Annotated in this window: 65 protein-coding genes and 1 pseudogene (1 of these 66 only partly in view); 28 read left to right on the forward strand and 38 right to left on the reverse strand. The window is 71.8% G+C overall.

Going from position 1 to position 53,373, the window contains the following annotated elements:
• The first annotated feature begins 130 nt into the window (after positions 1-130).
• Positions 131-748, forward strand: coding sequence for an SMI1/KNR4 family protein (locus AB0F18_RS10710; RefSeq protein ID WP_362057350.1), 618 nt, complete (start codon positions 131-133; stop codon positions 746-748).
• 288 nt (positions 749-1,036) lie between these two features.
• A complete protein-coding gene (locus AB0F18_RS10715; RefSeq protein WP_362057594.1) occupies positions 1,037-2,314 on the forward strand; it encodes an extracellular solute-binding protein in 1,278 nt (425 codons plus the stop codon).
• 151 nt (positions 2,315-2,465) lie between these two features.
• On the opposite strand, the gene AB0F18_RS10720 is transcribed toward AB0F18_RS10715, so the two are convergent.
• The gene (locus AB0F18_RS10720) at positions 2,466-3,080 is read right to left on the reverse strand and encodes a hypothetical protein (protein ID WP_362057353.1); all 615 of its coding nucleotides are present in this window, start codon (positions 3,078-3,080) and stop codon (positions 2,466-2,468) included.
• Between the two features lie 182 nt (positions 3,081-3,262).
• On the opposite strand from AB0F18_RS10720, the gene AB0F18_RS10725 reads away from it, so the two are divergent.
• Positions 3,263-4,393: a serine hydrolase domain-containing protein gene (locus AB0F18_RS10725; protein WP_362057355.1), complete on the forward strand. Its 1,131-nt coding sequence runs from the start codon at positions 3,263-3,265 to the stop codon at positions 4,391-4,393.
• Between the two features lie 19 nt (positions 4,394-4,412).
• Here AB0F18_RS10725 and AB0F18_RS10730 read toward each other — a convergent pair whose 3' ends face one another.
• The 3 genes from AB0F18_RS10730 to AB0F18_RS10740 all read right to left on the reverse strand — a co-directional run bounded on the left by AB0F18_RS10730 (position 4,413) and on the right by AB0F18_RS10740 (position 7,450).
• Positions 4,413-4,733 (reverse strand): nuclear transport factor 2 family protein, encoded by a 321-nt coding sequence (locus AB0F18_RS10730; protein WP_362057357.1) that lies wholly within the window; start codon positions 4,731-4,733, stop codon positions 4,413-4,415.
• 109 nt (positions 4,734-4,842) lie between these two features.
• Entirely contained in the window at positions 4,843-5,682 is an 840-nt protein-coding gene (locus tag AB0F18_RS10735) for a polysaccharide deacetylase family protein (protein WP_362057360.1), read from the reverse strand.
• A gap of 187 nt (positions 5,683-5,869) precedes the next feature.
• On the reverse strand, positions 5,870-7,450 hold the full coding sequence (locus AB0F18_RS10740; protein WP_362057363.1) for an MDR family MFS transporter: 1,581 nt from the start codon (positions 7,448-7,450) through the stop codon (positions 5,870-5,872).
• Between the two features lie 130 nt (positions 7,451-7,580).
• On the opposite strand from AB0F18_RS10740, the gene AB0F18_RS10745 reads away from it, so the two are divergent.
• Complete coding sequence (locus AB0F18_RS10745) at positions 7,581-8,174, forward strand: TetR/AcrR family transcriptional regulator (RefSeq protein ID WP_362057366.1); 594 nt, start codon at positions 7,581-7,583, stop codon at positions 8,172-8,174.
• An 18-nt stretch (positions 8,175-8,192) separates the two neighbouring features.
• On the opposite strand, the gene AB0F18_RS10750 is transcribed toward AB0F18_RS10745, so the two are convergent.
• Positions 8,193-9,020, reverse strand: a complete 828-nt coding sequence (locus AB0F18_RS10750) for an alpha/beta hydrolase (RefSeq protein WP_362057369.1) — start codon at positions 9,018-9,020, stop codon at positions 8,193-8,195.
• A gap of 278 nt (positions 9,021-9,298) precedes the next feature.
• Here AB0F18_RS10750 and ctaD point away from each other — a divergent pair, with 278 nt between their 5' ends.
• A complete protein-coding gene (gene ctaD, locus AB0F18_RS10755) occupies positions 9,299-10,957 on the forward strand; it encodes a cytochrome c oxidase subunit I (RefSeq protein WP_362057372.1) in 1,659 nt (552 codons plus the stop codon).
• Positions 10,947-11,336 carry a cytochrome c oxidase subunit 4 gene (locus tag AB0F18_RS10760; protein ID WP_362057375.1) on the forward strand — a complete coding sequence of 130 codons (390 nt, stop codon included), beginning with the start codon at positions 10,947-10,949 and terminating at the stop codon, positions 11,334-11,336. Before ctaD ends, AB0F18_RS10760 begins: the two co-directional genes overlap by 11 nt.
• A 2-nt stretch (positions 11,337-11,338) precedes the next feature.
• Here the strand turns inward: AB0F18_RS10760 and AB0F18_RS10765 are convergent, their stop codons facing one another.
• The 3 genes from AB0F18_RS10765 to AB0F18_RS10775 form a co-directional block, all read right to left on the reverse strand.
• Positions 11,339-12,970, reverse strand: a complete 1,632-nt coding sequence (locus AB0F18_RS10765) for a ubiquinol-cytochrome c reductase cytochrome b subunit (protein WP_362057378.1) — start codon at positions 12,968-12,970, stop codon at positions 11,339-11,341.
• Between the two features lie 117 nt (positions 12,971-13,087).
• Positions 13,088-13,318, reverse strand: a complete 231-nt coding sequence (locus AB0F18_RS10770) for a helix-turn-helix transcriptional regulator (protein WP_362057381.1) — start codon at positions 13,316-13,318, stop codon at positions 13,088-13,090.
• Positions 13,319-13,350: 32 nt separating this feature from the next.
• Positions 13,351-13,638 carry a hypothetical protein gene (locus AB0F18_RS10775; RefSeq protein ID WP_362057384.1) on the reverse strand — a complete coding sequence of 96 codons (288 nt, stop codon included), beginning with the start codon at positions 13,636-13,638 and terminating at the stop codon, positions 13,351-13,353.
• 230 nt (positions 13,639-13,868) lie between these two features.
• Here AB0F18_RS10775 and AB0F18_RS10780 point away from each other — a divergent pair, with 230 nt between their 5' ends.
• The 3 genes from AB0F18_RS10780 (at position 13,869) to AB0F18_RS10790 (ending at position 16,766) form a co-directional block, all read left to right on the forward strand.
• Positions 13,869-14,858 carry a helix-turn-helix transcriptional regulator gene (locus AB0F18_RS10780; protein WP_362057387.1) on the forward strand — a complete coding sequence of 330 codons (990 nt, stop codon included), beginning with the start codon at positions 13,869-13,871 and terminating at the stop codon, positions 14,856-14,858.
• 85 nt (positions 14,859-14,943) lie between these two features.
• A complete protein-coding gene (locus tag AB0F18_RS10785; RefSeq protein WP_362057390.1) occupies positions 14,944-15,312 on the forward strand; it encodes a hypothetical protein in 369 nt (122 codons plus the stop codon).
• Positions 15,309-16,766 (forward strand): RICIN domain-containing protein, encoded by a 1,458-nt coding sequence (locus tag AB0F18_RS10790; RefSeq protein WP_362057392.1) that lies wholly within the window; start codon positions 15,309-15,311, stop codon positions 16,764-16,766. The genes AB0F18_RS10785 and AB0F18_RS10790 overlap by 4 nt, the downstream gene beginning before the upstream one ends.
• Before the next feature lie 31 nt (positions 16,767-16,797).
• Here the strand turns inward: AB0F18_RS10790 and AB0F18_RS10795 are convergent, their stop codons facing one another.
• Positions 16,798-17,202 (reverse strand): nuclear transport factor 2 family protein, encoded by a 405-nt coding sequence (locus tag AB0F18_RS10795; protein ID WP_362057395.1) that lies wholly within the window; start codon positions 17,200-17,202, stop codon positions 16,798-16,800.
• A gap of 97 nt (positions 17,203-17,299) precedes the next feature.
• Between AB0F18_RS10795 and AB0F18_RS10800 the strand changes: the two genes are divergently transcribed.
• A complete protein-coding gene (locus tag AB0F18_RS10800; protein WP_362057398.1) occupies positions 17,300-17,845 on the forward strand; it encodes a helix-turn-helix domain-containing protein in 546 nt (181 codons plus the stop codon).
• A gap of 183 nt (positions 17,846-18,028) precedes the next feature.
• Positions 18,029-18,442 (forward strand): Uma2 family endonuclease, encoded by a 414-nt coding sequence (locus AB0F18_RS10805; protein ID WP_362057401.1) that lies wholly within the window; start codon positions 18,029-18,031, stop codon positions 18,440-18,442.
• A gap of 111 nt (positions 18,443-18,553) precedes the next feature.
• On the opposite strand, the gene AB0F18_RS10810 is transcribed toward AB0F18_RS10805, so the two are convergent.
• The 3 genes from AB0F18_RS10810 to AB0F18_RS10820 form a co-directional block, all read right to left on the reverse strand.
• Positions 18,554-18,865, reverse strand: a complete 312-nt coding sequence (locus AB0F18_RS10810; protein WP_362057404.1) for a hypothetical protein — start codon at positions 18,863-18,865, stop codon at positions 18,554-18,556.
• Between the two features lie 158 nt (positions 18,866-19,023).
• Positions 19,024-19,617: a hypothetical protein gene (locus AB0F18_RS10815; protein WP_362057407.1), complete on the reverse strand. Its 594-nt coding sequence runs from the start codon at positions 19,615-19,617 to the stop codon at positions 19,024-19,026.
• A 54-nt stretch (positions 19,618-19,671) separates the two neighbouring features.
• Positions 19,672-19,974, reverse strand: coding sequence for a putative quinol monooxygenase (locus AB0F18_RS10820; protein WP_362057410.1), 303 nt, complete (start codon positions 19,972-19,974; stop codon positions 19,672-19,674).
• Positions 19,975-20,042: 68 nt separating this feature from the next.
• Between AB0F18_RS10820 and AB0F18_RS10825 the strand changes: the two genes are divergently transcribed.
• Together AB0F18_RS10825 and AB0F18_RS10830 are read left to right on the forward strand one after the other, a co-directional pair.
• Positions 20,043-20,462 carry a helix-turn-helix transcriptional regulator gene (locus AB0F18_RS10825; RefSeq protein WP_362057413.1) on the forward strand — a complete coding sequence of 140 codons (420 nt, stop codon included), beginning with the start codon at positions 20,043-20,045 and terminating at the stop codon, positions 20,460-20,462.
• A gap of 10 nt (positions 20,463-20,472) precedes the next feature.
• The gene (locus tag AB0F18_RS10830; RefSeq protein WP_362057416.1) at positions 20,473-20,889 is read left to right on the forward strand and encodes a VOC family protein; all 417 of its coding nucleotides are present in this window, start codon (positions 20,473-20,475) and stop codon (positions 20,887-20,889) included.
• Positions 20,890-20,917: 28 nt separating this feature from the next.
• On the opposite strand, the gene AB0F18_RS10835 is transcribed toward AB0F18_RS10830, so the two are convergent.
• The 15 genes from AB0F18_RS10835 to AB0F18_RS10905 all read right to left on the reverse strand — a co-directional run bounded on the left by AB0F18_RS10835 (position 20,918) and on the right by AB0F18_RS10905 (position 32,421).
• Positions 20,918-21,481 (reverse strand): DUF4291 domain-containing protein, encoded by a 564-nt coding sequence (locus AB0F18_RS10835; RefSeq protein WP_362057419.1) that lies wholly within the window; start codon positions 21,479-21,481, stop codon positions 20,918-20,920.
• 363 nt (positions 21,482-21,844) lie between these two features.
• A complete protein-coding gene (locus AB0F18_RS10840; protein ID WP_362057422.1) occupies positions 21,845-22,279 on the reverse strand; it encodes a hypothetical protein in 435 nt (144 codons plus the stop codon).
• Positions 22,280-22,395: 116 nt separating this feature from the next.
• A complete protein-coding gene (cpt, locus tag AB0F18_RS10845) occupies positions 22,396-22,932 on the reverse strand; it encodes a chloramphenicol phosphotransferase CPT (RefSeq protein ID WP_362057425.1) in 537 nt (178 codons plus the stop codon).
• A gap of 61 nt (positions 22,933-22,993) precedes the next feature.
• Positions 22,994-23,350, reverse strand: coding sequence for a hypothetical protein (locus tag AB0F18_RS10850; protein ID WP_362057428.1), 357 nt, complete (start codon positions 23,348-23,350; stop codon positions 22,994-22,996).
• Positions 23,347-23,838 (reverse strand): DUF6232 family protein, encoded by a 492-nt coding sequence (locus tag AB0F18_RS10855; RefSeq protein WP_362057431.1) that lies wholly within the window; start codon positions 23,836-23,838, stop codon positions 23,347-23,349. The genes AB0F18_RS10850 and AB0F18_RS10855 overlap by 4 nt, the downstream gene beginning before the upstream one ends.
• Positions 23,839-24,103: 265 nt before the next feature.
• Positions 24,104-25,063, reverse strand: a complete 960-nt coding sequence (locus tag AB0F18_RS10860; RefSeq protein ID WP_362057434.1) for an aminoglycoside phosphotransferase family protein — start codon at positions 25,061-25,063, stop codon at positions 24,104-24,106.
• A 41-nt stretch (positions 25,064-25,104) separates the two neighbouring features.
• The gene (locus AB0F18_RS10865; protein WP_362057437.1) at positions 25,105-25,746 is read right to left on the reverse strand and encodes an OmpA family protein; all 642 of its coding nucleotides are present in this window, start codon (positions 25,744-25,746) and stop codon (positions 25,105-25,107) included.
• A 4-nt stretch (positions 25,747-25,750) separates the two neighbouring features.
• Positions 25,751-26,341, reverse strand: coding sequence for a hypothetical protein (locus AB0F18_RS10870; protein WP_362057440.1), 591 nt, complete (start codon positions 26,339-26,341; stop codon positions 25,751-25,753).
• Positions 26,342-26,371: 30 nt separating this feature from the next.
• Complete coding sequence (locus AB0F18_RS10875; protein WP_362057443.1) at positions 26,372-27,028, reverse strand: pilus assembly protein TadG-related protein; 657 nt, start codon at positions 27,026-27,028, stop codon at positions 26,372-26,374.
• Positions 27,028-27,273, reverse strand: coding sequence for a hypothetical protein (locus tag AB0F18_RS10880; protein WP_362057446.1), 246 nt, complete (start codon positions 27,271-27,273; stop codon positions 27,028-27,030). The genes AB0F18_RS10875 and AB0F18_RS10880 overlap by 1 nt, the downstream gene beginning before the upstream one ends.
• Positions 27,274-27,383: 110 nt before the next feature.
• Complete coding sequence (locus AB0F18_RS10885; RefSeq protein WP_362057449.1) at positions 27,384-28,070, reverse strand: response regulator transcription factor; 687 nt, start codon at positions 28,068-28,070, stop codon at positions 27,384-27,386.
• A complete protein-coding gene (locus AB0F18_RS10890; RefSeq protein WP_362057452.1) occupies positions 28,070-29,215 on the reverse strand; it encodes a histidine kinase in 1,146 nt (381 codons plus the stop codon). The genes AB0F18_RS10885 and AB0F18_RS10890 overlap by 1 nt, the downstream gene beginning before the upstream one ends.
• A 3-nt stretch (positions 29,216-29,218) precedes the next feature.
• A complete protein-coding gene (locus AB0F18_RS10895) occupies positions 29,219-30,121 on the reverse strand; it encodes a DUF5936 domain-containing protein (protein WP_362057454.1) in 903 nt (300 codons plus the stop codon).
• A gap of 18 nt (positions 30,122-30,139) precedes the next feature.
• On the reverse strand, positions 30,140-31,078 hold the full coding sequence (locus tag AB0F18_RS10900; protein ID WP_362057457.1) for a type II secretion system F family protein: 939 nt from the start codon (positions 31,076-31,078) through the stop codon (positions 30,140-30,142).
• Positions 31,075-32,421, reverse strand: a complete 1,347-nt coding sequence (locus AB0F18_RS10905) for a CpaF family protein (protein WP_362057460.1) — start codon at positions 32,419-32,421, stop codon at positions 31,075-31,077. The genes AB0F18_RS10900 and AB0F18_RS10905 overlap by 4 nt, the downstream gene beginning before the upstream one ends.
• Before the next feature lie 158 nt (positions 32,422-32,579).
• On the opposite strand from AB0F18_RS10905, the gene AB0F18_RS10910 reads away from it, so the two are divergent.
• Together AB0F18_RS10910 and AB0F18_RS10915 are read left to right on the forward strand one after the other, a co-directional pair.
• Positions 32,580-33,278: a hypothetical protein gene (locus tag AB0F18_RS10910; protein WP_362057463.1), complete on the forward strand. Its 699-nt coding sequence runs from the start codon at positions 32,580-32,582 to the stop codon at positions 33,276-33,278.
• Positions 33,279-33,326: 48 nt separating this feature from the next.
• Positions 33,327-33,887 (forward strand): zinc ribbon domain-containing protein, encoded by a 561-nt coding sequence (locus AB0F18_RS10915; RefSeq protein WP_362057466.1) that lies wholly within the window; start codon positions 33,327-33,329, stop codon positions 33,885-33,887.
• Between the two features lie 10 nt (positions 33,888-33,897).
• Here AB0F18_RS10915 and AB0F18_RS10920 read toward each other — a convergent pair whose 3' ends face one another.
• The 5 genes from AB0F18_RS10920 to AB0F18_RS10940 are packed head-to-tail and all read right to left on the reverse strand — an operon-like array spanning position 33,898 to position 37,554.
• Complete coding sequence (locus AB0F18_RS10920) at positions 33,898-34,275, reverse strand: TadE/TadG family type IV pilus assembly protein (RefSeq protein ID WP_362057469.1); 378 nt, start codon at positions 34,273-34,275, stop codon at positions 33,898-33,900.
• Positions 34,272-34,640: a TadE family protein gene (locus AB0F18_RS10925; RefSeq protein WP_362057472.1), complete on the reverse strand. Its 369-nt coding sequence runs from the start codon at positions 34,638-34,640 to the stop codon at positions 34,272-34,274. Before AB0F18_RS10925 ends, AB0F18_RS10920 begins: the two co-directional genes overlap by 4 nt.
• A gap of 3 nt (positions 34,641-34,643) precedes the next feature.
• Positions 34,644-35,912 carry an AAA family ATPase gene (locus tag AB0F18_RS10930; protein WP_362057475.1) on the reverse strand — a complete coding sequence of 423 codons (1,269 nt, stop codon included), beginning with the start codon at positions 35,910-35,912 and terminating at the stop codon, positions 34,644-34,646.
• A 7-nt stretch (positions 35,913-35,919) separates the two neighbouring features.
• Entirely contained in the window at positions 35,920-36,621 is a 702-nt protein-coding gene (gene cpaB, locus AB0F18_RS10935) for a Flp pilus assembly protein CpaB (protein ID WP_362057478.1), read from the reverse strand.
• A 39-nt stretch (positions 36,622-36,660) separates the two neighbouring features.
• A complete protein-coding gene (locus AB0F18_RS10940) occupies positions 36,661-37,554 on the reverse strand; it encodes a hypothetical protein (RefSeq protein ID WP_362057481.1) in 894 nt (297 codons plus the stop codon).
• Positions 37,555-37,948: 394 nt separating this feature from the next.
• Here AB0F18_RS10940 and AB0F18_RS10945 point away from each other — a divergent pair, with 394 nt between their 5' ends.
• On the forward strand, positions 37,949-39,646 hold the full coding sequence (locus AB0F18_RS10945) for a glycoside hydrolase family 18 protein (RefSeq protein ID WP_362057484.1): 1,698 nt from the start codon (positions 37,949-37,951) through the stop codon (positions 39,644-39,646).
• 138 nt (positions 39,647-39,784) lie between these two features.
• On the forward strand, positions 39,785-41,122 hold the full coding sequence (locus AB0F18_RS10950; RefSeq protein WP_362057487.1) for a M14 family metallopeptidase: 1,338 nt from the start codon (positions 39,785-39,787) through the stop codon (positions 41,120-41,122).
• A gap of 55 nt (positions 41,123-41,177) precedes the next feature.
• Here the strand turns inward: AB0F18_RS10950 and AB0F18_RS10955 are convergent, their stop codons facing one another.
• Entirely contained in the window at positions 41,178-41,585 is a 408-nt protein-coding gene (locus AB0F18_RS10955; protein ID WP_362057490.1) for a RidA family protein, read from the reverse strand.
• Between the two features lie 220 nt (positions 41,586-41,805).
• Here AB0F18_RS10955 and AB0F18_RS10960 point away from each other — a divergent pair, with 220 nt between their 5' ends.
• The 5 genes from AB0F18_RS10960 (at position 41,806) to AB0F18_RS10980 (ending at position 46,684) form a co-directional block, all read left to right on the forward strand.
• Positions 41,806-43,086, forward strand: a complete 1,281-nt coding sequence (locus tag AB0F18_RS10960) for an alanine racemase (RefSeq protein WP_362057493.1) — start codon at positions 41,806-41,808, stop codon at positions 43,084-43,086.
• Positions 43,087-43,101: 15 nt separating this feature from the next.
• Positions 43,102-44,682 (forward strand): D-aminoacylase, encoded by a 1,581-nt coding sequence (locus AB0F18_RS10965; protein WP_362057496.1) that lies wholly within the window; start codon positions 43,102-43,104, stop codon positions 44,680-44,682.
• Between the two features lie 62 nt (positions 44,683-44,744).
• The gene (locus tag AB0F18_RS10970; RefSeq protein ID WP_362057499.1) at positions 44,745-45,755 is read left to right on the forward strand and encodes a YdcF family protein; all 1,011 of its coding nucleotides are present in this window, start codon (positions 44,745-44,747) and stop codon (positions 45,753-45,755) included.
• 92 nt (positions 45,756-45,847) lie between these two features.
• Positions 45,848-46,033, forward strand: a complete 186-nt coding sequence (locus AB0F18_RS10975) for a hypothetical protein (protein WP_362057502.1) — start codon at positions 45,848-45,850, stop codon at positions 46,031-46,033.
• Between the two features lie 198 nt (positions 46,034-46,231).
• Positions 46,232-46,684 carry a nitroreductase family deazaflavin-dependent oxidoreductase gene (locus AB0F18_RS10980; protein WP_362057505.1) on the forward strand — a complete coding sequence of 151 codons (453 nt, stop codon included), beginning with the start codon at positions 46,232-46,234 and terminating at the stop codon, positions 46,682-46,684.
• On the opposite strand, the gene AB0F18_RS10985 is transcribed toward AB0F18_RS10980, so the two are convergent.
• Positions 46,671-47,231, reverse strand: a complete 561-nt coding sequence (locus AB0F18_RS10985) for a GNAT family N-acetyltransferase (protein WP_362057508.1) — start codon at positions 47,229-47,231, stop codon at positions 46,671-46,673. The two genes, AB0F18_RS10980 and AB0F18_RS10985, sit on opposite strands and share 14 nt — an antisense overlap.
• 75 nt (positions 47,232-47,306) lie before the next feature.
• Positions 47,307-47,864 carry a hypothetical protein gene (locus AB0F18_RS10990; protein ID WP_362057511.1) on the reverse strand — a complete coding sequence of 186 codons (558 nt, stop codon included), beginning with the start codon at positions 47,862-47,864 and terminating at the stop codon, positions 47,307-47,309.
• Between the two features lie 340 nt (positions 47,865-48,204).
• Between AB0F18_RS10990 and AB0F18_RS10995 the strand changes: the two genes are divergently transcribed.
• Together AB0F18_RS10995 and AB0F18_RS11000 are read left to right on the forward strand one after the other, a co-directional pair.
• On the forward strand, positions 48,205-49,416 hold the full coding sequence (locus AB0F18_RS10995) for a pyridoxal phosphate-dependent aminotransferase (protein ID WP_362057513.1): 1,212 nt from the start codon (positions 48,205-48,207) through the stop codon (positions 49,414-49,416).
• 99 nt (positions 49,417-49,515) lie between these two features.
• Positions 49,516-49,917, forward strand: coding sequence for a hypothetical protein (locus AB0F18_RS11000; RefSeq protein WP_362057515.1), 402 nt, complete (start codon positions 49,516-49,518; stop codon positions 49,915-49,917).
• A gap of 242 nt (positions 49,918-50,159) precedes the next feature.
• On the opposite strand, the gene AB0F18_RS11005 is transcribed toward AB0F18_RS11000, so the two are convergent.
• A complete protein-coding gene (locus AB0F18_RS11005; protein ID WP_362057597.1) occupies positions 50,160-50,435 on the reverse strand; it encodes a hypothetical protein in 276 nt (91 codons plus the stop codon).
• Here AB0F18_RS11005 and AB0F18_RS11010 point away from each other — a divergent pair.
• The 3 genes and pseudogenes from AB0F18_RS11010 to AB0F18_RS11020 form a co-directional block, all read left to right on the forward strand.
• A complete protein-coding gene (locus AB0F18_RS11010) occupies positions 50,389-50,658 on the forward strand; it encodes a MarR family winged helix-turn-helix transcriptional regulator (RefSeq protein ID WP_362057518.1) in 270 nt (89 codons plus the stop codon). The genes AB0F18_RS11005 and AB0F18_RS11010 overlap by 47 nt on opposite strands.
• Before the next feature lie 123 nt (positions 50,659-50,781).
• Complete coding sequence (locus AB0F18_RS11015; RefSeq protein WP_362057521.1) at positions 50,782-51,150, forward strand: Mth938-like domain-containing protein; 369 nt, start codon at positions 50,782-50,784, stop codon at positions 51,148-51,150.
• A gap of 59 nt (positions 51,151-51,209) precedes the next feature.
• Positions 51,210-51,479: pseudogene (locus tag AB0F18_RS11020) on the forward strand (carboxymuconolactone decarboxylase family protein); the annotation flags it as partial.
• 19 nt (positions 51,480-51,498) lie between these two features.
• Here AB0F18_RS11020 and AB0F18_RS11025 read toward each other — a convergent pair.
• Both AB0F18_RS11025 and AB0F18_RS11030 read right to left on the reverse strand, forming a co-directional pair.
• Complete coding sequence (locus AB0F18_RS11025; RefSeq protein WP_362057524.1) at positions 51,499-52,146, reverse strand: hypothetical protein; 648 nt, start codon at positions 52,144-52,146, stop codon at positions 51,499-51,501.
• A gap of 243 nt (positions 52,147-52,389) precedes the next feature.
• Positions 52,390-52,794 (reverse strand): hypothetical protein, encoded by a 405-nt coding sequence (locus AB0F18_RS11030; RefSeq protein WP_362057527.1) that lies wholly within the window; start codon positions 52,792-52,794, stop codon positions 52,390-52,392.
• Between the two features lie 139 nt (positions 52,795-52,933).
• Between AB0F18_RS11030 and AB0F18_RS11035 the strand changes: the two genes are divergently transcribed.
• Positions 52,934-53,373, forward strand: partial view of a substrate-binding domain-containing protein gene (locus AB0F18_RS11035; RefSeq protein ID WP_362057530.1) — the 5' end (the start) only. Its footprint extends 646 nt past the window's final position; only the first 440 of its 1,086 coding nucleotides appear in the window; the start codon lies at positions 52,934-52,936; the stop codon falls past the right edge of the window.

A 53,373-nucleotide genomic window follows, 5' to 3' on the forward strand; every position in this document is an offset into this window, starting at 1 on the left:
GTGAGCTCGGCATGGGCGGCGTCGAGGCGGATCAGGGCCCGGCCATGATCCGCCGGACACCCCCTAGGTCAGGGCGCGCCCTGGCGGTAGGTTGGGGCGGTTGAGGTGGGGTGTCAGGGGAGCGGCGGGCATGACGGAGAACGCGCGGGTCAAGGCGCTGGAGCAGATCATGCCGGCGACGCACGGCGCCGACGAGGACGTCGACTGGCAGGCGGCCGAGGCCGTCTGGGGCACCCGTTTCCCCTCCGACTACGTCGCGTTCATGGGCCGTTTCGGCGCCGGGTCCATCAACGGCGAGGCCGGGATCCTGCTGCCCCTCCCGAAGCCAGGGCTCCAGTGGGAGCCCGCCGAGATGGCCGAGGAGACCGCCAACGCCCGGCAGGTCTGGGAGGCCGGCGGCGGCCGGGCCGCGTTCGACGTGGATCCGGAGTCGATCCTCGCCTGGGGCGTCACCGCCGGCGCCGACATCCTGTGCTGGCTCACCACCGACCCCGACCCGGACCGCTGGCCGGTCCTCGTCGCCGGGCGGCACACCGCCGACACCTTCGCGGTGTACCCGTACGGCATGGCCGAGTTCCTGCTGCGGATGTGCTCCGACGAGTTCGACGTGAGCCCCGTGAGCATCACCTTCTGGGACGGCGGCCACCTCAGCTTCGTGCACTGGCGCAAGGCCCAGCGCCGCTGGCAGGAGGGCCGCAACCCGGAGACGGGCGAGCCCGACCCGTACGCCGGCGAGTTCGCGGACTAGCAGGAGAGACCCGAGCGGCACCCCCACAGCCCGTTTCCGGAAGGAAACGGGCTTTTTTGGTGTGTCTACGCGCGTCCCATTCTCCCGGCCCATATTCGAAAACACAAACAGGAAAAAGCCTTTTTGGAGCATTGGACACAACTGCCCACCCGAGGGAAACAACTCCGCCGCCATCAGGAGAGAATTCCGGCCAGGACGGGCCACGGCGGGACACCCCAGCCCGGAGTAACTGATAAGTAATAACGGGACTCAAAAGAAAATCAGGGGTATCCACCCGTGCGACGAAGAATGTTCGGCGCGAGCGCCGCGGCCACCGTGTTCGGCCTGCTCATACCGCTGTCCGGCTGCGGATCTTCCGGCAGCGACGCAGGTGACAGCGGCACGCTGCGCCTGGTGGCCGCGGAATACGGCGACACCTCGGCCACCAGCTCCAAGGCTTTCTGGGACAAGGTGACGAAGGATTTCACCGCCGCCAACCCGGGCATCAAGGTCCAGGTGCAGCTCCTGCCCTGGGCCGACATCGACCGCGAGGTCTCCCGTATGGTCAAGGCCGGCAATGCGCCGGACATGGCCCTCATGGGTTCCTACTCGGACTTCGCGGCCGAAGGAAAGCTGTATTCCGCGGAAGAACTGCTCTCGATCACCGCCGAGGCGAACTTCCTCCAGCCGCTCGCCGAGGCCGGCTCCGTCGGCAACACCCTCTACGGCCTGCCGTTCGTGGCCTCCAGCCGTCTGCTGTTCTACAACGACACCCTGTTCCGGCAGGCCGGCGTCGCCACCGCCCCGAAGACCTGGTCGGACCTCACGGCCGCCGCCAAGGCGCTCAAGGAGAAGGGCGTGAAGTACCCGCTCGCCCTGCCGCTGGGTCCCGAGGAGGCGCACGCCGAGGCGATGATCTGGGAGCTCAGCAACGGCGGCGGGTACGCCGACAGCAGCGGCAACTACAGCCTGGCCTCCGACCAGAACATCGCGACCTTCCGCTGGATCAAGGACAAGCTGGTCACCCCGGGCCTCACGGGGCCGACCCCGCCGTCGCAGCTCAACCGCGCCGACGCCTTCGCCGCGTTCCTGCGGGGCGAGGTCGGCATGGTCAACGGTTACCCCTCGCTGCTGCACGAGGCCCGCGCCAAGGGCATCACCGTCAACGCCGTCCCCATGCCCGTCTCGGACAACCTGGGCTCGGGCGAGGTCCCGCCCACCGTGGGCGTGGCCGACTGGATGATGGCGTTCAAGCAGAACGGGAAGCGCGAGGAGATCGGCAAGTTCCTGGACTTCGTCTACCAGGACAAGAACCTGTCGGACTTCGCGGGCCGCTACCACCTGCTGCCCTCGACCGTCACGGCCTCCCGCACCCCCTCGGGCGGCGGTCTCGACCGCAACGACGAGCAGTTCCTGACCGCTCTGCGCGGTGCGCAGCTCTACCCGGTCAACGACCCGTCCTGGGTGACGGTCAGCGACACCATCAAGCGCAGCATCGGCCACGCCGTCGACCCGAACGGCGATGCCAAGGCCGTGCTGGAGGGCATCGCCGCGAAGGCGGGCGAGGCGGGCAGGAAGAAGAGCTGAGGAATGGCCGAGACGGGACCTCCGCCTCCCGTCGCACCCCGTTCCATACGGCAGAATGGCTTGCGGCACTTGATCCAAGAGCCGTGGCCCCGTCGCCCGACGAGCGCCCACAAGGTGCGCAGGGCGGCAGGCCTTCCCCCTCCCCGTGCGGCTACTTCCCGGCGCGCTCCGCCGCGAACGCCGTCCGGTACTGCTCGCAGCTCGAATCCCAGCGCAGCGTGCCGCCGACCTTCGCGTAGCCCGGGCGCTCCAGCGTCCACTCCACCGTGTACTCGCCGGTGTCACACGCGATCCGCTTGTTCCCCGCGACCTTCTGACGTCCCGTCGCGCCCTGCCCGGACAGCCTCTTGTCCACCTCCCCCACCACCGTGTGCCGCGCGTCGCGCAGCACGGCGTGCACCGTGATGGCGTGCTTGCCGTTCTTCGTGGTCAGGCCCTTGTTCACCAGCACGTCGGAGACCGTCCAGGCGAACTCGTACGAGGGTGACCAGGCCAGCGTGTTCGGGTCGCCGACCTTCCGTTCCCACTCCGGGGCGCCCTCGGGTCCGGGCCGGGTGACGGTCTTGTACTGCACGCCCGGGTGGAAGCGGACCTCTCCCTCCACCTTGTGCTTCTGGTCCTCGCTCCACGCCTTCCCGCTCCCGACCGGGTCCTGGGGGAGGTTCCCCTTGCCGTCGGCGGCGGTGGCGGCGGTCTGGCCGAGGGCGGGGGTGAGGGCCGCGACGGCGGCTGCGGCGGCGAGAACGGCGGTGCGGGTGCGCTTCATGCCGGGTCCAACGGGTCCCCGCGGCGGGCCGGAACGTCGTCGCGCGCGCGTTCACCCGTACGTGAGCGGGGCGCGCGGGCACAGGTGACAGATTCCGACCACGGCAGGCATATCAGCCGACCGGCTCTGGTTGTGTGGGCTACGAACGACCGAATGATCTACAGATGGTTACGGGGGATGTCATGAACGTGACGGTGAACGGCACGGTGGAGGCGGGCTGGGAGCCGGTCCGGCAGGCGTTCGAGGATTTCGTGGCCGCGGAACCCCACGCGCCGGAGGCCCAGCTGGCGGTGCGTCACCACGGCCGGACCGTGGTGGACCTGTGGGGCGGCGAGGAGACCGACGGGGACACCCTGAGCGGGGTCTTCTCCATCACCAAGGGCGCCGCGCACCTGGTGGTGGCGCTGCTGGTGCAGGAGGGCGTACTCGACCTGGACCGGCCGGTGGCGGCGTACTGGCCGGAGTTCACGGGGCACGGCAAGGAGCGGCTGACGGTGCGGCAACTGGTCGCGCACGGCTCCGGGCTGATCGCCGTGGACGAGTTCTCCTACGAGCTGATCGCGGACGACGCCCTGGTGGCGGCCGCGCTGGCCGGGCAGAAGCCGCACTGGGAGCCGGGGACGGCGTACGGCTATCACGCCTTCGTGATCGGCGCGCTGACCGGTGAGGTCGTGCGCCGGGTGACGGGCCGTTCGATCCAGGAGGTCTACGAGGAGCGGGTGCGGGCGCCGTACGGGCTGGACCTGTACATGGGGCTGCCGCAGGAGCTGGAGCCCCGCTGGAAGCCGGTGCTGGAGATGCTGCCGACGCCGGCGCAGCTGGAGGCGCTGGCGGCGGCCGGGCCGATGCCGGAGCTGATGCGCATCGCCTTCAACATGCACTGCGAGCCGCCGATGGACATGGTCGCGTACGCCAACCACCCGAAGGTGAAGGCCCTCGGCCCGGCCTCGGCGGGCGGCGTCGGCACGGCGCGCGGTGTGGCGGCGCTGTACGCGGCGGCGATCAGCGGGCTGGAGGACCGGCCCGCGCTGCTGAAGCCGGAGACGGTGGCGGAGGTCGCGCGGCTGCACACGCCGGGCCAGGACCAGGTGACCGTGGAGGCGGACCACTTCGGGCTGGGCTTCGAGACCCAGCCGCTGGTCGGGCCGGAGGCCTTCGGGCACTGCGGCGCGGCGGGCGCCAACGGGTTCGCGGACCCGGTGACGGGCATCGCGTACGGGTACACGCGCCGCCGCTTCGGCTTCCCGGGCGGGCTGGCCCCGGAGAACGGGCCTCTGACGGCGGCGGTGCTCAAGGTGGCGCGGGGGCTGTAGTCCCCCGGGCGCCCCGGGGTCAGGCCTGGCCGGTCTCGAAGCGGCTGATGCGGCCGTCGGAGACGGTGAACCGCCAGGCGGTGCGCATCTCGCCCCAGGTGTCGTTGCGGTAGTCGACGACGAGGTCCCGGCCGCCGTCGGCCTCCTTGGTGACGGACATGTGCCCCCGGGAGGCGAAGATCTCCCGGTCGGCCCAGTCGGCGAGGTCGCGGTCGGAGCCGTCGTCGGACATGGTCGCGCCGGGGGCCAGGACCGCTTCGAAGGCAGTGCGGTCCCCCGCGTTGACGGCGGTGACGAAGGCGCGGACGGTGGGGTCGCTCAGCTGGCTGACGGGGATCACGGGGGCCTCCTGGCCGGGTGCGTGCGTACGGGGCTGCGTGCGCGACCAGGGAACACCCCGGGCGGGGCCGGTGCGGCGACCCTCACCCTTTTGCCGCCGCGACGGCGTGTCAGGGTGCGGTGCGGACGGGGAAGCCGGTCGGCCGGCCCTGGTCCTTCAGCCAGGCCAGTACCTGGTCGAGGGCGGCGACGGTCTGGCTGCGGTCGCCGCCCCCGTCGTGGAAGAGGACGGTGGGGCCGTTGCCGATCTCGCGCTTGACGTTGGCGACGATGGCGGCGGTGCCGGGCTTGCCGAAGTCCTTGGTGTCGACGTTCCAGCCGAGCGGGCGCATCCCGGCGGCCGCGGCGATGCGCCGGCTGTCGGGGGTGAAGGCCCCGCCCGGGGCGCGGTAGTACTCCACCTTGACGCCGCCGCCCGCCGCCTCCTCGATCATCTTCTTCGCGTCGAGGATCTGGGACTCCTGGTAGGCGACGGGCTTCTTGGCCATGGTGGTGTCGTGGTCCATGGTGTGGTCGCAGAGCCGGTGGCCGGCCGCGACGACCTTCTTGACCAGGTCGGGGTGGGCCTTGGCCTGCGCGCCGATCATGCAGAAGACGGCCTTCGCGTCGTACGCGGCCAGGACGTCGAGGACCTGCGGGGTCCAGCGGGGGTCGGGGCCGTCGTCGATGGTGATGTTGACGGCGTTCCCGCCGGCTTCCGAGGCGTGGGCGATGCCCTCGGGCACGGCGGAGGAGGGCGAGGGGCTCGCGCTCGCGCCGCCCTGCTTCCCGTCGCCCTTCCCGTCGTTCGGGGTGGCGCTCTGACGTGACGCGTTCTCATGGCGGGGGTCGTGATGGTCCTCGCCCGTGGGGACCAGGACGGTGACCCCCCACACGGTGGCGGCGACGGCGGCGGCCGAGGCCGCGACGGCTATCCGGGCCCGGAGGCTGTGCTTCTGCGTGCGCGTCATGTGGATCAGGACGCCTTCGAACCTGAGAAGGTTCCTCTTAATTGCCCTATAAATTCCAGGTAATGAGGACTTTGGTCCTTTATGGCCACTGAGGGCACGGGCGTCCCTCAGGCCCCGGGAGACACAGGAAAGGCGGGTGGGGCCCGGGAAGTCCCGGGCCCCACCCGCCTCTTGGGCTACGACCGGATCAGTGCGCCAGCGAGTCCGCCGGGGAGGCCGCGGCCTTGGCGCCGGCGCCGCCGGCCGGGGCCGGGCCCGCGCCCCGCAGCGGGACCTCCTTGACGAACCAGGCGAGCGCGAAGCCCAGTACGGCGATCGCCGCGCCGAGCAGGAACGCCGAGTGCGTACCGGCGGCCACCGCGTGCTGGTAGGCGTCGCGGACGGCCTCGGGCAGCTTGGCCAGGCTGGCCGCGTCGAGCTGGGCCGAGCCGGCGGCCTGGGCGGCCTGCGGGCCCAGGCGCTCCGCCATGGTGTCGGTGACCCGGGAGGTGAACAGGGAGCCCATCAGGGCCACGCCGAAGGAGCCGCCGAGCGTGCGGAAGAGGGTGGCCGAGGAGGAGGCGACGCCCATGTCCTTCATGTCCACGCTGTTCTGCGCGACCAGCATCGTGATCTGCATCAGGAAGCCGAGGCCGGCGCCGAGGACGGCCATGTACAGGCCGGAGACCAGGCGGGTGGTGCCGGTGTCCATGGTGGCGAGCAGGAAGAGTCCGGCGACCATGAGGGCGCCGCCGACGATCGGGAAGACCTTGTACTTGCCGGTGCTGGTGGTGATGCGGCCCGCGATGAGCGAGACGACCATCATCGAGAGCAGCATCGGCAGGAGCAGCAGGCCCGAGTTGGTGGCGGAGGCGCCCTGCACCGCCTGCTGGAAGAGCGGGAGGTAGAGCACGCCGCCGAACATCGCGAAGCCGACGAGGAAGCCGATGACGGACATCAGGGTGAAGTTGCGGCTGCGGAAGATGTGCAGCGGCATGACCGGCTCGGCGGCCTTGGTCTCGGCGTAGAGGAAGGCGGCGATGGCGAGGACGCCGGCCACGATCAGGCCGATGATCTCCCCGGAGCCCCAGGCGTACTCGGTGCCGCCCCAGGTGGTCACGAGGACGGTCGAGGTGATGGCGACGGTCAGCAGGGCGGCGCCCAGGTAGTCGATCTTGCCCTTGGCCTTCTTCTTGGGCAGGTGCAGCACCGCGCTCACCATCGCGAGGGCGACGGCGCCGAGCGGGAGGTTGATGTAGAAGGACCAGCGCCAGCCCATGTGGTCGGTGATGGTGCCGCCGACCAGCGGGCCGCCGATCATGGCGAGGGCCATCACGCCGGCCATCATGCCCTGGTACTTGCCGCGCTCGCGGGGCGGGATCAGGTCGCCGATGATCGCCATGACGCCGACCATCAGACCGCCGGCGCCGAGGCCCTGGATGGCGCGGAAGCCGATCAGCTGGCCCATGTCCTGGGCCATGCCGCTGAGGGCGGAGCCGATGAGGAAGATGACGATCGAGGTGAGGAAGGAGCCCTTCCGCCCGTACATGTCGCCGACCTTGCCCCAGATGGGCGTGGACGCGGCGGTGGCCAGGGTGTAGGCGGTGACCACCCAGGAGAGGTGTTCGAGGCCGCCGAGCTCGCCGACGATGGTCGGCATCGCGGTGCCGATGATCATGTTGTCGAGCATGGCGAGCAGCATGGCGATCATGAGCGCCATGAGGACGACACGAACGCTGCGCGGCTTCACCCCCTCCGGACTCCCGGCCTGCTTCACTGCGTCGCTCATGTCCACTCCCCGTGACACCGATCTGTTCATTCCCCTGCGCGGACACTTACTTGCCGCCCGGCTAGTTCACTACACTGGGGAAGGTAGACCCGTCACTAGCCGGGCGTCAAGTAAGTTCGTGGGGAGACACATGTCCAGCAGCTCCAGCGGCACAGGACCGCAGGCCAAGCGCGGGAACACCCGCCAGCGCATCCAGGACGTCGCGCTGGAGCTGTTCGCCGAGCAGGGGTACGAGAAGACCTCGCTGCGCGAGATCGCGGAGCGGCTGGAGGTCACGAAGGCCGCCCTCTACTACCACTTCAAGACCAAGGAAGACATCATCATCAGCGTCTTCGAGGACCGGACGCGGTCCATCGACGAGCTGATCGTCTGGGCCCAGGAGCAGCCGAGGACGCTGGAGACCAAGCGCGAGGTGCTGCGCCGCTACAGCGAGGCGATGGTCGCGGGCACGCAGCTGTACCGCTTCATGCACGAGAACCAGGCGACGATGCGGGACCTGAGCATCGGGGAGATCGTCAAGCAGCGGATCTTCGCCCTGGTGGAGCTGCTGCGCACGGAGGACGGGCCGCTGGCCGACCAGGTGCGCTGTGTGAGCGCCCTGTTCACCCTGCACGCGGGGATGATGTTCCTCCAGCACGTGGAGGGCGGCGACCCGGAGGCGACCCGGCTGGCGGCCCTGGAGGTCGCCACGGACCTGATCACCCGCGCCCACGGCGGGGAGTAGCCCCGCCCGGGCCCCCCGCTACCGGCCGGCGCTCGCGAGGAACTCGGTGAGGACGGCGGCGTAGAGCTCGGGGTGGGTGGCCTGGGGGACGTGTCCGGCGCCCTCCAGGGTCCGCACCCGGGCCTGCGCCAGGGCGGCGGCGAGCCGGTCGGTGATCACCGGGAACCAGGGCGGGCTCTCGGTGCCCCGGGTCAGCAGCACCGGGCCGGTGTAGCCGGCCAGGCGGGTGAGGTCCAGGTGGGACCAGCCGGGGTCGGCCTGCTCGTCGGCGAAGGTGGGGGCGTTGACCAGGAAGGTCTCCCGGACGGGCCCGGGGAGCCGCTCCCAGCTGCCGGGGCCGAAGGCCACCTCGTCCACGAAGCGCCGGGCGGCCGCCTCGGCGTCGACGGCGCGCAGGTCCGCGAGGACCCGTTCGATGGCGTCCTGGGTGCCGCGCATCAGCGGTCCGAGCTCCGGGTCCCCGGCCACGACGCCCAGCAGCGGGGGCTCGTGGGCGGCGACGCTGCGGAAGAGCTCGGGGCGGCGGGCGGCCAGGCCGAGCGCGGTGGCCCCGCCGAAGGAGTTCCCGGCGACGTGGGCCGGGGCGAGGCCGAGGTGCTCGATGAGCGCCGCGAGGTCGTCCTCGTCCTGCGTCCGGCTGCCCGGGCCGGGCGGGCTCTCGCTGGCGCTGTGGCCTCGGCGGTCGTAGACCACGACGCGGTGCCCGCTGGCGGCGAGGAGGGGGACGGCGGCGTCCCAGCTGTGGTGGTCCACCCACGACCCGTGCACCAGGACCAGCGGCTCGCCGGTCTCCTCGCCCGTGACCTCGTAGAAGAGACCGACGCCGCCCACCCGAGCCCGTGCCATGCCCTGTCTCCTCCGCGTCCGTCCCGCCGGGCGGTGTCCGGCGGCCCACGCAGACACATACCGCGGCCCCGGACGGACAACCGCGCGGCCCGCGGGCTCACACGTCCGGACGGCCCACGACTCCCCCGGGCGGGGGATACGCGGGCCGGGGCCGGGCGGGTACCGGCGCGTCGGGCGGGCGGCGGATCGGGGGGCCGGTAGTCGAAGGGGGTGCACGCTCGACGGCGAGGCTCCGGGGCCGCGAGGCCGCGAGGCCGCGAGGCTCCCTGGAGGACCCGATGACGGCGTTGGACCCCGCACCCCCGCCGGAGGTGGCGGCACGGACCGGGCGGCGGGTCCGGCAGGGCTCGGCGGTCCTGCGCTGGCTGTCGACCACCGACCACAAGGTGATCGGCAACCTCTACCTGGTGACGGCCTTCGGCTTCTTCCTCTTCGCCGGCGTGCTCGCCCTCGCGATGCGGGCCGAACTGGCCCGGCCGGGGCTCCAGATCGTCTCGAACCAGCAGTACAACGAGCTGTTCACGGTCCACGCCACGATCATGATGCTGCTGTTCGCGACGCCGACCTTCACCGGTTTCGCCAACGCGGTCATGCCGCTGCAGATCGGGGCGCCCGACGTCGCCTTCCCCCGGATGAACGCCTTCACCTACTGGGTCTACCTGTTCGGCGGCCTGATGGTGGTCTCGGGGTTCCTGACCTCCGACGGCGCGGCGGCCTTCGGCTGGTTCGCGTACGCGCCGCTCAACGGCGCCGTGTACTCCCCCGGGACGGGCCCCGACCTGTGGGCGATGGGGCTGGCCGTGGCGGGTCTGAGCACCATCCTCGGCGCGGTCAACTTCATCACCACCATCGTCTGCCTGCGCGCGCCCGGCATGACCCTGTTCCGGATGCCGATCTTCACGTGGAACGTGCTCTTCACGTCCATCCTGGCGCTGCTCGCGTTCCCCGTGTTCACCGCCGCCCTGCTGGCGCTGGAGGCCGACCGCAAGTTCGGCGCGCACGTCTTCGACGCGGCGAACGGCGGCGCGCTGCTGTGGCAGCACCTGTTCTGGTTCTTCGGGCATCCCGAGGTCTACATCGTGGCCCTGCCGTTCTTCGGCGTGGTCAGCGAGATCCTGCCCGTCTTCAGCCGCAAGCCCATGTTCGGCTACGTATCCCTGATCGGGGCGACCATCGCCATCACCGGCCTGTCCGCGACGGTGTGGGCGCACCACATGTTCGCGACGGGCGCCGTCCTGCTGCCGTTCTTCTCCCTGCTGTCCTTCCTGATCGCCGTGCCGACGGGGGTGAAGTTCTTCAACTGGATCGGCACGATGTGGAACGGCTCGCTCTCCTTCGAGACGCCGATGCTGTGGTCCGTCGGCTTCCTCGTCACGTTCCTGCTGGGCGGCCTCACCGGGGTGCTGATCGCCTCGCCGCCACTGGACTTCCACCTGACCGACAGCTACTTCGTCGTCGCCCACCTGCACTACGTCCTCTTCGGCACGATCGTGTTCGCCACCTTCGGCGGGCTCTACTTCTGGTGGCCCAAGCTGACCGGCCGGATGCTGGACGAGCGGCTGGGCCGGCTGCACTTCTGGACCCTGTTCCCCGGCTTCCAGCTGACCTTCCTGGTCCAGCACTGGCTGGGCGAGCAGGGCATGCCGCGCCGGTACGCCGACTACCTGGCGACCGACGGGTTCACCCTCCTCAACCTGCTCTCCTCGATCGGCGCCTTCCTGCTGGGGGTGTCCACGCTGCCGTTCCTCTACAACGTCTGGAAGACGCAGCGCGGGGGCGCGCGGGTGACGGTCGACGACCCCTGGGGCTGGGGCCGTTCCCTGGAATGGGCGACCAGCTGCCCGCCGCCCCGCCACAACTTCCACGCCCTGCCGCGGATCCGCTCGGAGTCCCCGGCCTTCGACCTGCACCACCCGGAGGTGCCCCGTGAAGGGTGAGGCCTGGCTGTTCACCGGAACGGCCCTGTTCTTCGGGGCCACCACCGTCGTCTACCGCTGGTTCTCCACCGACCCGGCGGGCAGCTCCGCGCTGTGCGTGTCCTTCATCATGTCGAGCCTGGTCTCCGCCTTCCTGTGGCGCCAGCACCGGCGGGGCGGGGAGCGGCCCGAGGACCGCGGGACCGCCGAGGTGCGGGAGGCCTCCGGCCGGCGGGTCTTCTTCCCCGACCGCAGCTACTTCCCCGTCCTGACGGCCGCCGGCGCGGCGCTGATCGGGCTGGGGGTGGTGCAGGGGCTGTGGCTGCTGCTGATCGGCTTCGGGGTGCTGGCGCCGGGGGTGCTCGGCTTCGCCTTCCAGAACCTCGACCACCCGGAGTAGGGCTACGGGGTGTCCGGCGGCCGGCGGTCGGGGCCGGCCGTCACCGCCGCGATCTCCTCGCGCTGCTCGGGGGTCACCGGGTACGGGACGCCGTCGCGGTAGTACCAGGAGCTGACGGCCGCCCGGATCCGCTTGAGCAGCCGGCGCGGCAGGGAGCGGGTCGGGTCGCGGTCGTCCTCCAGCGGCCGCGGTTGCAGCCCCACGAGCATCACGTACCGCTCGGCGGCCGGCAGGGCCCGGTGCTCGGGGTGGAAGCCGCCCTCGACGCCCTGCTGCACCAGGCCCGTCTCCTCGCCCTCGGTCAGCAGCTGCCGCTCCCGGTCCTGCAGGGCCAGGCACAGCCGCCTGGTCAGCCAGAAGACCGCCGCCGGCACCGCGAAGAACGCGGCCCGCAGGGTCCAGGTCAGCTCCGGCAGGGGCACGGCGAAGACGAACGCGAGGATGTCCTGGGCCCCGGCCAGCAGCAGGACGGCGTACCAGGAGAGGGCCGCCGCGCCCAGCCCCGTACGGACGGGCCGGTCGCGGGGGCGGTCGCACAGGTGCCGCTCGCCGCGGTCGCCGGTGATCCAGCGTTCGAAGAAGGGGTAGGCGTACAGCGCGGTGAAGAGCGCGCCGGGCAGCAGGACGGCCGCCACGAAGGGGTTCCACATCACCGTGTGCCCCCACAGCCGGGTCTCGGTCCCGGGCATCAGCCGCAGGGAGCCCTCCAGGAAGCCGATGTACCAGTCGGGCTGGGAGCCGGTGGAGACCAGGTCGGGGCGGTAGGGGCCGTACACCCAGACGGGGTTGATCTGCGCGACGGCGGCGAGGGCGGCGAGCACGCCGAAGACGGTGAGGAACAGCCCGCCCGACTTGGCCAGGTACTGCGGGAAGAAGGGCAGGCCGACGGCGTTGCGGCCGGTGCGGCCGGGCCCGGGCCAGTGGGTGTGCTTGAGGTGGAAGACCAGCAGCAGGTGCACGGTGATCAGGCCGAGCAGCAGGCCCGGGACCAGCAGGATGTGCACGGGGTACAGGCGGGGGACGATGTCGCTGCCGGGGAACTCCCCGCCGAAGGCGAAGAACGCGAGGTAGGTGCCGACGACCGGGACCGACGCCATCACGCCCTGGGCGATGCGCAGCCCGGTGCCGGACAGCAGGTCGTCGGGGAGGGAGTAGCCGGCGAAGCCCTCCAGGGTCGCCAGCATGAACAGGGTGACCCCGATGGTCCAGTTGAGCTCGCGGGGGCGGCGGAAGGCCCCGGTGAGGAAGATGCGCATCAGGTGCGCGCCGATGGCGGCGAGGAAGACGATCGCCGCCCAGTGGTGGATCTGCCGGATGAGCAGCCCGCCGCGGACGTCGAAGCTGATGCGGAGGGTGGAGAGGTAGGCCTGCGACATGCGCACGCCGCGCAGCGGCTCGTACGAGCCGGCGTACGCGCTCTCGCGCATCGAGGGGTCGAAGAAGAAGGACAGGTAGACCCCGGTCAGGAGCAGCACGACGAAGCTGTAGAGGGCGAGCTCGCCGAGCAGGAACGACCAGTGGTCGGGGAACACCTTGCGCAGCGTGCCCCGGGCGAGCTCGGCCAGCGGCAGCCGCGCGTCCAGGGCCTCGGCACCGCGCACCACCGCCCGTGTCTTCCGCTTGGAACCCGGCACCGGCGTGCCCTTCCTGTCGTCGGGCGCGTACGCCGGACCACGCTACCGAACCAGGTCAGGGTGGGGCAGAACAGACACGATGGCCATCGGGGTGCGGGAACCTCCGGCCCCCGCCCCTCAAGCGGAGTGCAGCGCGGTGTGGGCGACGATGGCCAGCTGGATGCGGTTGCGGGTGCCGGTCTTGTGGCGCAGGCGGCGCAGGTAGGTGTCGACGGTGTGCGGGCTGAGCGCCATGTGGCGGGCGATGGCCCGGTCGGTGGCCCCCTGTGCGAGATGGCCCAGGAGTTCCTGTTCGCGGGCCGTGAAGACGGGCGGGGGTCCGGGGTCGGGTGCGGGGTGGGCGGTCACGGCCGGCCTCCGGGTGCTGGACGGGTGGCTCATCAGACGGTCCGGCCGTCGCTCGGGGGCAGCGGACCCCAGCCGTTGCCGGTTCCGCCGCCGGAGCAGCTCCAGAGCTGACCGTCCCTCAGACTGCCGGCCGCCTGAAGGAGGGCGATCGCCTCGGGGGTGTACCGCTGCCGCAGCTCCTCGGGCGAGATCCAGCGGCAGCTCGTCGTACCGCCGCTCGGGTCGGCGGGCGGGGTGGTGCCGGCGTGGGCCGTGGCCGGGACGGCCGCGGCGAGCAGGGCCGCGGTCAGGGCGGTGAGGGCGAGGCGCTTCAGCTTCACAAGGGACTCCGTTGGTCAGTCGGGTCGGTCGTCGGCCGGCCGTCGGGTCGGCCGTCGGGCCGACAGGAGTCCCCGGGAGCCGGGGGAACGGCCGGCGCCCGGGGACACGCCCAGCATCACCGGCGCCGAACCCCGGGACCACGCGTTCCGCCCCTCACTAAAGTTACGTGGCAGTAAGAGGAGCGGGGGACGAAGTGGACGAAGGACGCATTCCTGGGCGGATACCCGGCTTGACGGTCTTCGAGGAGACGGATCGGGCGGTCTACCAGTGGCTGGCCGAGCACCGCCGCGTCGATGCCGTGGCCGTGGCCGTGGCCGAGGACCTCGGGCTGGACCCGGCGGACACGGTGGCCTCGCTGGAGCGCCTGGTCGCGGCCCGGCTCGTCCACACCGACCCGGAGGAGCCCGGCACCGGTTACGCCGTGGCCCCCGAGGTCGCGGCCGCCCAACTGGCGGCCCCGGTCGAGGAGGAGATCCGCTCCCGCCAGTACGAGCTCTTCCGGATGCGCCGGCAGCTCCAGCAGTTCACCTCCGCCTACCGGCACGGGGTGCAGGCGGCGGGCGGCGCGCTGGAGGTCGTCTCCGGGATGCAGACGGTGCGCACCCTCATGACGCGGGCCGCCGCGGCCTGCCGGAGCGAGGTCTTCACCTGCCAGCCCGCCGGCGGCTTCCGCACCCCCGACACCCTGCTCGACACGCTGGAGCGCGACCGGCCCCTGCTGGAGCGGGGCATCCGGCTGCGGGTCCTGCACCCGCACACCTCCCGCTTCCACGCCCCCACCCAGGCCTACGTCGCCGCCGCCTCGGCCCTGGGGGCCGAGCACCGTACGGCGCACGAGCTGTTCGGCCGGCTCGTCGTGTACGACCGGGAGACGGCCTTCCTTCCGCTGAGCGACGGCAGTTGGGGTGCGGTGGTGATCCGCGAGCCGCACACCGTCGCCTACCTGTGCGAGCTGTTCGAGCACTCCTGGGAGCAGGCCACGGTGTTCGCGGACGCCGCCAGCCAGGGCCTGGAGCAGGTCGCCCGCGAGATCGACCAGACCATCCTGCGGCTGCTCGGCGCGGGCCTGAAGGACGAGGCCATCGCCCGCCGCCTGGGCATGTCCCTGCGCACGGCCCGGCGCCACATCGCCGACATCATGGACGGCCTCGGCGCCGAAAGCCGCTTCCAGGCGGGCGCGGCCGCCGCACGGGCGGGACTCCTCACCGGCGACTGCTGATCGCCGATCCGCCGCCCGGCGCGGCGGAGCCCCGGGAGGCGTGAATCCGGGACCGGGGGTCCGGGGCCGCGGGTACGGGGCCGGTTTGTCGCGGATTTCCCCGCGGCCGCGCGCGGCGCAGGATTCTGTCCGTCACCCCGAGCCGGCCGCACTGGAGGCCCTCCTCCCGCCGGCCCTGGCCCGCCGGCTCGGCCGCCCCGTCACCGTCCATCCCATGGAGGACGGCGGCGCCGCCCGTACCGCACACGACCTGCTGGTCTGCCAGCTCGGCGGATCCAGCACCTGGCACATCGCCCCGCCGGCCGGGGCGGCACTGACCCTGCGCCTCCAGGCAGGGTCGGTCCTGCACGCCCCGGCCGGCTCCGTCTGCACGCCCCGCCACGGCTCCCGGTCCCGGGTCCTGCCGCTGGCCCTCGGGGACCGAAGAAACGAACGAGAAGAGGAAGACCCATGAGCAGGACGAGGACCGGATTCAGGACCGCCGTCATCGCGACGGCCCTCGCGGGCGCGGTGATGGCGTCCGCCCCCTACGCCCTGGCGGCGGACCCTGCTCCGGGGACGCCGGGAGCCGCGGCCGGCGTGACCGGGAAACTGCGGACCGGCCCGACGAGCACCCAGCGCGCCGCGGGCGCCGGGGATGTCCTCGGTACGGTCATCTCGGGCATCGACCGGATCTTCGCGTCGTTCCAGCAGTCCAACCAGTACAAGTCGTTCGTCAACGCGATGCTGGACGAGGTCGACCAGGACACCAACTACAAGTACAACATCGTCGTCGTCTACATGAAGCACGACTTCGGCGCGGAGAACATCAATACCGGCCGGCTGCGGGGCGGTCCGGGTGTGAACAACACCCCCTTCTTCCGCACGGGTTCCATCAACCAGTACTCCTACGGCGTCTTCATCTTCGACCAGGGCGACGCGAACTTCCAGGACACCATGTCCTGGTACGGGGGAGAGAAGATCACGTCCTACACCTCGTCGAACGGTGGTATCCACGGCAACGCGACGGGCGTCGGATCCGGCTCCACGACCCGGCTCAGGTTCGACAGGCGGAACTCCGCCCCCACGGGCGGTGACTCCATGCTCTCCGCCGGCCAGACCCTGTCGAAGGGCCAGCAGCTCCGTTCCAGCAACGGCCACACCCTCTCCATGCAGGACGACGGCAACCTCGTCGAGTACTCCAACGACGGCCGGGTCCTCCACGCGAGCGACACGGTCGGCCGGGGCGACCACCTGACCATGCAGTGGGACGGCAACCTCGTGCTGTACACCGCCAACAACATCCCGCTGTGGTCCACCGGCACCCCGAACAACCCGAGCGCCTGGGTCCAGCTCCAGGACGACGGCAACCTCGTGCTCCACCGGTCCGACAACTCGGTCCTGTGGGCCATCACCCCGAACGGCTGGCCCCAGACCTCCAACCCGGACATGGGGTCCCACGGCGCGAACAACAACGGCAGCCGCGGCAACCACCCCGACGGCTCCTGGATCACGATGGTCAACCAGGGGTCCGGGCGGGCGATCGACGACGCCGGCGGCGGCACGGCCGACGGCAACAGGGTCCAGGCGTGGGCACAGCACAGCCCCAATGAGCCCTCCCAGGGCTGGCGCCTGGACCTGAAGGAGAAGACCTCCGACGGAGTGCCGACTTACGCCTTCACCAACCGCGTCAAGGACGGCCAGGTACTGAACCTGTCCGGCACCGACAACCGGACCACCCAGCTCTACCACTACGACGCCACCAACAACAGCAAGTGGATCTTCGTCGCCAAGGGTGACGGCTGGTACGAGATCTACTCGGCGAACAAGCGCAACGACTGCCTGACCGACAACGGCCACGGCAACCAGGTCACCGTGGAACCCTGCACGGGACGCGCCGAGCAGCGCTGGGGCACCTACCTCTACTGACCGGCACCCGCCCGACGGAGGCTGGGGGGGCTCAGCCCCGCAGCCTCCGCTCGGATTCCTCGATCGGGACGTCGTTGATGCTGGCCTCGCGCCGGCGCATCAGGCCGTCGTCGTCGAACTCCCACTGCTCGTTGCCGTGGCTGCGCCACCACTGGCCGGCGGCGTCGTGCCACTCGTACTCGAAGCGGACCGAGATGCGGTTGCCGGTGTGGGCCCAGAGCTCCTTGCGGAGGCGGTAGTCGAGTTCGCGCCGCCACTTCTCGGTGAGGAAGGCGCGGATCTCGGCGCGGCCGGTGAGGAAGCGGTCGCGGTTGCGCCAGACGGAGTCCTCGCTGTAGGCGAGCGCGACGCGTTCGGGGTCGCGGGTGTTCCAGGCGTCCTCGGCGGCCTGCACCTTGGCGCGGGCGGTCTCTTCGGTGAACGGCGGTACGAACACGGCCACTTCCTCTCACTCCCACAACTGGAGAACGTTCGTTCTCACGGTAGAGAACGAACGTTCTCAGGGCAAGCGATTCTGAACTACCCTTCACGGCATGGACGATGAAGAGGCCCGCAGCCGTCTCCTGGACGCCGCGGAGGCGCTGTTCTACGCCGAGGGCATCCAGGCCGTCGGGATGGACCGCATCCGCGCCGAGTCGGGGGTCCCGCTCAAGCGGCTCTACCGGCTCTTCCCCGCGAAGGACGCCCTGGTCGCCGCCTACCTGGAGCGCCGCGACCGCCGCTGGATCGCCGGCCTGCGGGAGGCGGTGACCGCCGCCCCGGTGCCCGCGCTCGCGGTCTTCGACTGGCTGGCGGACTGGTTCTCGGAGCCGGACTTCCGCGGCTGCGCCTTCCTGAACGCGTACGGGGAGCTGGGCGCGGGCCCCGCCGCCGTCCTGGACGTCGTACGCCGCCACAAGACGGAACTCCGCGCCCTGCTGACGGGGATCTCCCCGGCGCCAGAGCTCGCGGAGCAGCTGCTGATCCTGGTCGAGGGGGCGACGGTGGTGGCCGCCCTCGACCCCGGCCCGGCCCCGGCCCTCCGGGCACGGGCGGCGGCGGAACAGCTCCTGAGGGCCGGGGGCCACACGAACGGGTGAGCGACCGCGCGGCCGGGGCGGCTGTCGGCCCGCAGCGCCAGCCTGAGGGAAGGCACACAGCGTGACGAGACACCGACGCCGCCCGGAGGGCCACGGTGACAGCCATGATCGAGCGACCTCTGCCCATAGAGACCGTCGGGGGGGGAACCGACCTTCGAGGACGTACTGCGCACGGTCGAGGAAATGGACACGCCAGACGGCTACAAGGCCGAGCTCATCCGGGGGAAGATCATCGTGACGCCGTGGTCGAAGTTCTACTGCTTCCCACCCATGGAATCCCTGCAAGAACAGCTCAAGGCGCACTCTCCGGAAGGGCACGTCGCGACCTTCGCACCGTTCTTGTTCAGCTTCCCCTCCGCCGGCCGCGCCTACGGGCCGGACGTCTTCGTCGTCGACAGGGCCGCCTTCCTGGGGAAGGAGCGACATGGGAACGCTGAGGACCTGTCCCTCGTCGCCGAATTCACATCCAGCTCCACCAAGGACGTGGACTGGCAGGAAAAGCTGCGCGTTTACGGGGAGCTGGTGCCCGTCTACCTCGTGGTCGACATGCCGGCCGAGGAGATCACCTGCTTCTCCGACCCCTCACCCCAGGGCTAGCGGGCCCACAAAACGGTCCCCTTCGGCACCCCCCTGCCGGTACCCGCACCCTTCGACTTCGAGATCGATACGACGGCGCTCAAGACGGCCTGACCCGGCGCGGACTGCCGCTCAGCTGCCGAAGAGCACTTCGCGCCAGACCCAGCCGGCCTCCAGGACCGCCCGCTGAAGGGGGTCCGTCATGTCGCGCGAGTCGTAGCGGAAGGTCTCGACCAGGCGCCGGCGCCCATCGGGGCCCTTCCGGAACTGCCACTGCCGGGCGACCCTGCGGCCTGCCCCACGACCGTACTGCTTGCTCCCGCCCTCGTACGACACCCTCCCCCACTGCTCCGTGATCACTTCGACCTCACGGCGCGCCGGAAGCAGCCGCATCCGCACCTTGACGGTGAGCTCCAGTTCCGGGATCCGCTGTTCCGCCACCACGTCGGCCCTCTCCTTGGGAGAGCCCTGACGGAGACGGAACGGGGCGTCCGGTCCCCCCGACGCGAACAGGGCCTCCCGGAGCTCGGCGGCAGGCACGGCCCTGACCCCTTCAGCGGGGTGCTTGGTGCCCATGAACCTGTCCCACAGCCGCCCCACGGTCAGCCCTCCGCCCCGGTCCGCGCGCGCACCGTGCGCACGAAGTCCTCAAAGTCTCCCAGGACTTCTTCGTGCTGGGCGCTGGTGGCCGTCAGAGCGCGTGGCGGTGGGTCACCACCACCTGGCTGGCGAAATCCAGTATCCGCGCTGCCGACGCATCCGCGAGTTCCGTCGCCGTCACCTCTCCCCGGGGATACCGCTGTGGCCCTGGCGCCCCCGTAGAGGTAGGCACTGCGCTCGGCCGGGGTGAGCCTGGCGTGGTCGAAGGCGACACGGCCCTCGCCGGAGACCGTCATCCCGGCGGCCACCGCGTCGTCGCGGGCGCTCTCCAGCTTGGCCTTGAGGTCGGTGAGCTGCTCGTGGGCACCGCGCAACAGGCTCGCGATCGCCTTGGCCTGCTTCTGCGCGGCAGCGTACTCGTACCGTGTCGCCGTGAACTTCGTCCGGGCCACACCGGCGCTCACACCCGACCAGTTGTCACCCATCGTGATCGTCTGCACGGTCTCGCCGTAGCGGCTCTCGACCTTCTGCAGTTCGCCCGCCATGGACTCCCACTTGGCCGCCGCCGACACCAGCAGGCCGAAATTCGTGGTCATGCCGCTGTTGTCCCGATCGTCGTCGAACGTTCGAATGAGTGGGCGGGAGGGGTTTCAGGCCAGCGGGGCGGTTGTCAGTTCCAGGACCTGGGCCGGGCCCGCGCGGAAGGACGGGCTGGCGGCGTCGGCCTCGATCATGTGGGGGGTGGCGTCGTGCGCGGCCAGGGCCGCCTTCGACGTCCACTCCTCGATCAGGACGAAGCGGTCGGGGTCGTCCGCGACCCGGTGGAGGTCGTAGCGCAGGCACCCCTCCTCCGCGCGGACCAGCGGCGCGAGGCGCTCGTACGCCTCCGCCTGCTCCCGGCCGCGGCCGGGGAGGGTGGTGATCAGGACGACCAGTTTCACGGGCTCTGACATGCGGCGCAGCCTATGCGCGCAAGATCGGCTTCGGCAGGGCGATTTCGCGCTGTGAGATGGTGGAGGGCGTGAACCTGGAGGATCTCGTCCGGCTGCGCCGGGCCCGTGACGCGATGGACCGCGACTACGCCAAGCCGCTGGACGTCCCGGCCCTGGCCCGGATCGCCCTCATGTCGGCCGGCCACTTCTCCCGCAGCTTCCGCGCCGCCTACGGCGAGACCCCGTACGGCTACCTCATGACCCGCCGGATCGAACGGGCCAAGGCCCTGCTGCGGCGCGGCGACCTGTCGGTGACGGAGGTCTGCTTCGAGGTCGGGTGCACCTCGCTGGGGTCGTTCAGCTCCCGTTTCACCGAGCTGGTCGGCGAGAGCCCGAGCGCCTACCGGGCCCGCGACCACGGCGACGGCGCCGCCATCCCCGCCTGCATCGCCAAGATCCACACGCGGCCGGTCAGGAACGGAGAAGCCAAACCCGACCCCCGCGCGTAGCGTCGGAGCCATGGAAATCAAGCTCTCGCAGTGCTTCATCGCCGTCGACGACCACGACAAGGCCATCCCCTTCTACCGGGACGTCCTGGGCCTGGAGGTCCGCAACGACGTCGGGTACGAGAACATGCGCTGGGTCACCGTCGGCTCCCCCTCCCAGCCGGACGTGGAGATCGTCCTGGAGCCGCCGCTCGCCGACCCGAACGCCGCCCCCGCCGACCGCCAGGCCGTCGCCGAACTGCTGGCCAAGGGCCTCCTGCGCGGGGTCATCTTCACCACCGACGACGTCGACGCCACCTTCGAGCGGATCCGCGCGGCGGGCGCCGACGTCCTCCAGGAGCCGATGGACCAGCCGTACGGCGTACGCGACTGCGCCTTCCGCGACCCGGCCGGGAACATGCTGCGCTTCAACCAGCCCCGCAAGGCCTGACGGCCGCGCACGGCGTACACGCAGGCCGTCAGGGCCGGCTGAGGCGGCTCTGCAGGTCCGGGGGCAGCGGGTAGACCCGTTCGGCGGGCAGCAGCCGCTGCGCCTTGGCGGCCTGCCCGCCCTGGACGAGGGCGGCGGCCTTGCGGACCTGCGGGGTGAGGTCGGTGATGCCGGTGATCCATTCGTCGGTGAAGGTGCGGATGAGGTGGCGGCCGATGCCGACCTGGATGCTGTAGTGGTTCAGCGCCGCCCCGCGTGCGGAGCGTTCGGGGTCCCACTGGACGTGTACGGCCGCGCCGGCACGGGCGGCCGGGTCGCCGGTGGTGAGCACGGCCTGCGACAGGGCCTCCTCCCACCCCGCCCGGCTGATCCGCACGGCGAGGACGCGTTCCTGGCCGGGCTTGCGGGCCCAGTTGCTGCGGTGCATCAGCCAGAGGAAGGACGGCTTGATCCACGTCATCCGCCGGAAGGAGAACGGCGCGACGAAGCGGCCCGCGCGGAGGGCGGCGTCGGCGATGGCGGGGGCGTAGGCCTGGTAGACGACGATGCCGTGGGCGTCGTAGTCCGCCCTGATCTGATACTGCGATGCCATGCCCGGAGTATCGGATCCGGCCCGCCGGTGCCGCGACCGGGTTTCAAAGGGGAAGCGTGGCCCGGGCACGGCTTCCGCCGGCCGACCCCCTCACGGGCGTCCTGGGTCCAGGGGCTGAAGGGCACTTCGCAGGAGCAGCTCACCGACCGGCTCCGCACGCAAGGCGTCGACATGGCCCGTACGTGGTCCCGTACGCGGAACATCCAGGAGTCGTCCCGGCAGAAGCTGCTCGCCGATGTCGAGCACAGCGAACGCATCGCCTTCCAGGAGATCGAGCCCTGATCGGCCGGTTCGGTGGTGGGGGTGGCCGCCGTGATGCGGTCCGGGCGGAAGCCGCGCCCGTGTAGGGGGTTCCGGCGGCGGTCACGCCCCTGCCGACGCGGCGCCCCGCCGGTGGAGCCAGGCGAGCGCCGTCCGCGCCGACCGCCGCAGCCGGGACGGACCCACGAAGGGCACCCGCATCACAACCAGGGCGAAGACGGACTGGCCCATGACGAGGATCGGCAGGATCGGGAAGAAGAAGATCAGCCAGCAGACCGGGAGGAACAGGAGCCCGGCCAGCCGGCCCCGGAATTCCATGCCGGTCCGGGGGCTGGCCAGCCCGTAGACGAAGCTGAGCAGGACGGACGGGGCCCCGAAGACCAGGAGGGCGGCCGGGAGGCCCGACATGAGGCTGAACGACACCGACGCGCTCGCGGCCGACCAGGTAATGGTGAACGTGACGGCGTAGCGGATCACGAGGTCGACGAGCCTCAGCCCGATGGTCCCCAGGTTCTTCCACGGCGCGTTCTCTTCCACGGCCAACTCCCCCTCGTGGCATGCCTGATGGGGCGGTGCGCCAGAGCGGTGCCCGCTGCGTGACAGCCTGCCAGATTCGTTGAACGTGTTCAATTGTGGGTTGGGGGACGGGAGGGCTATACGCGGGCTGCGATGGCCCGGGCGCAGTCGAGGGGCTCGGTGTGGGTGGTGTCGATCTCCAGGTCGTAGGCCACCCCCCGGTGGACCGCCTCCGCCTGGGCGGCCGCCATGCCGGAGGGGCGGTCGCCACGGGCGATCTCGCGGGCCGCCGCGACCGCCGGATCGCACCGGACGCCGACCCACAGGACGCGCAGGCCGTCCAGGGCCTGCCGCCAGCGCTGCTGGGAGGCGGGGCCGCCGAGGAAGACGTCGTCCACGACGATCCGGGCCCCGGCGCGGGCCATGGCGGCGATGCCGTCGGCCCAGGCGGCGTCGAGCGTACGGAACTGCTCGCCGACGGCCACCTCACCGTCCGGGCTGAACGCGATCCCGTCGGCGCCGGCGTCCCGCAGGGAGGGCGGCATGGCGTCGACCAGCGTGTCCACGCCGAAGGCCAGCCAGGGGTCCGGCAGGACGGATTGCAGGCAGCGGACGATGCCGGACTTACCGGAACTCGACCCGCCGTTGAGGACGATCACCTGAGTCGTGGACATCGGGGCAGCCTAGCCATCGCCCTTGGTCAGCGCACTGCGGTAAGGCCAGGCCGGGTCCGGCCTAGCCGATGAGCGCGAGGAGGCGGCCCACCGCGTCCGCGACGGGCTGGCCCACCGCGCCGACGGCGGCGGCGATCTGGGCGACGCGGGCCAGGACGAGGCCGCGCTCGCGCAGGGTGCCGGGGTCCGGGGTGAGCTCGGGTAGGGCCTGCGCGACGGTCCGGTCCTGGTCCGGGGTGAGGTGCCGGCGCAGGTCTCCGAGGAGGCGGACGAGTTCCTCGACGGCCGCCTGGAGCTCGGCGGCCCGGGCGGGGGCGCCGACGGTGCCGTAGTTGATGCCGACGTTGCCCGTCCCGTCGTTCATGTTGACCACGGGCCCGTAGTAGTTCGAGTTCGACGAGCTGTCGTTGTCGCTCACAGCCTGATCCCCGTGTTCCCCCCGCCGCCGTTCATGTTGACGACGGGACCGAAGTGGTTCGTGTTGTTGCTGGTGAACTGGTTGACGACCGCGGTGAACTCGGCCTCCGGGTGGTTGATCGCGTACACGATCTGTGCGGCGATCTGCCGCAGCTCGTCCATGTTCGGCAGGGTCACGACCACCCGGGAACCCCCGGCCGTCTCGATGGCCAGCACCGGCTTCGACCAGGCGAACAGGGTGATGACGACGGCGAGGACGAGGGCGCCCAGGAGGACGCGGCCCTCGAAGTCGCCGTTGCCCGCGATGCGGATGCCGCCTCCTCCGCTCGTGGCGGTGAGGAAGGCGTAGACCACGAAGGCGACGGCCATCCAGATCAGGGAGCGGAGGAAGATCTTCCACCGGTTGGGCTTGAGCCTGAAGGCGTCGACCCAGGTGATGTTGTGCAGCGGGATGGCCGCCGAGCCCACCCACAGCATGCGGCGACGCACCTGGATGACCAGCCTGCCCCCCTCCGTGGCCGGCGGCAGCTCCGGCAGGGGCGGTGCGGACCGTGGCCGGCGCGGCGGCTGCGTTGGTGGTGGTGGCGGCGGTGCTCCGTGGCCTTCCGTGGAATCCATGCGCTCCCCCGTGGTCTCGTCACTCCGACCCGTACAGCGGCGGAGCACCATTAAGCGCTCGCGGGTGCCCGGGAGGCAGATGAGATGCAGCCAATTCGCCGCTCTGGCCGGGATTCGCCCCCCAGACGCGGGCCCGCTACGAGCGGGGCTCGGTGAGCAGCTCCGCCAGCCGGTCGACGAATGCGGTGAGCCAGTCCAGCCGTGGGCCGCTGCGGGCGATGCGGAAGCCGTGGCGGCGACCCCACAGCGCCGCCTGGACGGCATGGAACTGGGCCCATCGTGCGACGCGTTCACGGTCGAGTTCCGCCGCTTCGGCGAACACGTCCAGGACGCGGTGGACCGCCTTGCGCGGGTCGTCCGCGTCGATGAGCGCCAACGCGCGTGACTTCAGCAGCGTGCCACCGTCGTAGGCGGGGTCCCCCACGTAGCCCTTGGGGTCGACGGCCAGCCACGGCTCGCGGTCGGCGCGCAGGATGTTGCGGGCGTGGAGGTCGCCGTGGACGAGGGTGTCGGGCTGGGTGCGGCCCAGCTCGCGGACGGTCGCCACGGCGGTGTCCAGGACCCCGCGCGACAGGGCGGGCGCCAGCTCCCGGGCGTCCTCGCGCAGCCGCTCCTCCCAGGCGTCGGCCTGCTCGCGGAGCCGGGGCAGGCCGGGCGGTGCGGGGACGGCCAGGCGGCGGTTGAGGCGCCCGGCGACCGTCACCACCTCGTCGCCGTCCTCGACCTCCGCCACGGTGGACGTCCGGGCCCGCTCCAGCAGCATCCCGAACCGCTCGTCGTCGCGCTCCAGCAGGCGGACGGCGCCGCGGCCGCGCCAGGCGGCGAACGCGTCCGGCTCGTGCACGTTGCCGGGGTGCGGAAACGACACCTTCAGCACGGCGGCGGCCCCGGTGTCCCCGGCGGGCTGCCGTTGCCGCTGCCGCCGTACGGGGACGATGACGCCGACGCCGCCGTGCATGACCGCGCCGTCCGGCGCGCAGTCCCAGCGGGCGAGCAGCCCCTCCACGATCCCGGGCAGCTCGGCGAGCCAGCGCTCCCCGGCCTCGCCCTCACGCTCGACGGTGCCGCGTACGAACTCCTCCGGCGGTGCGATCATCCCGTCACCCTAGCGTCGGCGGCTGCGGCACCGCCGTTCTGCTAGCCGGCCGCGCCGCGGGGGAAGGTGATCTCCACGCGGCGGTTCTTCTTGCGGCCTTCCTCCGTGCCGTTGTCGGCGATCGGGTAGTCCTCGCTGTAGCCGCGGACGTCGTAGGTGACGCCGGGGTTGGTGACGGTCTTGGCGAGCTCCGCCTGGACGGCGTCGGCGCGCTGCTTGGAGAGTTCCTTGCCGTGTTCGTAGCTGCCCTGGTCGTCGGTGAAGCCGAAGACGCGGATGCGGGTGGCCTTCTGGGTGTTGATCTCCTGCGCGATGGCCTGGATGCGGGCCGCGGCCTGGGCGTTGAAGACGGCGCTGTTCTCGGGGAAGAGGACCTCGGACTGGAGGGCCATCATGACGTTCTGATTGGTCTCCTGCCGCCGCTGCTCACCGCCGAGGTCTTCGACGACCTCGGCGATGTCGAGGACCTTGATGGGGGCGAGGGTCCCGCCCTGGGGGATCTTCAGGCCGGGGGCGTTGGAGTCGATGGGCACGGGCGCGGCGGGCGAGGGCTCGGTACCGGGTGGTACGGAGGGCTTGGGCTCGTCGGCGTAGGCGGCGGTGGCGCCGAGGAGATGGGTACCGGCGATGACGAGGCCGGCGACGGCTGTCGCGGCGGAGACGCGGTGGCGGCGTTTGGTCATGGGGTCACCCGGAGATCTTGACGGTGGCCGGAGCGAAGGTGGGCAGGTTGAACTCGACCTCGCTTGTCGAGGACGGCGGCGTCGGGAACTGGGCGAAGAAGGGAATCGCCTGACCTGCGTCGACACTCGACACCCCGGTCGTGCACAGGCATCGGGACTCCGTGTCCCTCAGCACGTAATAACGCTTCTTGCCGGCCTTGTCGACCAGCGTCGCGCCGGCCACGGACTCCCCCGTCCCCTTCAGCTCGATCCCGCGCCAGGCCACGGTGTCCTTGAAGGAGGTGCTGCCCGTGTTCTTGAGCTGGCCGCTGACCGTGAGGAAGCCGCCCGGGTCCCTCTGCACGGAGTTGATCTCCAGCACCATGCCCTCTTGCCCTTTGAGGGTGGCGATGACCACCGCTGGTGCAGAACTCTGTCCCTTGCCCGGCGAGGGGGCCTGAGCACCGGCGTTCTGCGACTGCGGCTGCGATGGCTTCGATGCGCCCTTCGCGTCGTCACCGCCGTCGCCGCCGCACCCGGCTGCGGTGAGGGCCAAGAGCGCCGCAACCACGACCGCCGCTCCCCCACGCACCTTTGCCATGTGCCGAATGCCCATCTATGACGCTTCCTTGTCTCTTGTTCCTCGTCAGTCGACGAGACGCACGCTGAAGAGCTCCCTGCCCAGGTCGCGGAGGGAGCCCGGCTTCATCGGGTCGAGTGTGATCGGGTCGCCCTTGTCGCAGGTGAAGGTGATCGCGGGAGCCGCTGACGCGGTCGGCGTGGGTGCCGGCGTGCTTCCTCCGGCAGGCACGGTGGGCGTGGGGCCTGGAAGGGCCACCTCGCCCAGGTGGCACTTCGACTCGACCAAAGCCGTGGCCGTCGCCGTTCCATGCATGCCGCCGGTGCCCGGAATCACCGAATCGCCGACCGTGCGATTGCCCTCCACCGTCACGGTGAACTTCGGCGGTGACGCCTCGCACTGCGCCTTCGCATCATTGCGGGCCGCGAAGACGTCAGCCTGGGCGCAGGCGCCGTTCGCCTTGAGATGGTCCGCGTCGACGATCTTCGCCCAGTCCTCGGGCTTCAGCGCGGCGAGGTCGAGGCCGAACAGGACCCGGTCCCGGGCCTCTCTGCCGGCCGCCAGGGCAGCGGCGTCCGCCGCGCCCTGCGCGTCGCTGCGGGTCACGGCCGCCTGGCCGATGACGAAGAGAGCGAGCGCGGCAAAGAGCAGGCCCGCCACCATGACGATGTAGAACGGAAAGGCTTGCCCTCGGTCCGGCGACGACCGCAGGCGCTCCGTCATCACCCGGCTTTGATGTTCGTGACGGCCTCCTTGATGCGCTTGGTGATCTCCGAGCCGATGCCGGAGCCGACGATCGCGCCGATGATCACCACGACCACCAGGATGATGCCCAGGTACTCGAACGCGGTCTGCCCCCGGTCGAGGTTCGTGTACCGCTTGCGGAGCCGGGACACCGCCGTGTCCGTCCAGCCGGTCAGGCGGATCTTCGCCTCGACCGATGCCTTCAGCAGCGAGTTGTGTGACATGGGGGTTCCCTCCCGGGCCGTTGCCGCTGTTGATTTGCGGACCGTACGGCGAGTGACGAGAGGTAACCAAGGGTCCCGGGGCCCAATTACGGACCCACTGCGCACCGCGTCTACCCACGTCCACTCACCCCCGGACGGGCGGTTCCCAGCCAGCGGGCTATCGCTTCGCTGCGGGTCGTGCTCTGGAGCTTGGCGAAGATGCGGTTGATGTGGTTCTTCACCGTCTTCTCGCTGATGAAGCACGCCGCCGCGATCTGCTGGTTGCTCATCCCGGACGCGATGAGGTCCATGATCTCCACCTCCCGCGAACTCAAGCCGAAAAGCACCGAGTTGTGCAGCCGCTCCGGAGACTGTGCCACAGTCCGTTGCGGCTGCGAAGAGGTGCGGAGGTTCGCGAGGAGGGCGCCGGCGGCCGTTGGCGTGAAGTGGGGGCGGCCCTCGCGGACGTCGTGGACCGCCCTGACCAGGTCGTCCGGCGTGAACTCGCCGTGGACCAGGTAGCCGCCCGCGCCCAGCAGGAGCGATTCCCGGACGATTTCCGACTCCTGGCTGTACGTCAGCATCAGGACCGGCGCCAGTCGCACCAGGTGCGGCAGGGCCGAGATGCCGTCGACGCCCGGCATGCGGACGTCCAGCAGGATCACGTCCGGGGCGTGCCGCCGGGTCAGGCTGAGGGCTTCGTGGCCGTCCGAGGCCTGGGCGACCACCGTGATGTCGCCCGCCGCCGCCAGGAGGGCGGCCAGGCCGGCGCGGACGACCGGGTTGTCGTCGGCGATCAGGACGCGGAGGCCGGGCATCAGGGGCCGCCTTCCAGGGGGAGGGTCAGGTGGACCTGGGTGCCCCGGCCCGTCGGGTGGGGGCCGATGCGGAGGTGGGCTCCGATGGCCCCGGCCCGTTCCCGCATGCCGCGGAGCCCGTAGCGGCCCGGGGCGGACGCCCCGCCGGGGGGAAGGCCCCGGCCGTCGTCGCTGATGTCGAGGGTGAGGGCCGTGGCGGTGGTCGTCGCCGTCAGGGACACGTGGCTCGCGCGCGCGTGCCGCCGGGCGTTCTCCAGGGCCTCCGAAGCCACGGAGAGGAGGTGGTGGGTGACCGGGGCGGGGAGCGGGGGCAGGGGGTCCGGGGTGTGGACGGTCGCGTCCGGTCCGGCCAGGCGGTGGAGTTCCGCGGCCAGGGAGGTCCGCGGGGGCTCGCGCAGGTCGGTGAGGAGGGCCCGGGATTCCGTCACCGCGCGGCGGGCCGCCGACGCCAGGAGGGCGGACTGCCGGCGGATCACGGCCGGGTCCTCGGCGAGGGTCAGGGCGTCGGCCGTCAGGGCCAGGCCGTGGAGGGTCTTGGCCACCGAGTCGTGCATCTCCCGGGCCAGGCGGTCCCGTTCGGCGCGGACCGCCTCCGCCACCGCCAGCTGCGCCCGGGCCTCCGTGAGCCGGATCAGGAAGTCGCGGACCGAGGAGCCCGCCGCCCCCGACAGCACGCACAGCAGGGACAGCACCAGGCCCCCGCCCAGCGCCGCCACCACCGCCGTCTGCAGCGCCGCGTACACCGCCGAGCCCCGCCAGCCGTAGACCAGCCCCGCCAGCAGCGGGGTCCCGAGGGCCACCAGGCCCAGGGGGCTGGAGGGGGTGGCCGTGATGAGCAGGAGGGTGCCCAGGGCCATGTCCGCCGCCAGCAGCCAGCGGTGGTGCAGGAGCAGGGGGCCGCAGCGCTCCCAGTCGCGGTAGAGGACGTACGAGAGCATGAAGGTGAGCAGGAGCGCGCCGCCGACCGCGCAGGTCGGGATCCCGGGTGCGGTGCGGCCGAGGGCCAGCGGGGCGCCCAGCGGGATCATCACCAGGCGGAGGGCGAAGACCTGGCGGCACAGGGCCTGCAGGGCGTTCGCCCGCAGGCGCAGCGGGGAACCGGCGGGGGGTGCCGGCGCCCGGAGGGCCGTGGTCAGGACCGCCATCGCTCAGCCACCGCCCAGCAGGGCGCCGAAGTCCACGTTCGCTCCGTAGACGAACCCGCACACCAGCAGGATCAGGGTCCCCGGCAGCATGAACATGGTCACCGCGAAGGTGGCCTTCGGGACGGCCCGGGCGGCCCGCCGGCGGGCGTTCTGGGCATCCGTGCGGCGCATGTCCTCGGCGATGGCGATCAGGGTGTCCACGATGGGGGAGCCGAGTTCCTCGCCCTGCTGGAGGGCCGTGACGAACTGGGCCACCTGCTCGCTGTCGTTGCGGCGGCGGAGCTCGTCGAAGGCCTGGCGGCGGCTCACGCCCATGTCCATCTGCTGGAGGGTGATGCGGACCTCGTCCGCCCAGGGGCCCTCGTACTTGCCCGCCACCCGCTCCAGGGCCTGCCGGAAGCCCAGCCCCGCGCTGACGACGACCGCGAGGACGTCCAGGAAGTCGGGGAGGGTGCGCTCGATGTCGTCGCGGCGGACCCGGATCGCCGACCACAGGCCCGCCTCGATCCAGAACAGGCCGAAGGCGACCATGAGGAGGGCGACGACCAGCTGGCCGTTGAGCAGCATCGCGAAGGCGCCGAGGCCGCCCAGGAAGCCGTACACCGCGCGCCGGGCCGCGTACCGGTCGATGGTCAGGCCCGCCGGGTTGCCGGCCCGGTCGATCTGGGCGCGCTTGCGCGCGACCCGCTTGGGGCCCATCAGCCGCAGCACCGCCGGCGCCCAGCGGATGCCCAGCCGGTCCACGACCGAGCCGACGGCCGTCGTACGGGACGAGCCGACCTCCAGGGCCAGGGCCAGGTCGGTGGGGAGCTCCACGTCGGCGCGGTAGAGGCGGATGCCGTGGAGGACGCCGAAGACCGACAGGGCGGTGGCCACGGCGAGGAGGAGGGGGAGGTAGCTGCTCATGGGTTGCGTCGTCCCCCCTCAGACGTCGATCTTCGACAGGCGGCGGATCAGGACGAAGCCGAGCGTGAACAGGCCGAGGGCGATCACGACCGCCGTCTGGCCGACCAGGGCCCCGGTCATCCGGTCCAGCGCGCCCGGCATCATCATGTCGACCAGCAGCAGCGAGCCCAGGCCGATCGCCGGGACCAGGTAGGCCGTGACCGTGACCTGCGAGAGCTGCGTACGGATCTCCCTGCGCGTCTCCTTGCGCTGCTCCAGGGTGACGACGAGGTTGCGCAGGCTCCCCACGATGGCGCCGCCGGCCCGCGCCGACAGGACCAGGGTGGAGACGAGGACGGTCAGTTCGCGGGACGGGAGCCGTTCGGTGATCTCCCCCAGGGCCTCCTCGATGGAGTGCCCCACCGCGAGCCGGTCCGCGACCCGGGACAGCTCCTCCCCCGCCGGGGCCTCCAGCTCCTCGGCGGCGATCCCGATGGCCGTGCGCAGGGCGAGTCCGGCCTGGGTGGCGTTCGCGAGGATCCGGGCCAGCTCCGGGAGCTGGTTGATGAACCGCTCGGTGCGGCGGGCCCGCTGCCAGCCCAGGAAGGCGTTCGCCGCCCACAGGCCGATCAGGCCGGCGACCGGGCCGAAGAAGGGCGCCAGGAGGGAGGCGGAGACCAGCCATATCCCGGCGACCGCCGTCAGCATGTAGACGAAGAACTCGCCCGGGGTCAGGTCCAGGCCGGTGGTCGCCAGCTTCACCTCGATGCGCCGGCCCAGCCGCGTCCTGCGCAGGCGCCGGTCCACGCCCGGGAAGCGGCGTCCGCGGCCGGCCGTCCGCGGGGCGCCCTCGGCGGCGAGGCGTTCGATGAGGGCGGCGCGCTGGGCGAGGCCCGCCGCGTACGCGTGTACCCCGAGGGAGACGAACAGGCCCGCCAACAGGGTGGCGCCGAGGGTGAGGAGGACGAGGTCGGTCACAGCACGGTCCGGGAGGTGAGCGGGTCGAGGTGGTCCTCCGGCGGGGCGACCCCGAAGGCCTGGGGGATGGGCTGGTTGTTCATGTAGAGGCGCTCCGCGATCCGGCGCGGGAGGGGGGCGTAGGCGAAGTAGCCGTGCACGCGCCCGTCGGCGGCCATGGGCTGGGCGACGTACCGGCAGACCGTGGTGATCCGGAACGGTTCGCGGCCGTGCGAGTCGAGGATGGAGATCTCGGTGACGCGGCGTGAGCCGTCCCCGAAACGGGTGAGCTGGACGATGACGTTGACGGCGCTGTTGATCTGGTCCTGGAGGGCCTCGAAGGGGATCTCCACCTCCGACATGGAGGCGAGCGTCTGGAGGCGCATCAGGGCGTCCTGGGAGCTGTTGGCGTGGACGGTGGCCAGGGAGCCGTCGTGGCCGGTGGACATGGCCTGGAGCATGTCGAGGGTCTCGCCGCCGCGGACCTCGCCGACGATGATGCGGTCGGGGCGCATGCGCAGGGAGTTGCGGACGAGGTCGCGGATGGTGATCTGGCCCTTGCCCTCGACGTTGGGCGGGCGGGATTCGAGGCGGATGACGTGCGCCTGCTGGAGCTGGAGCTCGGCGGAGTCCTCGATGGTGATGACGCGCTCGCCCTCCGGGATCAGGCCGGAGAGGGCGTTGAGAAGGGTGGTCTTCCCGGTGCCCGTGGCGCCGGAGACGATCAGGTTCATCCGCGCCTGGACCATCCCGGACAGCAGGAGCAGCATCTGCTCGTCGAGGGACCCGAGGGCGATCATCTCGTGCAGGGTGAAGGCGCGCGGGAAGCGGCGGATGGTGAGGGTGGCGCCGGTCAGGGAGAGCGGCGGAATGATGACGTTGACGCGCTCACCGCTGGGCAGGCGCGCGTCGACCATCGGATTGGCCTCGTCCACGCGGCGGTTGACGGTGGAGACGATGCGCTCGATGGTCTGCATCAGCTGCTCGTGCGAGGCGAAGCGGATCGGCAGCTGCTCGACCCGGCCGGAGCGCTCGACGAAGATCTGGTCGGGGCCGTTGACCATGATCTCGGAGATGGAGGCGTCTTCGAGGAGGGGTTCGAGCACGCCGAGGCCGAGGGCCTCGTCGACGACGCGGCGGATCAGCTGGGCGCGCTCGGCGGTGGAGAGGACGGGGCCCTCGCGGCTGATGATGTGGCCGAGTACGCGCTCCAGGCGCACCCGGCGCTCGGCGGGCGCGAGCGCGGACATCTCGGCGAGGTCGATCTCCTCCAGCAGCTTGGCGCGGTAGGAGGAGACGAGCCGGCCGTCCTCGCGGGGGCTGTGGCGGTCGTCGGGGGTGCCGACCCGGGAACGCAGGCTCATGGGCTTCCTTGGTTATCCGTGGTGGGACGGAGTCGTTGCCGGGGTGGCAGCGACTGGCGTCCGGTTCGCCTTTCGCACATCACCTCCGCACCGCCTGCGCCCGCGGCGAGTTGCGCACCGGAGTGGATGAACGGACCGGTGAGCTCCTGTCCGCGACCGTGGTCTCCAAGCGCGTCGGCTGGTGCACAGATCTGGTGTCGGGGATGGTCGCGGGACTGCTGGCCAGGCACTGGAACCCAAGTGACGTGGGTAAGCTCGCTGTGTTCGAGCTGGAGGCCGCCCCCCGGACTGCGCGGATGCTGCTGCTGTCCGCCTGTGACGGCCAGCAAGCCACCATCGAACGCGGCGACAACTCCACGCGGGCCCTGCTGCGGCTGCAGCTGCCCACCCGCCCCGACCCGCGCTCCTACCAGGACTGGACGTGGGTGGCCTGCCCCGTTGTGCTGCCGCCGGTGATCCCGGCCGGTGCGGTGCTGCACCTGCCCACCCTTCGCATGCAGGCCGGCCGGGTACGCGCGGATCTGGCCTACACCCACGCCGTTCCCGTGACGCGGCGCACCGGGCACAAGGTCGCGCTCGGAGTGGACCGGGGCCTGAACACTCTCCTGTCCGCTGGGGCTGTCCGGTTGCACGATGACGGCCAGATGAACGCACTCGGCTCCGGCGGCATGTTCCGTGCCGCAGGGGTCTTCGCGAAACAGCAGCGGTTGCGCCGGCACGGTGAGCGCCTGCAGGCCAAGGCCGACCGGCATCAGCGGCTGGTCGACGGCCGTACCCGCCGCGGGGTGCCCGTCGGCGAAGCACTGACCGCCAGACACGCGCAGGTGCGGGAGGAGATCCGGCACGTCTCCGAGTGACGCTCGCATCTCAACGATGCCCTTGCCTGGGCTGCCGCACGCTGGGCGGTGGATCAGGCCGTTGCCGCCGGGGCGAGCGTCATCCATCTCGAAGATCTGCGGTCGATGGAAGCACGCGGCATGGGCCGCACCATGAACACCCGCCTGTCCCAGGCAGTACGGGGCCAGATCGCCGAGCGGATGCGGCACCTCGCCGCCGAGACCGGGATCGCTGTCGTCACCGCTCCCGCCAGGGACACCTCCAGACACTGTCCAAACTGCCTCACGCCGCTGCGACATCGCAAAGCCCCCGACCGGCTCACCACTCCCGGCTGGAAATGGGCGCTGTGCCCCAACCCTGGATGCGGCTACCAGGGCGACCGCGACCACGGCGCGTGGAAGCGCATCGCCGCACGCGGCCTCACCCACCAGGCAAAGACCGTCGTGGAGCGCACCAGCGGCCACCTGGTCATCCGATCCACCATCGACAAGCTTGAAGCCCAGGCAGTCATCACCCCTGGGATCACAACCAGCCGGCCGGACCGGTCGAAGACTGGCCACGTTCACGCCTCCCCGCCGCAGTGGGAAACGATCCCGGACACGATGCCTGACACGGGGTCATTCAGCTGATCAGAGACGCTCATGGGCGGGCTCCGGTCGGGTCGTCGTTGGGCATGACGGCTGTGGCCCTGGCCGGGTCCACGGACAGGCCGGGCACGATCGAGTTGATGGGGATGGTCACGGTGACGGTGACCGCGTCGGCGTCCTTGGCCACCTGCACGCCGGCCGTGAGGCCGCCCCGGACGGCGGCCTGCCCCGCGGCGGCGCCGCCGGAGCCCTTGCGGGCCTCCACGCGGGCCGCCGTACGGGCGGCGGTGTCGGCCTGCTCGTGGACGTACGCGATCCAGCCCAGCTGGATCCCGCACAGCGCGACGAAGAGCAGGATCGGGACGAAGCCGATGTACTCCAGGGCCACCTGGCCCCGGTCGCGGCGCAGCCGCTGCCGGTACCGGTTCATTTCGCCTCCCTCTCCATGGCCGCGCCGCCCGTGCCCGTGATCCGGCCGAAGCTCAGGCCGGGGTAGAAGACCGGGATCTCCAGGCTGACCGTGGCCCTGTACACGTCGCCGGACGGGCCGCATGTGGTCGTGAGGTTCCACGCGCCCCCGATGTGCTCGCCGGCGGCCGTCTGGCAGGCCCCGTCCCCGTGCACCGCCCCCGCCCGGGCCCCCTCGTCGGCCGCGTTCCCGGCCAGGGAGAAGGCGTACCCGATCAGTACGCACTCCCACACCGCCGCCACGAGCAGCAGGATCAGCGGGACCATGCCCACGAACTCCAGGGCCACCTGCCCCCGGTCCCCCCGGAGCGGCCTGCGCGCGGGCACCGTTCAGCCCTCCCGGCCGCGCCGCAGCCGGGCCACCGGGCCCGCGGTGCGGACCGCCAGTGCGGTTCCGGCGGCGGCCGTCGCGGAGGCCTCGGGGGCGGCGGACGACAGCAGGCCGAGTTCCCCCGCCAGCGCCCACAGGGCCTGCTTCACCGTCGAGCGGTTGTCGAGGTCCTGCACCCGGCCCGCGTCCACCACCCCCTGGAGTTCCTTGAAGGCGGCGGGCACCGGGGTGCGGGTGGGCCGGGTCTTGGTGATCTTCTCGATCAGCGAGGGCTGGATCTCGGTGTGCTTGCTCCACCGGTTGACCACCATCGCGGTGTCCTCCGCCTTGCGCACCTGGAGCCGCTCCCACATCCGCACCATCCGCTTGGCCGCCCGTACGGAGACCACGTCCGGGGTGGTGACCAGCACGGCCACGTCCGCCTGTTCCACGGCGGTGGCGTTGGCGCCGGTGACCTGCGTGCCGCAGTCGACGACGACCAGCTCGTAGCGGGCGCGCAGGGCGCTGAGGACCTGGCGGGTGGCCCGTTCGTCGAGCTCCTCGCCCCGCTCGCCGTCCGCCGGCGCCAGCAGCAGGGCCAGGCCGGTGCGGTCCTCGTAGACGGCGTCCTGGAGGACCCGGGGCGAGATGTCCTGGATCCCGGCGAGGTCGGCGATGGAGCGGCGGAACTGGACGTCGAGGTACGAGCCGACGTCCCCGGCCTGGAGGTCGAGGTCCACCAGGGCCGTGCGCCGCCCGGAGGCGGCCGCGGCCAGCGCGAACTGGACGGCGGTGAAGGTGGTGCCCACGCCCCCCTTGGCCCCGGTGACGGTGACGACCCGGCCGCCGGGGCCGGAGAACACCTCGGCGCCCCGGCCCAGGTGGCGGCGGACGCCGGCCGACCACTGGGCGGCGGCGCCGACGCGGGCGGCGAGTTCCTCGTAGTGCAGGGGCAGGCCGACCAGGCCCCGCGCGCCGGAGTCCATGGCGGCGGAGAACACCCCGGGCCCGGCGTCGGAGGAGAGCAGGACCACGCCCACGGCGGGGAAGCGCAGGGCGACCTCGCGGACGAGTTCCAGCGCGGGGACGGGCCCGATCCGCTCGTGGACGAGGACGACCTCGGGGAGTTCGTCGACGGAGTCGGCGGCGAGCCGGCCCAGGGTGTCGAGGAGGGAGGTGGAGTCGGGGACGGGCGGGGCGGGCTCGGCGTCCGGGAGCTGGCTGAGCAGGGCGACGATGGAGCGGGCGGCGTCCGGGTCGCCGGCCGCGGGGAGGATTCGAGTGGTCATCCGCGCCTCACTTGTCCCCGTCGAGGGTGTACGTGCGGTCGGTCGGGCCGGGGGCGGAGTCGGTGCCGGGGGCGACGAGGGCCAGGCGGACGTGCTCCGCGAAGGACTCGGCGTAGGCGACGCGCTGGGTGTCCTTGGTGTTCAGGGCGAAGGTGATCGGGACGGCCTCGGCGGGGCCCTTCTTGTCGTTGTCCTTGTCGAGGGCGGTGAGCTTGCCGACGCCCAGGACGCGGGCGTTGGCGACGATGATCACCGAGCGGGAGGGGTCGGACTCCTTGGCGCCCTTGAAGGTGGCGAGGATGTTGACCTTGGCGCCGGAGGTGATCTTGCCGGCCACGCCGGTGGCGGCGTCGATCATGATGGCGATCTCCTGCTCCCCGGGCTGGAGCTGCGGTTTGTCGACGAACATGTCGCTCTGGAGCAGGGAGCCCTTCTTGAGGGTGGTGAGCGCGATCTTGCCCTGGAGGGCGGCGAGGTCGCTCACGGCGGTGTCGGACAGCCACCGCTTGGGGACCTTGACCTCCTCGAACTGGCCGGCGGACAGGGCGCTGTACGGCGCGATGTCGCCCTTGACGCGGTACGCGACGACCTCGGAGCCGACCTTGGAGTTGACCTCGCCGATCACCACGAGCACCCCGGCGAACGCCGCGAGGGCGCACAGGACGGACAGCAGGAGCAGGATGACGCCGCGGCGCTGGCGTGAGTTCATGGGCCGTACTACCTCGCCGTTCTTCGTTCGTTCGGGCGGTCAGGATCCGGATCTGGTGCGGGTGCCGGAGCGGGCGGCGGGGGCCTCCGGCGGCGGCGCGGCGAGCGGGGCGGCGCAGAAGCCGCAGCGGTCGCCGATGAGCTCGAAGCCGCACCAGCGGCACTGCTCGCGGCGGACCGAGGCGACGAGCTGGTAGAGCACGGACACGTCCGGGATGGCGGCGGCGAACTCGACCAGCTTGGGGGTGGCCCACCAGCGTGCCGAGTCGGCCGGGAGCGGGTTCTCCATGACGCCCTGCACCTTCCAGGCGGGGGCCAGTTCGGCCGCGACCCAGTCGGAGGTGAGCTGTCCGCGGGCGAAGGTGAGGTGGGTGGCGAAGGCGGGGCCGGGTGGCAGTACGCCGGAGTGGGCGGCCGCCGCGGAGGCGCCGAGCTTGGCCAGGTGCGGCTGGGGGTGGGCCAGTACGGCGAACTGGGCGCTCGGCGACCAGGAGCGGGCGTGGGCCTTGAGCCCGACCGGCACCCGGTCCAGTTTGGCGACGCTGCCCAGCAGGGCGCCCGCGTAGACGTAGTGGGACAGCAGCCGGGCGGCGGAGGCCAGCACCCCGGGGCTGAGGTCGCTGACGGTGAGCTGGCGCAGCTGACGGGCCAGCACGGCCGTGCCCAGCGGCGGGAGGTCGATGTCGAGGAGCGCGATCCGGTCGGTCTCCAGGATGGCCCGGACGGTGTGCAGCCGGCGGACGGTGGCCGGGGGCAGCCAGGGCGGTACGAGGGCCACGAGGTGGCCGTGCCGCTCCAGCAGGGCGGCGGTCTCGGCGAGCGCGGCCTCCAGCCCGGCCTCGGCCGGCGGGCGCAGGACGGCGGCGCCGGGGGTGTGCCGGTCGGGGGCGGGCAGCACCAGATCGGCACTGGTGACAGCGATGGCGGTCGGCACGCGAATCCCCCCGTTCACCCTGTACGCGACGGCCGTTCCCCCGGCCTCCACGTACGCGCACGCACCCGCGGGCACGCGCACGACACTGCGCGACCGCAAATACCCGACGCGCCTTCCCCCTTGCCCGAGCACCATATCCGGGTGACCCCGGGCAGGTCAGGGGCTTGATGATTCCTATGCCGGAAGCACATGTCACAGGTGGCGGAAAACCCGGACATCAGGGATCCGATGCCCATTCATTTCAAGCCACTTTGCAAACACCCTTGACACCAGGATTGGTCTGGACCAACTTGGCTGCGCCGGCCCTTGGTTGCGGGAACCCCACTCCCGCTCCCTCCGGGCCCCGTTCGAACTCCCTTCCGCTCCACCCCTTCACTCCCCCCACGGAGCCCACGTGAACCGCATACGCTCCCTCGCCCTGCTGGGCGCCGCCACCCTCACCGCCGGCGGGCTCACCGCCCTCGCCGCGGGCACCGCCCAGGCCGCCGACGTCAACGTCGCCCGCAACGGCGGCTTCGAGTCCGGCCTCGACGGCTGGTCCTGCTCCGGCGGCTCGGGCGCCGTCGTCACCTCGCCCGTCCACACCGGCTCGGGCGCCCTGCGCGCCACACCGGCGGGCCAGGACAACGCACAGTGCGGCCAGACCGTCACGGTCAAGCCGAATTCCACGTACACCCTCAGCACCCAGGTGCAGGGCTCGTACGTCTACCTGGGCGCGACCGGCACCGGCACCCAGGACGTCTCGACCTGGACCCCCGGCTCGGGCGGCGGCTGGCAGAAGCTGTCGACCACCTTCACCACCGGCCCCGACACCACGCGGGTCACCGTCTGGACGCACGGCTGGTACGGCCAGCCGGCCTACCTCGTCGACGAGTTCAGCGTCTTCGGCCCCGACGGGGGCGGCGGCACCGACCCCGGCCCGAGCCTGCCGGGCGCGCCCGCCGGCGCCACGGTTTCCGGCCAGAGCGACAACGCGCTCACCCTTTCGTGGAACGCGGTCAGCGGGGCGAGCGGCTATCACGTCTATCAGGACGGCGTCCGCGTCCAGTCGCCGACGGGCACCTCCACCCTGATCTCCGGGCTCGCCGCGGCCACCTCGTACTCCTTCCAGGTGAGCGCGTACAACGCGGCCGGCGAGGGACCCAAGTCGCCCCCGGTGACCGGCACCACGACGGGCGGCGGGGGCAACCCGAACCCCGACCCGTCCGTGCCGAAGCACGCCCTGACGGGCTACTGGCAGAACTTCAACAACGGCGCGACCGTCCAGAAGCTCTCCGACCTCTCCGCCCAGTACGACATCATCGCCGTCTCCTTCGCCGACGCCACGACCACGCCCGGCGCTATCGCCTTCACCCTCGACTCGGCCGGCCTCGGCGGCTACACCGTCGCGCAGTTCAAGGCGGACGTCGCGGCGAAGAAGGCGGCCGGCAAGTCCGTCATCCTCTCCATCGGCGGCGAGAAGGGCACGATCTCGGTCAATGACGCCACCTCCGCGACGAACCTGGCGAACTCGGCCTGGGCACTGATGCAGGAGTACGGCTTCAGCGGGATCGACATCGACCTGGAGAACGGCCTCAACCCGACGTACATGACCCAGGCACTGCGCGCGCTGGCCGCGAAGGCGGGCCCCTCGCTGGTCCTGACGATGGCCCCGCAGACCATCGACATGCAGTCCACGCAGGGCGGGTACTTCAAGACCGCGCTGGCGGTGAAGGACATCCTCACCGTCGTGAACATGCAGTACTACAACAGCGGCGCGATGAACGGCTGCGACGGCAAGGTCTACACCCAGGGCTCGGTGGACTTCCTGACCGCGCTGGCCTGCATCCAGCTGGAGGGCGGCCTCGACCCCTCGCAGGTGGGCATCGGCGTCCCGGCCTCCCCCAGCGGCGCGGGCAGCGGATACGTCTCGCCGGCCGTCGTGAACAACGCCCTGGACTGCCTGGCACGGGGCACGGGCTGCGGGACCTTCAAGCCGTCGAAGACCTACCCGGGTCTGCGCGGCGCGATGACCTGGTCGACGAACTGGGACGCCAAGGCGGGTAGTACCTGGTCGAACGCGGTGGGTCCGAAGGTCCACGGGCTGCCGTAGGCGGTAGGTGTGTGGGGGTGGCTGATTCGGTCCGGTACGCGTCACCGGATGCACCTGGGGCTATTGACCGGGACATGCCACAAGAGCACGCTGTGCGCGTCCGCACGGCTACCCCCACCTCCCCACCCAGGAGAACGCATGCGGCTCCACACCCGCCGGAGGGCCGCCGTCACGGCCGCCCTGCTGGCGCTCGCGCTCGGCGCACCCGCCTACGGCATGAGCGCGACGGCAGCCCCGCCGCCCACCCCGTCGACGGCCACCCAGGACGAGGCGATCGTCCAGTACGAGATCCAGGGCCCCTCCACGGCCACCGAACGCACCGCCCTGCTGAGCAGCGGCGTCTCGATCGACGAGGTCGACGCCCGCTCGGTCGTGGTCAGCGCGAACCCGGCCCAGGCCAAGGCCCTGCGCGCCCGCGGCTACACCCTGACCGCCCTGGCCGGTCCGCCGGACCGCTCCGAACGGGGTGTCGCGAACCGCCCGATGGACTTCCCGTCGGCGGACTCCAGGTACCACAACTACGCGGAGGCGAGCGCGGAGATCGACCAGCGCATCGCCCAGTACCCCGGGATCATGAGCAAGCAGGTCATCGGGAAGTCGTACCAGGGCCGGGACCTCGTCGCCATCAAGATCAGCGACAACGTCGGCACGGACGAGAACGAGCCCGAGGTGCTCTTCACCGCCCACCAGCACGCCCGCGAGCACCTGACCGTGGAAATGGCCCTGTACCTGCTCAACGAGTTCGGCTCCAAGTACGGCAGCGACTCCCGGATCACCAACATGGTCAACGGCCGCGAGATCTGGGTGATCCCGGACCTCAACCCGGACGGCGGCGAGTACGACATCGCGAGCGGCTCCTACCGCTCGTGGCGCAAGAACCGCCAGCCCAACAGCGGCTCCACGGCCGTGGGCACCGACCTGAACCGCAACTGGGACTACAAGTGGGGCTGCTGCGGCGGCTCCAGCGGCAGCAAGAGCTCCGAGACCTACCGCGGGCCGGCCGCCGCGTCGGCGCCCGAGGTGAAGGTGGTCTCCGACTTCGTGCGCAGCCGGATCGTCGGCGGCAAGCAGCAGATCAAGGCCGCCATCGACTTCCACACGTACAGCGAGCTCGTGCTGTGGCCCTTCGGGTGGACGTACAACGACACCGCGCCGGGGCTGACCGCGGACGACCTCGCGGTGTACAAGAAGATCGGCACGAGCATGGCCGCCAGCAACGGCTACACGCCGGAGCAGTCCAGCGACCTGTACATCACCGACGGCACGATCGACGACTGGCTGTGGGGCGACCAGAAGATCTTCGCCTACACCTTCGAGATGTACCCGTCCGACTCCGGCGGGGGCGGCGGCTTCTACCCGCCCGACGAGGTCATCGACCGCGAGACGGCGCGCAACAAGGACGCGGTGCTGCAGCTGCTGGAGAACGCGGACTGCATGTACCGGTCGATCGGCAAGGAAGCCCAGTACTGCGCGTAGGCGCGGCCGGGTGATCCGGGGCGCCCCACCGCCAGGGGGGCGCCCCCTCGGCCGGTCAGCCGAGCACCGCGAGGGCGTCGATCTCGACGAGCAGGCCTGCGGGCAGGCCGACGTACACCGTGGTGCGGGCGGCGGGGACCTTGACGCCCTGCTCGTCGAAGTACGCGTTGTAGATCTCGTTCATCTCGGCGAAGTGGGCGGTGTCGGTCAGGTAGACGCGGATCATCATCGCGTCGTCCCAGGTCGCGCCGCCGGCCTCCAGGACGGAGCGGACGTTCTCCAGCGTCTGGAGGGTCTGCTCGCGCAGCGTCGGCCCGGCGGTGGTGGGCGGCTGCCCCTCGACGGCGGGCAGGTAGCCGACCTGGCCGGCGACCTGGAGGATGTTGCCCTTGCGCACGCCGTGCGAGAACTTCGCGGGCGGGGCGGGGTGGGACTCGGGGGTGACGGCGGTCTTCTCGCTCACGGGATCCTCTGGTCGGTTCGTGGTCTCCACTCCGGAGTGGGTACCGGAGTCCTCCGGACCGATGGTGTCAGTGGTACGGGGTCCCGGTGGCGACCGTTCGAGCGGTTCGCTAGCCCGTACGACCGGGCTCCCGCTGCCCGACGGGAACCGGGCCGCGTTGACCCCTCGTCGTACCGGGTGTTACACCACAGGCACCACCCGCACCACCAGGAGGCCCCCCATGCCCAGCGACGCAGTCCGCCGGCTCGCCGACGAACCGGTCGACCACCGTTTCAAGGGCCTCCCCCCGGACGCCGAAGCCGCCGGCCTCACCGTCGGGGAACTCGCCGCGCAGGGGCGGGACCTGTACGGCGGCGGGTTCACCACCCCCGTGCTCACCCTCGACGCCGACGCGCTCTCCCACAACCTCACCGTCCTCGGCGAGTACGCCGCCCGCCACCACCTCGCCTTCGCCCCGCACGGCAAGACCTGCATGGCCCCCCAGCTGTTCGAGCGCCAGCTGGAGCACGGCGCCTGGGGCATCACCGCCGCCGTGCCCCACCAGGCCCGCGTCTACCGGGCCTTCGGGATCCAGCGGATCTTCCTCGCCAACGAGCTCGTCGACCCCGCCGCCCTGCGCTGGGTCGCCGCCGAGCTCGCGGCCGACCCCGGCTTCCGGTTCGTCTGCTACGTCGACTCCGTGCGCGGTGTCCGGCTCATGGACCGGGCCCTGCAGGGGCAGCCCGCCCGGATCGACGTCGTCGTCGAGCTCGGCGCCGGCGAGGGCGCCCGCACCGGCGCCCGCAGCGACGACGACTGCCGGGCCGTCGCCGACGCCGTCGCCGCCACCGCCACCCTGCGCCTCGTCGGCATCGCCGGGTACGAGGCCGAGGTGCCCGACGCCGACCCGGAGAAGGTGCACGCCTGGCTGCGCCGGCTCACCGGCCTCGCCGTCGAGTTCGACAAGGGCGGACGGTTCGCGAGCGACGTCGAGGAGATCGTCGTCAGCGCCGGCGGGTCCGCCTGGTTCGACGCCGTCGCCGACGTGTTCGGGGAGCTGCCCGAGCTGTCCCGGCCCGTCCTCAAGCTGCTGCGCTCCGGCGCGTACGTCTCCCACGACCACGGCTGGTACACCCGCCTCACCCCCTTCAACCGGGTCCCGGAGGAGGGCGGGCTGCGCCCCGCGTTCCGGCTCTGGACGCAGGTCGTGTCGCGGCCGTCCCCGACCCAGGCCTTCGTCAACGCCGGCAAGCGCGACATCGCCTACGACCTCGGGCTGCCGGAGGCCGAGCTCGTCCGGGACGCGTTCACCGGCGAGGAGCGGGCCGCCACCGGGGTGCGCGTCGTCAAACTGTCCGACCAGCACGCCTGGCTGGAGACCGACTCCGCCGAGGACGTGCAGGTCGGCGACTGGGTGGCGCTCGGGATGTCGCACCCCTGCACCATCTTCGAGAAGTGGCCGCTCATCCCCGTCGTCAGCGGTGACGGCGCCGTCCGCGAGTACGTGCGGACCTTCTTCTAGGGCGCCGGCCGGGCCATGGACCTCGTCGTACGGGGGGCCCGCGTCGTCGACGGCTCCGGCGCCGGCGCGTACGTCGCCGACGTCGGGGTCCACGAGGGGCGGATCGCCGCCATCGGACGGATCACGGCCGGCGGGCGGCGCACCGTCGACGCCCACGGGCTCGTGCTCGCACCCGGGTTCGTCGACATGCACGCCCACAGCGACCTCGCGCTGCTCCGCGACCCGGACCACAGCGCGAAGGCCGCCCAGGGCGTGACCCTGGAGGTCCTCGGCCAGGACGGGCTGTCGTACGCGCCCGTCGACGACCGGACCCTGGCCCAGGTGCGGACCGCGATCGCCGGATGGAACGGAACCGGGGAGGACGTCGACTTCGACTGGAGGACGGTCGGGGAGTACCTCGACCGGCTGGACCGGGCCCACGGCGGACAGGGGTGCGCCGTGAACGCCGCCTACCTCGTGCCCCAGGGGACCGTACGGGCGTACGCGCTCGGGTGGGAGGACAGGCCGCCCACCCCCGCCGAGGCGGACCTGATGCGGCGGCTGGTCGCCGAGGGGCTCCAGGACGGCGCCGTCGGAATGTCCTCCGGGCTCACCTACACCCCCGGCATGTACGCCTCCGGCACCGAACTCGCCGGGCTGTGCGCCGTCGTGGCCCGCTACGGCGGCTACTACTGCCCGCACCACCGCTCGTACGGCCGCGGCGCCCTCGCCGCCTACGCCGAGATGCTCGCCCTCGCCCGCGAGAGCGGCTGCGCCCTGCACCTCGCGCACGCCACCATGAACTTCCCGGAGAACGCGGGCCGGGCCCCCGAGCTGCTGGCCCTGCTGGACGCGGCGCTCGCCGAAGGGGCCGACGTCACCCTCGACAGCTACCCGTACACCCCCGGCTGCACCACCCTCGCCGCCCTCCTGCCCGGCTGGGCGCACGAGGGCGGGCCCGGGGCGCTGCTGGCCCGGCTGCGCGACGACGCCACCGCCGCACGGATCCGGTACGCGCTGGAGGTGGAGGGGGCCGACGGCTGCCACGGGGTGCCGGTGGACTGGCCGTCGGTCGAGGTGTCGGGGACCGCGGACCCCGCGTGGGCGCACCACGTGGGAAGGCGCCTGGACGGCTGGGAGGCCGCACGCCGGCTCCTGCTGGGCGACCGGCTGGGCACGACCGTCCTCCAGCACGTCGGACACGAGGGGAACGTCCGGGCGATCATGCGCCACCGGGTCCACACCGGCGGCTCGGACGGCATCCTGCACGGCGCGAAGCCGCACCCGAGGGCGTACGGCACCTTCCCGCACTACCTCGGCCACTACGTGCGCGAGCTGGGCGTGCTCTCGCTGGAGGAGTGCGTGGCGCACCTGTCGGGCCGGCCGGCGGCGCGGCTGCGGCTGCCGGACCGGGGGCTGGTGCGCGAGGGCTACCGGGCCGACCTGGTGCTCTTCGATCCGGAGACGGTCGCCGCCGGGTCCACGTACGAGAACCCGCGCGCGCTGCCGGCCGGTATCCCGCACGTGCTGATCGACGGACGGTTCGTCATGCGCGACGGGCGCCGGACGGACGTCCTGGCCGGGCGGTCCGTGCGCAGAACGCCCGTCGGCGGGTAGGGCGTTCGCCCGGGACCTTGGTCCCGGCGGGCCTCCCGTGACCGGCCCATACGATGAACGGCATGGCCGCCTTCGTCCTCCCCGCCCTCTTCTTCCTCGCCCTGTGCGTCAGCGTGTTCAAGGACCGCCGGCGCTTCCGCAACGCGGTGCTGTTCGGGCTGACCTTCGTCACCTTGTCGGCCGCCCTGCTCTTCCAGGTGACGGCGCTCCCGCCGTGGGCGGCCCTGACGATCGTCGCGCTCGCCTTCGCCGCGCCGGCGCTCGGCACGATGGCGATCGGCGGCTTCCTGATAGCCAACGGCGTGACGATGATCCGCAAGGAGGGCCGCCGGCCGGCCAACCTGCTGTCGATGTTCGCGGGGCTCGGGATCTTCGGGATGATCGCGCTGCTGATCGCCGTCCCGATGTTCCACTCCACCCTCCTGACCGGCCTGGCGGCGACCCTCACCGTGGTCGTCGCCTACGTCTCGTTCGTCTTCCTGTGCTTCCTCGGCTACGCCTTCCTCTACGGCCGGATCAAGGTGCGCGGGGACGTCGACCACGTGGTGATGCTGGGCTCCGGGCTGATCGGCGGGGACCGGGTGCCGCCGCTGCTGGCCTCGCGGCTGCGCAAGGGGCAGGAGATCTACGCGGCCCAGGTGGCCCGGGGTTCGCGCCCGCCGGTGCTGCTGGCCTCGGGCGGCAAGGGGTCGGACGAGCGGGTCGCGGAGGCGCGGGCGATGGCGGACTGGCTGATCGCCGAGGGGGTTCCGGCGGAGCACGTCACGCTGGAGGACCGGTCGCGGACCACCGAGGAGAACATGCTGTTCTCGAAGGAGATCATGCTGGCGGACGACCCGGGCTACCGGTGCGTGGTGGTCACCAACAACTTCCACGCCTTCCGGGCGGCGATGATGGCCCGCAAGGCGGGGGTGAACGGGCAGGTCGTGGGCTCGCCGACGGCGCGCTACTTCTGGCCGAGCGCCACCCTGCGCGAGTTCGTCGCGGTGTTCTGGGAGCACCGGAGGGTGAACCTGTCGATCTGCGGGGTGCTGATCGCGATCGGCGCGGCGGTGACGCTCGCGGCCGCCTGAGGCGGCCGGGCCGGGCCCCGGTGTGCGTTCGAGGTGCGTTCTTGGGGAAGGGGCCGGAAGATGGGGGCCTGGGGCACCGTAGGAGGTATCCGATGGAAAGTGAAGCCAGCGAGCAGCCCACCCGGTCGGACCGGCTCTTCACCGGCGGTGAGCGGCCGTACGACCCCGAGGACCTGGTGATGGCGACCGGCCACGACCCGACTCCGGAGCGGGTCGAGAAGGCGCGGAAGCTGATCGAGGAGAAGGGTCTGTCGGTCATCGAGCGCTATCTGCCGTAGCCGTCGGCCGGACGCGCGCTGCTGTGGGCCACGGCCCGGGGTCGCCCCCCGGGCCGTGGCCTGTCCGTGCCCCTCTGCGGAGCGGAGAGGCACGTTTCAGCACGGGAAGGGACCCGGCCCGACATGCGGGGCCGGACTGCCGCATCCAGAATCGATGAAGGCTCGTTAGCCGTAGGGGGGACGCCCTACGGAGGTCAGATGAACAGCGTCGCCGTCGCCGTCGACTGGGAGCACCCCGCGGATCCCCGCCCGGGGCCGCGGCTGGAGCACGTACGGACGTACGTGTCGAGCGGCGGCACGGACGGGCACCTGTGGCACGGGGTCCCCACCCTGCTGCTGACCACCCTCGACCGGGCCTCGGGCCGGGCGGTGCGCACCCCGCTGATCTACGGGCGGGACGAGGGCCGGCTGCTGGTGGTGGCCGCCGGTACGGGCGGGCCGCTCCACCCCGCCTGGTACGGGAACCTCGTCGCGCACCCGGAGGTCCGCGTGCAGGTGGGCCCGGTGGCCTTCGCGGCCTGGGCGCGGACGGCGAGCCCACAGGAGCGGGAGACGTACTGGGAGGCGATGACGGCGCTGTGGCCGCTGTTCGACGACTACCGGGCCACGGCCCGGCCCCGGGAGCTCCCGCTGGTGATCATCGAGGGCTGACCGGGGCGGCGACCGCGTGGTAGGTGCGGCCGGACACGGTGTACTCGCCGAGCGGGACCATGCCGAAGGCGTCCACGTGCACCCGCCAGGACGGGGCGTTGCCCTCCTCGATGAAGGCCACCAGCGCCTGCGCGCGCCCCGCCGCCGCCTCGACGGCCCTCGCGAACAGGCCCCGGGCCACCCCGTGGCCCCGGAAGGCCGCGTCCACCACCACCGGCCCGTACAGCAGCCACGGCACCTCGCTCAGCGGGCGCCCCTGCCAGGCGAGCTCCGCCTGGGCCCGCAGCAGGCCGGTCACCGCCGCCGGCGGGTGGGCCATGTCCGCGGCGACCGACAGCGCGAGGAGTCCGGCGGTCCGGCCCTGCCCGTCGTCGGCCACCAGCAGTTCGCCGGCCGCGGCCATGTCCCGCAGGGTGGCGGCGTCGAAGGTGCCCTGGACGAAGCCCTGCGCGGCGCGCTGCTCCTCGGTCAGGGCGTCGTGGTGGTTGGCGGCGAACAGCCGGGCCAGGGCGGGCGCGTCGGCCTCGGTGGCGTATCGGTAGCGCATGGCGCCGATGCTGCCACGGCGGCCTCGCGGGGGGTCCGCGCCGGGGCCCGGGATGTCACCTCGCGGCGGGCGGGGTCAGCGGTTGGTGTTGAGGAAGCCGATGACGACCGCGCCCCACCAGCAGGCCTGGGAGACCAGGGCGGTCGCGCCGCCCCAGAGCAGGAGCCCGCGGCCGGGCTCGCCGGCGGCGGAGGCGAGGCGGCGGCCCAGCAGGCCCGCCTGGAGGCCGTTGACCGTGAGGACGGCGACGAGGCCGAGCTTGGTGAGGGTCAGCGGGGAGTGGAGGTCGGGGTGCAGCATCAGCCCGCTGACCACGAGGCCGCCGAGGCCGGCCCAGATCGGCACGTGCAGCCGGGCCGTCGCGCCGACGACCTCCTCCAGGGTGCAGCGGCCGGTGGCCCACAGGAGGCCGTAGTAGTCGGCGGACAGCACCGCGCCGAAGCCGAGGACCAGCGAGGCCAGGTGCGCGAAGAGCGCCGCGGAGCGCATGGCCGCGTCCGCCTGCATGTGGAGGGAGCACCACAGTCCCGCCGCCAGGACCACCAGGGCGCACAGCGCACCCGCCGACACGGTCCACCAGGAGTCGTACAGGCGGACGGGGCGGGGGGAGAGTCTGGCGGCTGGCGTGGACATGGGGGGCGGGCTCCGGGGCGAACAGGGGCGACGCGGCACCGTCCGCCGCGTCAAAGCAAGGTAAGGCTCACCTAAAGAAGCCCGTCCGTCAATCCGGGTCCACGGGACGGGACCCACGAGGCCGGGCGGGCAGCGCCCGCCGGGGTGACGAGTGCAACACTGGAAGGACCGCCGCCCCCTCTCCCCCACCCGATCCGCAGGCCCGGGCGGCCGGCCGGCCGCCGTTTCAAAGGGTGGACGGGCGCACGACCCGTCCATCACTCGAAACGGGACATTTCACTCCTTGATGTTCGGCCGGAATGCCCAAGCGGACAAACAATGAGGCCCGTAAGCTCCCGTCATGCAGGTGATCCAGTCAACGAAACTCGCCAATGTCTGCTACGAGATCCGCGGACCCGTCCTCGAAGAGGCGATGCGGCTCGAAGCGGCAGGTCATCGCATCCTCAAGCTCAACACCGGCAACCCCGCGGCCTTCGGCTTCGACTGCCCGCCGGAGATCCTTGAGGACATGCTCCGCAACCTGGGCAACGCCCACGGGTACGGGGACGCGAAGGGCCTGCTGTCGGCCAGGCGTGCGGTCATGCAGCACTACCAGACCAAGGGCATCGACCTCGGCGTCGAGGACATCTACCTGGGCAACGGCGTCTCCGAGCTGATCCAGATGTCGATGCAGGCGCTGCTCGACGACGGCGACGAGGTGCTGGTCCCGGCCCCGGACTACCCGCTGTGGACGGCGTCCGTCAGCCTGGCGGGCGGGACCGCCGTGCACTACCGGTGCGACGAGCAGTCCGACTGGATGCCCGACCTGGCGGACATCGAGCGCAAGATCACCGACCGCACCAAGGCGCTCGTGATCATCAACCCGAACAACCCGACCGGCGCCGTCTACGACGACGAGATGCTGCGGGGCCTCACGGACATCGCGCGCCGCCACAACCTGATCGTCTGCTCCGACGAGATCTACGACCGGATCCTCTACGACGGCGCCACGCACACGAACACCGCCACCATCGCGCCCGACCTGCTGACCCTCACCTTCAACGGCCTGTCCAAGAACTACCGCGTCGCCGGCTACCGGGCCGGCTGGATGGCGGTCTGCGGGCCCAAGAAGCACGCCGCCTCGTACATCGAGGGCCTGACGATCCTCGCGAACATGCGCCTGTGCGCGAACATGCCCTCGCAGCACGCGGTGGCCACCGCGCTCGGCGGACGGCAGTCGATCGTGGACCTGGTGCTCCCGGGCGGGCGGCTGCTGGAGCAGCGCGACACGGCGTACGACCTGCTCACGCAGATCCCGGGCGTCACGTGCGTGAAGCCGAAGGGCGCCCTGTACCTCTTCCCGAAGCTGGACCCGGCCGTCTACAAGATCAAGGACGACCGGCAGATGGTCCTGGACCTGCTGCGGGCCGAGAAGATCATGGTCGTGCAGGGCACGGGCTTCAACTGGCCCGAACCGGACCACTTCCGGATCGTGACGCTGCCCAACGCCAAGGACCTCGCGGACGCGGTCACCCGCATCGGACGCTTCCTGGACGGGTACGGGCAGCACTGACGGGGGGGGCGCAGCCGCTCGTCCCAGAGTCCGGATACAGATCAACTTTAGAACGGATCCAAGGTAGGATGGTCTCCTGACCCCGCAGGAGGCCTCCTCATGTACGAGCCGATCCGCCCCAAGTCGGCCGTCCACGGCGTGGACGGCAGCCACAGCGAACCCCAGTACCCGCAGAGCAGCCGCGGCGAAGCCCTGGACATCCAGCTCGCCGGCCACCTCGCGGCCCTGCTCGCCGTCACCGACGAGCTCGGCCTGGAGGACGGCGGCGCCGCCCGCATCGCGGAGCAGGTGACCCGCCTGCGCGGTTCCCAGCCGGTACGGGTCGCCTACCCGGCCCTGTCCGACGGCGCCGACACCCTCACGCTGCACCGCCGCGCCCACGACCTCGCCGCCCGCGCCCTCCTCGTCGCCGCCTCCCGCGCCGACACCGCCGTGGCCATCCTCGCCGCCCAGCGCATGGACGCCCACGCCGCCGCCGCCAACCTGGCCGGCACCCACTGACGGCCCCGGTCCGGGGCCGCGGAGGCTCCGGACCGGGCGCCATGACCCTCCGGCCTCAATCGGGGCCGGCGTCCGCGTCAGATCGCTACGCGCTCCTCTTTTCAGGGCGTCCGCCGACCACCTGTGACTGATACCCGCACCGGAGGACGAACGGACCGCTCTGCGGAGCACCCAGGCGCGACGGATCGCTACGCGCTGCCCCCGTCTCGGCGGCTGACGGCCGTCCGGGGCGGCAAACGGGCTCAGTCCGCGCGGTTCATGCGGTTGGCGAAGGTCGAGACCGTGTACGTGCCGATACCGAGGACGACCTCCAGTGCGTTGCGTCGGGTGTAGCCGTGATCCTGGAACAGCGCCAGCTCCTCATCACTCACGGCGCCCGAGGCTGCGAGGACCTGGAGGGTGAACCGGCGTACGGCATCGAGGCGTTCGGGGTCCGGCGCCGGGCCGAGGCCGGCGAGCTTGGTCTCGTGCATGTCGATGCAGAGACCGCACTGGTTGTGGGCGGCGACGGTCAGGATGACGGTTTCGCGGGAGTGCGGGTCGAGGGTGGTCGACTCGAAGACGGTCGACCGGCTGGTGGCGCTCGGCTACGCCGAACGGATCGACGACGCCCACGATGCGCGCCGCAAGCTCGTCCACCTCACCCCGCACGGCCGGGCCGCCCTGCACCGCTCGGCTGCCATCTTCGACGAGCTGCGCAGAGAAGTGGGTCGCCACCCTCGGCGCGGAGCGCGTGCGTAGCATCGAGGGCGGGCTGCGCGAGGTCGTCCCCCCGGAGACGGCCTTCCGCCTCGATGCGACCAGCTGGCTCGGGGGCGTCTAGTCGTCCGAACGGGGCTGACCCTCGACCACGGAAGGTGCCTGATGGGCAGATCGCCGCTGATCACTCATATCTCTTGGGGAGCTATGGAGGTCGAAGGGCTCGCGGCAGGCAAGGACTTCGTGCTGTATCCCGGAGGTGGGAACCCCTGGGACTGGAACCGGCACGGCACGCGGCACGAGCCGGGGATCCAGCCCGCGGACGTGCGGGAGCTCCTTGAGCGCGGATGCACGGTCGTCGTTCTCAGCCGCGGCATGGAGCGGCGGCTGAAGACGATGCCGGAGACGCTGCGGATGCTCGAGGAAGCGGACGTCGTCGTGCACGTCGAGGAGACGAGGGCCGCCGTCGGTCTGTACAACCGGCTGGCAGCCGCGAGCGAGCCCGTCGGCGGTCTGTTCCACTCGACCTGCTGAACCCGAGACGCAGGTTACATTCAGCGCACGTCACAGACCGCCGGGGTGCCTTGTCTTAAGCCGTACGCCTCAACCTGGTCGTTGCCTGGCGGGAGGCCACGGTGTTCACCGAGGCCGAGCGCGCCGCCCTGGAGCTGACCGAAGAGGCCACCCGCATCGCCGACGCGGCCGGTGGCGTCAGCGACGAGGTCTGGGCGAATGCCGCCAAGCACTACGACGAGGACCAGCTCGCCGCCCTGGTGACCCAGATCGCCCTCATCAACGCCTTCAACCGCGGCAACGTCATCGTCCGGACCCCCGCCGGCGGCTACGAGCCCGGCCAGCACTGACGGCGGCGGCTGACCGGGGTCACCGTGTCGCGCGGAGGTTCCAGGTGGTCAGGTCGCCTTCGATCAGGCCGTAGGAACCCTCCATGTAGGAGGTCGAGGTGACCTTCAGGACGCCGATCGGGGAGTTCTCGTTGACGAGGCAGACGCTGTCGCCCTCCGCCACGACGACTTCCTTGCGCGACTGGGTCGCCAGCAGGTCCCTGCAGCCCTGGGCGGTGGGCGCCTCGGGGTTGGTCCACAGGGCGGCGGTGCCCATGACCATCATCGAGCTGGAGCCGCTGCGCCCGGCCGCGGGCCGGGTGCCCAGCTCGGACCCCTTGCGCGGCGGCACCTGCGACAGGTCGATGCCTTCCAGCCCGAGGACGATCTTGCCCGTCCACCGGACCGAGCCCGCTCCGGCGGCCCCGGTCCCGGAGGCCGAGGACGCGGTCCCGCCGGCCGGAGGCTGAGCCACGACGTTCGGCGCGGCGGCAGGCGGAACTGCCGCCGGCGCGTGCGAGTTGTTCGTGAAAGCGGCGATGGCGCTCGCCACACCGGCGATGGCACTCACCACAGCGGCGATGACACCCCAGACCTTGGCCTTGGAAGCGCCCGGAGAGGCCGGCGGAACCGGCGCGTACGGCGCGTACTGCGGCATGGCCGGCCGCTGCGACGGATCCTGCTGCACGTTGCCCCCTGAAATCCCCGATCGGCCCGCCAGTCGAGCAGCGGACCGGCGATCCCCGCGACGATAGCAATTACCGTGCGCCGTCACGAATATGGTCCCGCCTCAGCACCGCCCTCCGCTGCGGCCACCAGCCCCGGGCGGCCGCCGGACGCCGAAATCCGGGCAGCGCGTGGCGGTCTGGGGCGCGGCGCGGCGCCGGATGGCTGGGCAGGGGGGCCGGATGCCCGGCAGGCGGGACCCCGGTCAGCCCGGCTCCCCCGCCACCCGCACCACCCCGCACCACGGCACCGTCGCCGGGGCCCAGACCGGGCCCAACGCCTCGGTGCGGGCAGCCGGGGTGCCCGGGGTCAGGCCCGGGAGGCGGACCAGGGACTGGGACGTGCGGGCGTCCGGGGCAGAGGGGCGGCGGTCGCGGAACTCGACCGTGACCACGTACGAGCCCTGGCCGCCCCGGGCCTCCACCACCGCCAGCACCCGCCGGCTCTGCGGGTCGACGCGGCAGCCGGTGACCCGGACCTCCGGCGGCGGGGCGGCGGACGCCGGGCGGCCCGGGCTGCTCGCCCAGACGTACAGGCCCAGCGGGGCGAACACCAGGAGGCCGGCCAGGACCACGAGGCCGACCACCCACCCCTGCCATTTCAGTGCCATGCCCCCGATCCTCCCGGCACAGTAGGCGGCTTGCCAGCACCCACCCACTCACACAGCATTTCGAAGCGGGACCGCCTGGACACCCGCCGTTCACCCAACGCCGCGCGGAATGTGGGTTTCCGTGAGCAGGCTCCCCCCTGTGAGACGCATCCTTGGAATCGCTCTGGCGGTCCTCCTGATGGGCGGCGTGATCGCCGTCATCGTCCTCGGGGGGAACGGAACAGAGGGCACGGCAACGAAGACCGTGCGTGGCGTCATCGGATCGGAGAAGTCCGAGTTCTTCCGCGATCCCGACGTCGTCAAGGCCCTTGCAGCCAAGGGCTACAGCGTGAAGACGGAGACCTCCGGTTCCTGGGCCATGGACCAGCTGAACCTCAAGGAGTTCGACTTCGCCTTCCCCAGCAGCAGTGAGCCCGCCCAGGAGATCGAGGCCGCGGCCGGGGTGAAGGGGGCGCAGACCACCAAGCCGTTCTTCTCGCCCCTCGTCGTCATCGCCCGCGCCAACGCCGCCAAGGTCCTCGCGGACAACGGCCTGGCCAAGACGAACGGGAAGAACTCCGGCACCCTCCTCATGGAGCC

The sequence above is a fragment of the Streptomyces sp. NPDC029216 genome, from assembly GCF_040648015.1.
Taxonomy (GTDB): domain Bacteria; phylum Actinomycetota; class Actinomycetes; order Streptomycetales; family Streptomycetaceae; genus Streptomyces.

What these genes read in the sequence shown, in the direction of transcription:
- AB0F18_RS10710 (WP_362057350.1), top strand. Translation starts at nt 131, where the DNA reads ATGACGGAGAACGCGCGGGTCAAGGCGCTGGAGCAGATCATGCCGGCG.
- AB0F18_RS10715 (WP_362057594.1), top strand. Translation starts at nt 1,037, where the DNA reads ATGTTCGGCGCGAGCGCCGCGGCCACCGTGTTCGGCCTGCTCATACCG.
- AB0F18_RS10720 (WP_362057353.1), bottom strand. Translation starts at nt 3,080, where the DNA reads ATGAAGCGCACCCGCACCGCCGTTCTCGCCGCCGCAGCCGCCGTCGCG.
- AB0F18_RS10725 (WP_362057355.1), top strand. Translation starts at nt 3,263, where the DNA reads ATGAACGTGACGGTGAACGGCACGGTGGAGGCGGGCTGGGAGCCGGTC.
- AB0F18_RS10735 (WP_362057360.1), bottom strand. Translation starts at nt 5,682, where the DNA reads ATGACGCGCACGCAGAAGCACAGCCTCCGGGCCCGGATAGCCGTCGCG.
- AB0F18_RS10740 (WP_362057363.1), bottom strand. Translation starts at nt 7,450, where the DNA reads ATGAGCGACGCAGTGAAGCAGGCCGGGAGTCCGGAGGGGGTGAAGCCG.
- AB0F18_RS10745 (WP_362057366.1), top strand. Translation starts at nt 7,581, where the DNA reads ATGTCCAGCAGCTCCAGCGGCACAGGACCGCAGGCCAAGCGCGGGAAC.
- AB0F18_RS10750 (WP_362057369.1), bottom strand. Translation starts at nt 9,020, where the DNA reads ATGGCACGGGCTCGGGTGGGCGGCGTCGGTCTCTTCTACGAGGTCACG.
- ctaD (WP_362057372.1), top strand. Translation starts at nt 9,299, where the DNA reads ATGACGGCGTTGGACCCCGCACCCCCGCCGGAGGTGGCGGCACGGACC.
- AB0F18_RS10790 (WP_362057392.1), top strand. Translation starts at nt 15,309, where the DNA reads ATGAGCAGGACGAGGACCGGATTCAGGACCGCCGTCATCGCGACGGCC.
- AB0F18_RS10800 (WP_362057398.1), top strand. Translation starts at nt 17,300, where the DNA reads ATGGACGATGAAGAGGCCCGCAGCCGTCTCCTGGACGCCGCGGAGGCG.
- AB0F18_RS10805 (WP_362057401.1), top strand. Translation starts at nt 18,029, where the DNA reads ATGGACACGCCAGACGGCTACAAGGCCGAGCTCATCCGGGGGAAGATC.
- AB0F18_RS10815 (WP_362057407.1), bottom strand. Translation starts at nt 19,617, where the DNA reads ATGACCACGAATTTCGGCCTGCTGGTGTCGGCGGCGGCCAAGTGGGAG.
- AB0F18_RS10820 (WP_362057410.1), bottom strand. Translation starts at nt 19,974, where the DNA reads ATGTCAGAGCCCGTGAAACTGGTCGTCCTGATCACCACCCTCCCCGGC.
- AB0F18_RS10830 (WP_362057416.1), top strand. Translation starts at nt 20,473, where the DNA reads ATGGAAATCAAGCTCTCGCAGTGCTTCATCGCCGTCGACGACCACGAC.
- AB0F18_RS10835 (WP_362057419.1), bottom strand. Translation starts at nt 21,481, where the DNA reads ATGGCATCGCAGTATCAGATCAGGGCGGACTACGACGCCCACGGCATC.
- cpt (WP_362057425.1), bottom strand. Translation starts at nt 22,932, where the DNA reads ATGTCCACGACTCAGGTGATCGTCCTCAACGGCGGGTCGAGTTCCGGT.
- AB0F18_RS10860 (WP_362057434.1), bottom strand. Translation starts at nt 25,063, where the DNA reads ATGATCGCACCGCCGGAGGAGTTCGTACGCGGCACCGTCGAGCGTGAG.
- AB0F18_RS10865 (WP_362057437.1), bottom strand. Translation starts at nt 25,746, where the DNA reads ATGACCAAACGCCGCCACCGCGTCTCCGCCGCGACAGCCGTCGCCGGC.
- AB0F18_RS10870 (WP_362057440.1), bottom strand. Translation starts at nt 26,341, where the DNA reads ATGGGCATTCGGCACATGGCAAAGGTGCGTGGGGGAGCGGCGGTCGTG.
- AB0F18_RS10875 (WP_362057443.1), bottom strand. Translation starts at nt 27,028, where the DNA reads ATGACGGAGCGCCTGCGGTCGTCGCCGGACCGAGGGCAAGCCTTTCCG.
- AB0F18_RS10880 (WP_362057446.1), bottom strand. Translation starts at nt 27,273, where the DNA reads ATGTCACACAACTCGCTGCTGAAGGCATCGGTCGAGGCGAAGATCCGC.
- AB0F18_RS10885 (WP_362057449.1), bottom strand. Translation starts at nt 28,070, where the DNA reads ATGCCCGGCCTCCGCGTCCTGATCGCCGACGACAACCCGGTCGTCCGC.
- AB0F18_RS10890 (WP_362057452.1), bottom strand. Translation starts at nt 29,215, where the DNA reads ATGGCGGTCCTGACCACGGCCCTCCGGGCGCCGGCACCCCCCGCCGGT.
- AB0F18_RS10895 (WP_362057454.1), bottom strand. Translation starts at nt 30,121, where the DNA reads ATGAGCAGCTACCTCCCCCTCCTCCTCGCCGTGGCCACCGCCCTGTCG.
- AB0F18_RS10905 (WP_362057460.1), bottom strand. Translation starts at nt 32,421, where the DNA reads ATGAGCCTGCGTTCCCGGGTCGGCACCCCCGACGACCGCCACAGCCCC.
- AB0F18_RS10920 (WP_362057469.1), bottom strand. Translation starts at nt 34,275, where the DNA reads ATGAACCGGTACCGGCAGCGGCTGCGCCGCGACCGGGGCCAGGTGGCC.
- AB0F18_RS10930 (WP_362057475.1), bottom strand. Translation starts at nt 35,912, where the DNA reads ATGACCACTCGAATCCTCCCCGCGGCCGGCGACCCGGACGCCGCCCGC.
- cpaB (WP_362057478.1), bottom strand. Translation starts at nt 36,621, where the DNA reads ATGAACTCACGCCAGCGCCGCGGCGTCATCCTGCTCCTGCTGTCCGTC.
- AB0F18_RS10950 (WP_362057487.1), top strand. Translation starts at nt 39,785, where the DNA reads ATGCGGCTCCACACCCGCCGGAGGGCCGCCGTCACGGCCGCCCTGCTG.
- AB0F18_RS10960 (WP_362057493.1), top strand. Translation starts at nt 41,806, where the DNA reads ATGCCCAGCGACGCAGTCCGCCGGCTCGCCGACGAACCGGTCGACCAC.
- AB0F18_RS10965 (WP_362057496.1), top strand. Translation starts at nt 43,102, where the DNA reads ATGGACCTCGTCGTACGGGGGGCCCGCGTCGTCGACGGCTCCGGCGCC.
- AB0F18_RS10970 (WP_362057499.1), top strand. Translation starts at nt 44,745, where the DNA reads ATGGCCGCCTTCGTCCTCCCCGCCCTCTTCTTCCTCGCCCTGTGCGTC.
- AB0F18_RS10975 (WP_362057502.1), top strand. Translation starts at nt 45,848, where the DNA reads ATGGAAAGTGAAGCCAGCGAGCAGCCCACCCGGTCGGACCGGCTCTTC.
- AB0F18_RS10980 (WP_362057505.1), top strand. Translation starts at nt 46,232, where the DNA reads ATGAACAGCGTCGCCGTCGCCGTCGACTGGGAGCACCCCGCGGATCCC.
- AB0F18_RS10985 (WP_362057508.1), bottom strand. Translation starts at nt 47,231, where the DNA reads ATGCGCTACCGATACGCCACCGAGGCCGACGCGCCCGCCCTGGCCCGG.
- AB0F18_RS10990 (WP_362057511.1), bottom strand. Translation starts at nt 47,864, where the DNA reads ATGTCCACGCCAGCCGCCAGACTCTCCCCCCGCCCCGTCCGCCTGTAC.
- AB0F18_RS10995 (WP_362057513.1), top strand. Translation starts at nt 48,205, where the DNA reads ATGCAGGTGATCCAGTCAACGAAACTCGCCAATGTCTGCTACGAGATC.
- AB0F18_RS11000 (WP_362057515.1), top strand. Translation starts at nt 49,516, where the DNA reads ATGTACGAGCCGATCCGCCCCAAGTCGGCCGTCCACGGCGTGGACGGC.
- AB0F18_RS11010 (WP_362057518.1), top strand. Translation starts at nt 50,389, where the DNA reads ATGTCGATGCAGAGACCGCACTGGTTGTGGGCGGCGACGGTCAGGATG.
- AB0F18_RS11015 (WP_362057521.1), top strand. Translation starts at nt 50,782, where the DNA reads ATGGGCAGATCGCCGCTGATCACTCATATCTCTTGGGGAGCTATGGAG.
- AB0F18_RS11030 (WP_362057527.1), bottom strand. Translation starts at nt 52,794, where the DNA reads ATGGCACTGAAATGGCAGGGGTGGGTGGTCGGCCTCGTGGTCCTGGCC.